The 54671-nt window shown below is 68.9% G+C and carries 58 protein-coding genes (2 of these 58 running past the window's edge); 32 read left to right on the top strand and 26 right to left on the bottom strand.

Going from position 1 to position 54671, the window contains the following annotated elements:
* Both ASD13_RS10820 and ASD13_RS10815 read right to left on the bottom strand, forming a co-directional pair.
* A protein-coding gene (locus ASD13_RS10820) for an AAA family ATPase (RefSeq protein ID WP_082531467.1) crosses the window boundary here: on the bottom strand, nt 1–357 show its 5' portion. Its footprint begins 885 nt before the window's first position; 357 of the gene's 1242 nt are visible here — the first part of the coding sequence; it begins with the start codon at nt 355–357; its stop codon lies beyond the left edge, outside the window.
* Nucleotides 354–974, bottom strand: a complete 621-nt coding sequence (locus ASD13_RS10815) for an SAF domain-containing protein (protein WP_055869079.1) — start codon at nt 972–974, stop codon at nt 354–356. Before ASD13_RS10815 ends, ASD13_RS10820 begins: the two co-directional genes overlap by 4 nt.
* A gap of 97 nt (nt 975–1071) precedes the next feature.
* Between ASD13_RS10815 and ASD13_RS10810 the strand changes: the two genes are divergently transcribed.
* Nucleotides 1072–1350: a helix-turn-helix domain-containing protein gene (locus ASD13_RS10810; RefSeq protein WP_017831092.1), complete on the top strand. Its 279-nt coding sequence runs from the start codon at nt 1072–1074 to the stop codon at nt 1348–1350.
* On the opposite strand, the gene ASD13_RS10805 is transcribed toward ASD13_RS10810, so the two are convergent.
* Nucleotides 1338–1949, bottom strand: coding sequence for a hypothetical protein (locus tag ASD13_RS10805; RefSeq protein WP_055869078.1), 612 nt, complete (start codon nt 1947–1949; stop codon nt 1338–1340). The genes ASD13_RS10810 and ASD13_RS10805 overlap by 13 nt on opposite strands.
* Before the next feature lie 129 nt (nt 1950–2078).
* Here ASD13_RS10805 and ASD13_RS10800 point away from each other — a divergent pair, with 129 nt between their 5' ends.
* Both ASD13_RS10800 and ASD13_RS10795 read left to right on the top strand, forming a co-directional pair.
* Complete coding sequence (locus ASD13_RS10800) at nt 2079–2465, top strand: Rv3235 family protein (protein ID WP_055869077.1); 387 nt, start codon at nt 2079–2081, stop codon at nt 2463–2465.
* A gap of 24 nt (nt 2466–2489) precedes the next feature.
* Entirely contained in the window at nt 2490–3974 is a 1485-nt protein-coding gene (locus ASD13_RS10795; protein WP_055869076.1) for a sensor histidine kinase, read from the top strand.
* Between the two features lie 63 nt (nt 3975–4037).
* Here ASD13_RS10795 and ASD13_RS10790 read toward each other — a convergent pair whose 3' ends face one another.
* Nucleotides 4038–4286, bottom strand: coding sequence for a WhiB family transcriptional regulator (locus tag ASD13_RS10790; RefSeq protein WP_017203224.1), 249 nt, complete (start codon nt 4284–4286; stop codon nt 4038–4040).
* 230 nt (nt 4287–4516) lie between these two features.
* Here ASD13_RS10790 and ASD13_RS10785 point away from each other — a divergent pair, with 230 nt between their 5' ends.
* Nucleotides 4517–4903 (top strand): hypothetical protein, encoded by a 387-nt coding sequence (locus ASD13_RS10785; protein WP_055869189.1) that lies wholly within the window; start codon nt 4517–4519, stop codon nt 4901–4903.
* 54 nt (nt 4904–4957) lie between these two features.
* On the opposite strand, the gene bcp is transcribed toward ASD13_RS10785, so the two are convergent.
* Genes bcp through aroA form a run of 3 tightly spaced genes read right to left on the bottom strand, consistent with a single transcriptional unit; the run spans nt 4958 to nt 7830 of the window.
* A complete protein-coding gene (bcp, locus tag ASD13_RS10780; RefSeq protein WP_055869075.1) occupies nt 4958–5431 on the bottom strand; it encodes a thioredoxin-dependent thiol peroxidase in 474 nt (157 codons plus the stop codon).
* Nucleotides 5432–5440: 9 nt separating this feature from the next.
* Entirely contained in the window at nt 5441–6511 is a 1071-nt protein-coding gene (rsgA, locus tag ASD13_RS10775; RefSeq protein WP_055869074.1) for a ribosome small subunit-dependent GTPase A, read from the bottom strand.
* Between the two features lie 2 nt (nt 6512–6513).
* Nucleotides 6514–7830: a 3-phosphoshikimate 1-carboxyvinyltransferase gene (aroA, locus tag ASD13_RS10770; RefSeq protein ID WP_055869073.1), complete on the bottom strand. Its 1317-nt coding sequence runs from the start codon at nt 7828–7830 to the stop codon at nt 6514–6516.
* A 70-nt stretch (nt 7831–7900) separates the two neighbouring features.
* Between aroA and ASD13_RS10765 the strand changes: the two genes are divergently transcribed.
* Genes ASD13_RS10765 through ASD13_RS10755 form a run of 3 tightly spaced genes read left to right on the top strand, consistent with a single transcriptional unit; the run spans nt 7901 to nt 10143 of the window.
* Entirely contained in the window at nt 7901–8563 is a 663-nt protein-coding gene (locus ASD13_RS10765; protein ID WP_055869072.1) for a sigma-70 family RNA polymerase sigma factor, read from the top strand.
* Entirely contained in the window at nt 8560–8805 is a 246-nt protein-coding gene (locus tag ASD13_RS10760) for a zf-HC2 domain-containing protein (protein WP_017831083.1), read from the top strand. The genes ASD13_RS10765 and ASD13_RS10760 overlap by 4 nt, the downstream gene beginning before the upstream one ends.
* Before the next feature lie 33 nt (nt 8806–8838).
* Nucleotides 8839–10143 (top strand): GNAT family N-acetyltransferase, encoded by a 1305-nt coding sequence (locus ASD13_RS10755; RefSeq protein ID WP_055869071.1) that lies wholly within the window; start codon nt 8839–8841, stop codon nt 10141–10143.
* A 65-nt stretch (nt 10144–10208) separates the two neighbouring features.
* Here ASD13_RS10755 and ASD13_RS10750 read toward each other — a convergent pair whose 3' ends face one another.
* Nucleotides 10209–13895, bottom strand: a complete 3687-nt coding sequence (locus ASD13_RS10750; RefSeq protein ID WP_055869070.1) for a multifunctional oxoglutarate decarboxylase/oxoglutarate dehydrogenase thiamine pyrophosphate-binding subunit/dihydrolipoyllysine-residue succinyltransferase subunit — start codon at nt 13893–13895, stop codon at nt 10209–10211.
* A 160-nt stretch (nt 13896–14055) separates the two neighbouring features.
* Here ASD13_RS10750 and ASD13_RS10745 point away from each other — a divergent pair, with 160 nt between their 5' ends.
* From ASD13_RS10745 to ASD13_RS10735, 3 genes are all read left to right on the top strand, one after another.
* Complete coding sequence (locus ASD13_RS10745) at nt 14056–15510, top strand: GuaB1 family IMP dehydrogenase-related protein (protein ID WP_055869069.1); 1455 nt, start codon at nt 14056–14058, stop codon at nt 15508–15510.
* 113 nt (nt 15511–15623) lie between these two features.
* Nucleotides 15624–16943 carry a hemolysin family protein gene (locus ASD13_RS10740; protein WP_055869068.1) on the top strand — a complete coding sequence of 440 codons (1320 nt, stop codon included), beginning with the start codon at nt 15624–15626 and terminating at the stop codon, nt 16941–16943.
* Entirely contained in the window at nt 16940–18001 is a 1062-nt protein-coding gene (locus tag ASD13_RS10735; RefSeq protein ID WP_017831078.1) for a hemolysin family protein, read from the top strand. The genes ASD13_RS10740 and ASD13_RS10735 overlap by 4 nt, the downstream gene beginning before the upstream one ends.
* Before the next feature lie 70 nt (nt 18002–18071).
* Here ASD13_RS10735 and ASD13_RS10730 read toward each other — a convergent pair whose 3' ends face one another.
* Nucleotides 18072–19139, bottom strand: a complete 1068-nt coding sequence (locus tag ASD13_RS10730; protein ID WP_055869067.1) for an NADH:flavin oxidoreductase/NADH oxidase — start codon at nt 19137–19139, stop codon at nt 18072–18074.
* Between the two features lie 56 nt (nt 19140–19195).
* On the opposite strand from ASD13_RS10730, the gene ASD13_RS10725 reads away from it, so the two are divergent.
* From ASD13_RS10725 to ASD13_RS10700, 6 genes are read left to right on the top strand one after another with little or no spacing between them, the layout of a single operon-like run.
* Nucleotides 19196–20029, top strand: a complete 834-nt coding sequence (locus ASD13_RS10725) for an NAD(P)H-hydrate dehydratase (protein ID WP_055869066.1) — start codon at nt 19196–19198, stop codon at nt 20027–20029.
* Entirely contained in the window at nt 20026–21261 is a 1236-nt protein-coding gene (locus ASD13_RS10720) for a hypothetical protein (RefSeq protein ID WP_235562528.1), read from the top strand. Before ASD13_RS10725 ends, ASD13_RS10720 begins: the two co-directional genes overlap by 4 nt.
* A 4-nt stretch (nt 21262–21265) precedes the next feature.
* A complete protein-coding gene (locus ASD13_RS10715; protein ID WP_055869064.1) occupies nt 21266–21610 on the top strand; it encodes a thiamine-binding protein in 345 nt (114 codons plus the stop codon).
* Nucleotides 21603–22085, top strand: a complete 483-nt coding sequence (locus ASD13_RS10710; RefSeq protein ID WP_055869063.1) for a GNAT family N-acetyltransferase — start codon at nt 21603–21605, stop codon at nt 22083–22085. Before ASD13_RS10715 ends, ASD13_RS10710 begins: the two co-directional genes overlap by 8 nt.
* Nucleotides 22086–22089: 4 nt before the next feature.
* Entirely contained in the window at nt 22090–23319 is a 1230-nt protein-coding gene (locus tag ASD13_RS10705; RefSeq protein ID WP_055869062.1) for an MFS transporter, read from the top strand.
* A gap of 9 nt (nt 23320–23328) precedes the next feature.
* Complete coding sequence (locus ASD13_RS10700; protein WP_055869061.1) at nt 23329–23940, top strand: NUDIX hydrolase; 612 nt, start codon at nt 23329–23331, stop codon at nt 23938–23940.
* Between the two features lie 10 nt (nt 23941–23950).
* On the opposite strand, the gene metX is transcribed toward ASD13_RS10700, so the two are convergent.
* From metX to ASD13_RS10685, 3 genes are all read right to left on the bottom strand, one after another.
* Complete coding sequence (metX, locus tag ASD13_RS10695; protein ID WP_055869060.1) at nt 23951–25156, bottom strand: homoserine O-acetyltransferase MetX; 1206 nt, start codon at nt 25154–25156, stop codon at nt 23951–23953.
* A 123-nt stretch (nt 25157–25279) separates the two neighbouring features.
* Complete coding sequence (locus ASD13_RS10690) at nt 25280–26224, bottom strand: endonuclease/exonuclease/phosphatase family protein (RefSeq protein WP_055869059.1); 945 nt, start codon at nt 26222–26224, stop codon at nt 25280–25282.
* Nucleotides 26225–26351: 127 nt separating this feature from the next.
* On the bottom strand, nt 26352–27674 hold the full coding sequence (locus ASD13_RS10685; RefSeq protein WP_017831068.1) for a bifunctional o-acetylhomoserine/o-acetylserine sulfhydrylase: 1323 nt from the start codon (nt 27672–27674) through the stop codon (nt 26352–26354).
* A 195-nt stretch (nt 27675–27869) separates the two neighbouring features.
* Here ASD13_RS10685 and ASD13_RS10680 point away from each other — a divergent pair, with 195 nt between their 5' ends.
* Genes ASD13_RS10680 through ASD13_RS10670 form a run of 3 tightly spaced genes read left to right on the top strand, consistent with a single transcriptional unit; the run spans nt 27870 to nt 29990 of the window.
* Nucleotides 27870–28652 (top strand): SDR family oxidoreductase, encoded by a 783-nt coding sequence (locus ASD13_RS10680; protein WP_200935138.1) that lies wholly within the window; start codon nt 27870–27872, stop codon nt 28650–28652.
* A 2-nt stretch (nt 28653–28654) separates the two neighbouring features.
* Entirely contained in the window at nt 28655–29368 is a 714-nt protein-coding gene (locus ASD13_RS10675) for a uracil-DNA glycosylase (RefSeq protein ID WP_055869058.1), read from the top strand.
* Between the two features lie 4 nt (nt 29369–29372).
* Entirely contained in the window at nt 29373–29990 is a 618-nt protein-coding gene (locus ASD13_RS10670) for a GNAT family N-acetyltransferase (protein ID WP_055869057.1), read from the top strand.
* 30 nt (nt 29991–30020) lie between these two features.
* Here ASD13_RS10670 and ASD13_RS10665 read toward each other — a convergent pair whose 3' ends face one another.
* From ASD13_RS10665 to ASD13_RS10640, 6 genes are all read right to left on the bottom strand, one after another.
* Nucleotides 30021–30818 (bottom strand): ABC transporter ATP-binding protein, encoded by a 798-nt coding sequence (locus ASD13_RS10665; protein ID WP_055869187.1) that lies wholly within the window; start codon nt 30816–30818, stop codon nt 30021–30023.
* Entirely contained in the window at nt 30818–31606 is a 789-nt protein-coding gene (locus ASD13_RS10660; protein WP_055869056.1) for an ATP-binding cassette domain-containing protein, read from the bottom strand. Before ASD13_RS10660 ends, ASD13_RS10665 begins: the two co-directional genes overlap by 1 nt.
* Nucleotides 31603–32472, bottom strand: coding sequence for an ABC transporter permease (locus ASD13_RS10655; RefSeq protein WP_055869055.1), 870 nt, complete (start codon nt 32470–32472; stop codon nt 31603–31605). Before ASD13_RS10655 ends, ASD13_RS10660 begins: the two co-directional genes overlap by 4 nt.
* On the bottom strand, nt 32469–33419 hold the full coding sequence (locus ASD13_RS10650) for an ABC transporter permease (protein WP_055869054.1): 951 nt from the start codon (nt 33417–33419) through the stop codon (nt 32469–32471). The genes ASD13_RS10655 and ASD13_RS10650 overlap by 4 nt, the downstream gene beginning before the upstream one ends.
* Nucleotides 33420–33436: 17 nt before the next feature.
* Complete coding sequence (locus ASD13_RS10645) at nt 33437–34957, bottom strand: ABC transporter substrate-binding protein (RefSeq protein ID WP_055869053.1); 1521 nt, start codon at nt 34955–34957, stop codon at nt 33437–33439.
* A 92-nt stretch (nt 34958–35049) separates the two neighbouring features.
* Entirely contained in the window at nt 35050–35976 is a 927-nt protein-coding gene (locus tag ASD13_RS10640; RefSeq protein ID WP_055869052.1) for an alpha/beta fold hydrolase, read from the bottom strand.
* Nucleotides 35977–36149: 173 nt separating this feature from the next.
* Here ASD13_RS10640 and ASD13_RS10635 point away from each other — a divergent pair, with 173 nt between their 5' ends.
* The 3 genes from ASD13_RS10635 to ASD13_RS10625 are packed head-to-tail and all read left to right on the top strand — an operon-like array spanning nt 36150 to nt 37878.
* Entirely contained in the window at nt 36150–36626 is a 477-nt protein-coding gene (locus ASD13_RS10635) for a carboxymuconolactone decarboxylase family protein (RefSeq protein ID WP_055869051.1), read from the top strand.
* Nucleotides 36623–37363, top strand: coding sequence for a tyrosine-protein phosphatase (locus ASD13_RS10630; RefSeq protein WP_055869050.1), 741 nt, complete (start codon nt 36623–36625; stop codon nt 37361–37363). Before ASD13_RS10635 ends, ASD13_RS10630 begins: the two co-directional genes overlap by 4 nt.
* A 44-nt stretch (nt 37364–37407) precedes the next feature.
* Entirely contained in the window at nt 37408–37878 is a 471-nt protein-coding gene (locus ASD13_RS10625) for an SIP domain-containing protein (protein ID WP_055869049.1), read from the top strand.
* 91 nt (nt 37879–37969) lie between these two features.
* Here ASD13_RS10625 and ASD13_RS10620 read toward each other — a convergent pair whose 3' ends face one another.
* The 4 genes from ASD13_RS10620 to ASD13_RS17740 all read right to left on the bottom strand — a co-directional run bounded on the left by ASD13_RS10620 (nt 37970) and on the right by ASD13_RS17740 (nt 42126).
* Nucleotides 37970–38416 carry a hypothetical protein gene (locus ASD13_RS10620; RefSeq protein WP_055869048.1) on the bottom strand — a complete coding sequence of 149 codons (447 nt, stop codon included), beginning with the start codon at nt 38414–38416 and terminating at the stop codon, nt 37970–37972.
* Nucleotides 38413–39216 (bottom strand): arginase family protein, encoded by an 804-nt coding sequence (locus tag ASD13_RS10615; RefSeq protein ID WP_055869047.1) that lies wholly within the window; start codon nt 39214–39216, stop codon nt 38413–38415. The genes ASD13_RS10620 and ASD13_RS10615 overlap by 4 nt, the downstream gene beginning before the upstream one ends.
* 65 nt (nt 39217–39281) lie before the next feature.
* Nucleotides 39282–40025 carry a PspA/IM30 family protein gene (locus ASD13_RS10610; protein ID WP_055869046.1) on the bottom strand — a complete coding sequence of 248 codons (744 nt, stop codon included), beginning with the start codon at nt 40023–40025 and terminating at the stop codon, nt 39282–39284.
* Between the two features lie 58 nt (nt 40026–40083).
* Nucleotides 40084–42126, bottom strand: a complete 2043-nt coding sequence (locus tag ASD13_RS17740; protein ID WP_055869045.1) for a TPM domain-containing protein — start codon at nt 42124–42126, stop codon at nt 40084–40086.
* Nucleotides 42127–42248: 122 nt separating this feature from the next.
* Between ASD13_RS17740 and ASD13_RS10600 the strand changes: the two genes are divergently transcribed.
* The 5 genes from ASD13_RS10600 to ASD13_RS10580 all read left to right on the top strand — a co-directional run bounded on the left by ASD13_RS10600 (nt 42249) and on the right by ASD13_RS10580 (nt 45713).
* The gene (locus ASD13_RS10600) at nt 42249–43088 is read left to right on the top strand and encodes a DUF3097 domain-containing protein (RefSeq protein ID WP_055869044.1); all 840 of its coding nucleotides are present in this window, start codon (nt 42249–42251) and stop codon (nt 43086–43088) included.
* A gap of 56 nt (nt 43089–43144) precedes the next feature.
* Nucleotides 43145–43870 (top strand): tRNA (guanosine(46)-N7)-methyltransferase TrmB, encoded by a 726-nt coding sequence (gene trmB / locus ASD13_RS10595; protein ID WP_055869043.1) that lies wholly within the window; start codon nt 43145–43147, stop codon nt 43868–43870.
* Nucleotides 43867–44757: a CPBP family intramembrane glutamic endopeptidase gene (locus ASD13_RS10590; protein ID WP_055869042.1), complete on the top strand. Its 891-nt coding sequence runs from the start codon at nt 43867–43869 to the stop codon at nt 44755–44757. Before trmB ends, ASD13_RS10590 begins: the two co-directional genes overlap by 4 nt.
* A 73-nt stretch (nt 44758–44830) precedes the next feature.
* Nucleotides 44831–45223: a DUF1304 domain-containing protein gene (locus ASD13_RS10585; protein ID WP_055869041.1), complete on the top strand. Its 393-nt coding sequence runs from the start codon at nt 44831–44833 to the stop codon at nt 45221–45223.
* Nucleotides 45224–45332: 109 nt separating this feature from the next.
* Complete coding sequence (locus tag ASD13_RS10580; RefSeq protein ID WP_157535615.1) at nt 45333–45713, top strand: hypothetical protein; 381 nt, start codon at nt 45333–45335, stop codon at nt 45711–45713.
* Between the two features lie 73 nt (nt 45714–45786).
* Here ASD13_RS10580 and ASD13_RS10575 read toward each other — a convergent pair whose 3' ends face one another.
* Genes ASD13_RS10575 through ASD13_RS10565 form a run of 3 tightly spaced genes read right to left on the bottom strand, consistent with a single transcriptional unit; the run spans nt 45787 to nt 47710 of the window.
* On the bottom strand, nt 45787–46764 hold the full coding sequence (locus ASD13_RS10575; protein ID WP_055869039.1) for a zinc-binding dehydrogenase: 978 nt from the start codon (nt 46762–46764) through the stop codon (nt 45787–45789).
* A 26-nt stretch (nt 46765–46790) separates the two neighbouring features.
* Nucleotides 46791–47213: an organic hydroperoxide resistance protein gene (locus ASD13_RS10570; RefSeq protein WP_017831045.1), complete on the bottom strand. Its 423-nt coding sequence runs from the start codon at nt 47211–47213 to the stop codon at nt 46791–46793.
* A 26-nt stretch (nt 47214–47239) separates the two neighbouring features.
* Nucleotides 47240–47710 (bottom strand): MarR family winged helix-turn-helix transcriptional regulator, encoded by a 471-nt coding sequence (locus ASD13_RS10565; RefSeq protein ID WP_164743678.1) that lies wholly within the window; start codon nt 47708–47710, stop codon nt 47240–47242.
* Nucleotides 47711–47897: 187 nt separating this feature from the next.
* Between ASD13_RS10565 and ASD13_RS10560 the strand changes: the two genes are divergently transcribed.
* On the top strand, nt 47898–50354 hold the full coding sequence (locus ASD13_RS10560; protein WP_055869038.1) for a LuxR C-terminal-related transcriptional regulator: 2457 nt from the start codon (nt 47898–47900) through the stop codon (nt 50352–50354).
* A 49-nt stretch (nt 50355–50403) separates the two neighbouring features.
* Here the strand turns inward: ASD13_RS10560 and ASD13_RS10555 are convergent, their stop codons facing one another.
* Nucleotides 50404–50790: a PLDc N-terminal domain-containing protein gene (locus tag ASD13_RS10555; protein ID WP_055869037.1), complete on the bottom strand. Its 387-nt coding sequence runs from the start codon at nt 50788–50790 to the stop codon at nt 50404–50406.
* 215 nt (nt 50791–51005) lie between these two features.
* Here ASD13_RS10555 and ASD13_RS10550 point away from each other — a divergent pair, with 215 nt between their 5' ends.
* From ASD13_RS10550 to ASD13_RS10535, 4 genes are all read left to right on the top strand, one after another.
* Nucleotides 51006–51440: a DUF6325 family protein gene (locus ASD13_RS10550; protein WP_055869036.1), complete on the top strand. Its 435-nt coding sequence runs from the start codon at nt 51006–51008 to the stop codon at nt 51438–51440.
* A gap of 1 nt (nt 51441) precedes the next feature.
* Nucleotides 51442–51783, top strand: coding sequence for an SHOCT domain-containing protein (locus tag ASD13_RS10545; protein WP_055869035.1), 342 nt, complete (start codon nt 51442–51444; stop codon nt 51781–51783).
* Between the two features lie 49 nt (nt 51784–51832).
* Entirely contained in the window at nt 51833–53230 is a 1398-nt protein-coding gene (locus ASD13_RS10540; RefSeq protein WP_055869034.1) for a hypothetical protein, read from the top strand.
* A gap of 165 nt (nt 53231–53395) precedes the next feature.
* Nucleotides 53396–54671, top strand: the 5' portion of a protein-coding gene (locus ASD13_RS10535; RefSeq protein WP_055869033.1) for a heavy metal translocating P-type ATPase. The gene runs 842 nt beyond the window's last position; the window shows 1276 of its 2118 coding nt (coding positions 1–1276); its start codon is at nt 53396–53398; its stop codon lies off the right edge, out of view.

The following is a 54671-nucleotide window of genomic DNA, read 5'->3' as shown; positions in this document are numbered from 1 at the left end:
ATGCGGAAGGACGGACTGCGGGCGTGGCACGGTGTCTGTCTCGGATGCCAGCGCGGCAGCGATCTCCCATCCTGCCGCTTCCGGGCGGAGGGCCTCCGACAGCCCGAGACGCCCCAGCAGGCGGCTGTCTGCGCCGCCGAGCGCCAGGATGCGCACCCCGGCACGGTCGCATGCGGAGATCAGGTCGGCGCTCAGCACCGCTCTGGTGGCGGGGACGATGATCGCCTCCGCGCCCGGCGGCACCTCGATGACGGCGGTGGGGGAGAGGATCGCGAGGACATCGATGCCTTCGAGCGCCAGCTCCGCCGCCAGTTCACCCGCCCGTGGCTGAGGGATCGCCACCACGACGCCGGTCACGACCCGGCCCCGACCGGCACCACGGAAAGGGCGGCCCCACCCGTGATGGCGGCGAGCACGTCGGCCACATCGGCCCGATCGATCACGATCTCGAGCTGGGTTCCGGTGTCGGCGAGCACGCCTTCCGCATCGAGCACGTCGTGCACGATCACGTCGGCGACCAGGATGCGGGGGACATCGTAGGAGCGTCCTTCGTCGAGGGGCGGCGCCTGCCAGACCTCCACGACCGTGCCCGCCTCCACTCCTTCCGGGGTACCGGTGCTGCTCTGGATGACGATCGTGGTGGAGCGGCTGCGGTCGGCATCGGTCACAGCCGAGGACGGAACGAGTTCTCCGCTCTCGAGAGTGCGGGACGCGATGCTGCCGGTGGGGACGTCGTCCGGGCCGAGGTAGTCGTCGGCCAGCGACCCCAGACCGACGCCGACGACCTGGAAGTCGTCGGACGTCAGCACCTCACCCTGCGTGATGGTCCGGGTGGCCTGGAGCGTCGGAACGGCATCGTCGAACGCCGACACGATGAGCCAGACACCGGCGATCGAGAGAGCCACCAGCGCGATGCCCACGAGGAAGCGGACGTCGCCCCAGAACGCGCGCCGAGGAACAGAGAAGGAAGCCATGGCGATATCGTCACAGAAACGGCGTCGGGGCTCCGGGAGTTATCCACAAGGGACGAGCGGACCCGAATCCGGCGAACCTGTGGGCGAGAATGAGGGGATGCCTGCATTCCCCGTTCGCGCACCGCGTTACCTCGCCCCCTCGCAGGTGGCGGAGCTGCTGAGCATCGGGGTCGACGAGGTCGTCGCCCTGGTGCAGGAGGGAAGACTGCGGGGAGCGCAGCTGGGATCACCGCCTCGTTGGCGAGTGGAGGAGTCCAGCCTCGACGGGTACCTGGCCGAAGAATCGGAGAACTCTCGGCGGATGGCGCTGTGGCGCCAGTCCCAGACCGCGAGCTTCCCCGAGGTCTGGGGCACCTCTTCGGCTCACGGCACCTGATCGACCGGAGTACGCACGGCCACGAGTGATGCGAACGGGATGATGCGGAACCCGTGCACCGCTCGGGCGAGGCGCGCTTCGCCCGGATCATGCACGGCGAGATCGAGGTGATCGGACGCCGCTCGATCGATCGTGCCGTGGACGTCGTCGCCCACATGGGTGCTGATGTGCACGGGCACACGACGGCGTGCGAGGTCACGCAGCACGAATCCGAGGGTCATCCGCTCTCGGAGCGGGGAGTCTGCGGTGGGTGTTTCGTCGAGGCTCGCCAGGATCATGCCGTGATCCGTCGTGATGCCGGTGACGGCCGCGAGGGGGAGGAAGAAGCCGGCGGGTGCGCTGCGTTCCTCGCCGGTGCCGCGCGCGGAGACGGCGACCCAGTCCGCTCCGAGCGTCTGCAACGAGACCGGAATCCGACGCCCGTTCACGAGACCGATCGTGACGTCCGCTCCTGCGCTGCACAGCGTCCGCAGCCGCGCGCGCAGGTCCAACCGTGCGATGCGCAGCCGTTCGGACTCGGCGTCCAGCACCGCTCGTTCCGCCTCCCACTCCGCGGTCAGCTGGCCTTCGAGGTCTTCGAACAGTCGGTCCCAGTGCATCCGACAGAGCGTAGGCGACCCCGCTCGGGCGCGTACGAGTTATCCACATTCTTCGCCTCACCCCACTCCGGCGCTGGCGGCACGGTGCTGTACTGCTCACTCGCAGACCTCCCCGACCGAGAGTTCGACATGACGCCGCACGAGTACTTCGCACCCCAGCCGACATCGACCAGCGAGCTTCCCGACCCCGTGCCGCTTCTGCGCAGCCTCACGCACGGCGTCCTCGAGGTGCTGGCCGGTGTCAGGGAGGTCGATCAGCTCGCCAGGTGGTTCAGCGAGGACGCATTCCGAAGTCTGGTCACGCGCGCGAACCTCTCCTCCAGGGCACGCAGCGCGCGCGGGGTCGCTCCCGCCCGACCCACGTTCGAGATCAGGGCGCTGAGGGTCACGGACCCGCTCGACGGCGTGATCGAAGCCGTCGTCGTGGTGGCCGGTCCTGGGCGCACCCGCGCCGTCGCCGTGCGCCTGGAAGGGATCGATCGTCGCTGGCGGGCGACGTCGCTGGCCATTCTCTGAGGCATCTGACCGTAGGCTGGTCAGGTGTCAACCCTCAGTGATCTCGCCCATGCCCAGGGGCGCCTGAACGACAGCGATGTCGAATGGCTCCACCGTCTCGCCGGGGACGGACAGCTCCTCGCGGACCTCGCCTCCGCCGACATCGTGATCTGGATCCAGACCGACGACGGTTCGTTCATCGCGGTCGCGCACGCGCGACCCAGCGGCGCGGCGACGCTCTTCTATCGCGACATCGTCGGAGAGCGGGTGCGGCCCCAGTGGCGCACCCAGGTCCAGGGAGCCTTCGAATCGGCCGAGATCGTCGACTCCTCCTCGCCCGACTGGTTCGAGGAGACGCCGACGCGCGTGCGGGCCGTGCCGATCCTGAGCGTCGGTCGCGGTGCCGACGCCCACTCGACCGTGATCGGAGTGGTGACCCGGCACACGAACCTCGGCGAGGTGCGCACGCCGTCTCGCCAGCAGATCACCTTCGACGAGTGCGCGAACGACCTGTTCCGCATGATCGCCGACGGGAGCTTCCCCGACCTCACAGCTCCGACGTCACCGCGTCGGGGAGCGCCTCGTGCCTCCGATGGTCTCATTCGCATCGATGTCGACGGGATCACCACCTTCGCCAGCCCGAACGCGCTCTCCGCCTTCAACCGGATGGGATTCGACGACGAGCTCGAGGGGGAGTCTCTCGCCGAGGTGACCACTCGTCTCGTCCCGCCGTCCCGGCAGGTCGACGAGTCGCTGCCCGTGGTGGTCACCGGGCGCGCTCCCTGGCGCACCGACATCGAGGCCCGCGGTGTGACGGTGTCCTTGCGTGCCATCCCGCTGAAGGACCACGGCACCCGCATCGGGGCGATCGTGCTGTGCCGTGACGTCTCAGAACTGCGCCACCAGGAGCAGGAGCTCATCACCAAGGACGCGACGATCCGCGAGATCCACCACCGGGTGAAGAACAACCTGCAGACGGTCGCCTCGCTTCTGCGCATCCAGGCGCGACGCACCCACTCAGACGAGGCGCGCGACGCCCTCACACAGGCCATGCGCCGCGTGGATGCGATCGCCGTGGTGCACGACACGCTCGCCCAGGGGCTGACGCAGAAGGTCGACTTCGACGAGGTCTTCCACCGCGTGCTCAAGCTCGTGGCCGAGGTCGCCTCGGCTCCGAACACGCGCGCGCGGACGCAGTCCACCGGACGGTTCGGAGTTCTTCCGAGCGAGTACGCGACACCTCTCGCGCTCGCTCTGACGGAGGTCGTGACGAATGCGGTCGAGCACGGTCTCGCAGGTCAAGAGGGCTTCGTCACGATCGACGCCAAGCGCACCGAGGACAATCTGCGCGTGACGGTGCGGGACACCGGTCTCGGTCTGCCGGAAGGGCGCATCGGCCAGGGGCTCGGCACTCAGATCATCCGCACGCTCATCCAGGGTGAGCTCGGTGGAACGATCGAGTGGCACGGGAGCGATGGCGAGGGCACCGAAGTGGTCATCGACATCCCCCTGCGCTGGCTCGAGAGGTGAGAGCTGCCGCATCCGAACAGACGAAAGCGGCCTGAGAGTCGATCTCAGGCCGCTTTCGGATGTTCAGGAGGCGCGGCGTGCGCGAGCGGCGCGACGCTTGAGAGCGCGGCGCTCGTCTTCGGAGAGCCCGCCCCAGACGCCCGAGTCCTGGCTGGTCTCCAGGGCGTACTGCAGGCAGATCTCGGTGACGGTGCAGGTGGCGCACACCGTCTTCGCCTTCTCGATCTGATCGACGGCAGGGCCAGTGTTCCCCACGGGGAAGAAAAGCTCGGGGTCGACAGTCAGGCAGGCGGCCTTATCGCGCCAGTCCATGGGGGCTCCTCGGTGTGGATTTCAAGAGATGTCGCGATGCGACCTCTCGGATTCGGGTAGAAGTTCGGGTTCCGCTACCCTGTTGAGATGCGGACGGAATGCCCGCGAATTGTGATGCGAGCGTGAATGCTCGCCCCACGCCGCTGTGGGAGCACATGACTTTCTCTATTCTGTTACATGAAAACCATGAAATCAAGGGTTTTCTCTTCTTTCGATCCTTGGGAGACACCGTGCGCGCACCCGGAATCGCCTTGGCGGCAGCGGCGATCCTCGCCCTCGAAGCAGTGGCGCTCCTGGTCTTCGCCGTGGTCGAACTCACCGGTCTCGGGGCGGGCGATGCGGCATCGCTGCCGACGGCCCTGGCGCTCATCGTGCTCACGCTGATCGGCGCCGCAGCCCTCGTGGCTTTCGCGGTGGGCACGCGGGTCGGGAAGTCGTGGGCTCGATCAGGCGGAGTGGTCTTTCAGGTACTCGCCGTAGCCCTCGCGCTCGCCTCTCTCACGCTGCAGCCGATCTCTTGGCCGTTCACCCTCGGGGTCGGGCTTCCCGGACTGCTCGGGTTCGCGCTGTTGATCTCGAGCGCACGTCGAGAAGGTCCGCAGCGCGCGACGGAGTGACCTCCGAGAGCTGCAGACGTCGGGGAGGTCTGCGACCTCGGGGACAGCTGCGGGTCAGGCGTCGATGCCGAGCTGCTTGCGCAGCCGTGCCACGTGACCCGTGGCCTTCACGTTGTATTGCGCGAGAGCGATCTTGCCGTCTTCGTCGAGCACGAACGTCGAGCGGATGACCCCCTCGACGAGCTTGCCGTAGTTCATCTTCTCGCCCCACGCACCGTAGGCGGAGTGGACGGCGTGGTCAGGGTCGCTGAGGAGCGGGAAGGTCAGCCCATCGCGCTCGCGGAACTTCGCCAGCGTGGCGGGCTCGTCGCGTGAGACCCCGATGACGCGGTAGCCGGCGCCCTGGAGGGACGAGATGCTGTCGCGGAAGTCGCACGCCTGGGTGGTGCAGCCGGGAGTCATCGCCGCCGGGTAGAAGTACAGCACGGTCTTCTGGCCGCGCAGATCCTCGAGACGGACGATGTTCCCGTCCTGGTCGAGGAGGGAGAAGTCGGGGGCTGCGGTTCCTGGTTCGAGGCGCTGGGTCACGTCTCCAGCCTAACGGCCGGGGGCCTGATCCGCCTTGTCCGCGAACGTCTGCAGCAGACGCTGCAGGGAATCGAGTCGGGCACGCCCGGTCTCGCCCAGCTCTCCGCGCTCGGCGGCCTCGATCAGAGCGCAGTCGGGTGCATCGGCGAGATGGGTGCAGCCCCGGGGACAGTCTTGGGCGATCGCGGCGAGTTCGGTGAACGCGGCCAGGATGTTCGCCGGATCGACGTGTCCGAGTCCGAAGGAGCGCACGCCGGGGGTGTCGATCACCCAGCCGGTGCCGTCCGCACCCTCGTAGCGCAGCGACACGGTCGATGACGAGGTGTGCCGACCGCGTCCGGTGACCTGGTTCACGTGCCCGGTGGCGCGCAAGGCCGACGGCACGAGGGCGTTGACGAGCGTTGACTTGCCCACCCCGGAGTGTCCGACGAAGACCGTGGAGTGTCCGACCAGCGCGTCGCCGATCTCCTCGAGGGGCATCTCGTCCTGCGCACTGGTGAACACACGCAGGTCGAGGCCGTCGAAGTGCGTCAGGAACTCGGTTGGATCGGCGATGTCGGTCTTGGTGACGACGAGCAGCGGGCGGATGCCGGCATCCAGTGCCGCGACGAGGTAACGGTCGACGAGGCGCGCGCGGGGCTCCGGGTCGGCGGCCGCGACGACGACGAGCATCTGATCGGCGTTCGCCACGATCACCCGTTCGACCTGATCGGTGTCGTCGGCGCTGCGGCGCAGCAGAGAGGTGCGATCGACGATGCCGATGATGCGCGCGAGCGTGCCCTCGTCTCCCGAGGTGTCGCCCACCACTCGTGCCTGATCGCCCGTGACGATGGGCATGCGTCGCAGCTCGCGCGCGCGCGTCGTGGTGATCATGCGCTCCTCGGCGGTGCCCTCACCGAGGAGGACCGAGTATCGTCCGCGGTCGACGCCGAGCACTCGTCCCACCTGCGCGTCCTCGTGCGCGGGTCGCCGTTTGGTGCGGGGGCGATTCGCCTTCGGGTTGGGACGGGTGCGGATGCTGCTCTCGTCGAAGTCCTCGAAGTCGTCTTCGAGGTCGTCGGCGTCGTCCAGCCAGCTCACCCTCAGCCCCGCAGCATCCTCTCCCAGAGCATCGTGAACTCCGGGAGGGTCTTCGCGGTGGTGCCGATGTCGTCGATCTCGACGCCGGGGACGCGCAGGCCGATGAGCGCTCCGGTGGTGGCCATCCGGTGATCGTGGTGTGCGGCCCAGCTTCCGCCGTGCAGAGGCCGGGGGATGATGCGCAGTCCGTCGGAGAGCTCCTCGGCCTCGCCGCCGAGCGCGCGGAGGTTGCCGATCAGCGCCGCGATCCGGTCGGTCTCATGCATGCGGATGTGTCCGATGCCGCGGATCGTGGTCGGAGACTCCGCGAAGGCGGCGAGGCCGACCAGCGTCGGGGTGAGCTCGCTCGCCGCGGACAGGTCGAGGTCGAGGCCCCGGATGCCGGAACCGGCGCGCACGGTGAGCGTGCCGCCGTGACGGCCGACGTGCGCCCCCGTGGCCTGCAGGATCTCGGGCAGCAGGGCGCCGGGCTGAGTGGAATGTGCGGGCCAGCCGGTGATCGACACCGATCCGCCGGTGACCAGCGCGGCGGCGAGGAACGGCGCGGCGTTGGAGAGATCGGGTTCGATCGCGATCTCCTTGGCCCGCGGAACGCCCGCCTCGACCAGCCATTCGCCGACGGCGGGACGTTCGATGCGGATGCCGCGGCGGCTCAGAGCCTCGATCGTCATGTCGATGTGCGGAAGGCTCGGCAGGTGCTCGCCGGTGTGGACGAGGTGCAGGCCGACGTCGAAGCGGGGGGCGGCGAGCAGGAGACCGGAGACGAACTGGCTCGACGCGGAGGCGTCGATCTCGACGCGTCCGCCGCGGATTCGCCCGTGGCCGCGGATCGTGAAGGGGAGAGCCCACGTGCCTTCGTCGTCGATGTCGACGCCGAGGTCGCGCAGCGCGCTGATCAGCGCGCCCATCGGACGATGCAGCGCCGTCTCGTGCGCCGTGAGGTGCACGTCGTGCGCCGCGAGGCCCGCCAGCGGGGCGATGAAGCGCATGACGGTGCCGGCCTGACCGCAGTCGATCGTGGTGCCGCCGCTGAGCTTCGCGGGGGTGACGACGAGGTCGGGCCCGAACTCGTTCCCGGCGTCGACCTCTTCGATGCCGACGCCGAGGGCGCGCAGCGCATCGACCATGCGTGCGGAGTCGTCGGAGTGCAAGGGGGCGATCAACCGGCCCGGTCCATCGGCGATCGCGGCGATCATCAGCTCGCGGTTGGTCAGCGATTTGGAACCGGGGATCGTGAGTTCGGCGTGCACGGGCACGTCGGTCGTGGGCGCGGGATAGGCGCCCTGCACACGGGAGGGGGAATACCTGTTGGCGCTCATCGGTTCTCACCTTAGTAAACGCAGGGAGCTTCGTCGCGAAAGACAGGCCTCCCGACCCGAAGGAGAGAGTATGCCGGCGACGTTGGAGCGCGAGGTGATCGACATCAGCGGCCTAGACTGGCCGGTGATGGATGACACCGTAACCGCAGACACCGTCGGCGACCCTCGGCGCGAGTTCGAGGAGCAGGCGATCCCCTTCATGGATCAGCTCTACGCCGCCGCGATGCGCATGACGCGCAACCCGGCGGATGCCGCCGATCTCGTGCAGGAGACCTTCGTGAAGGCCTACGGGTCCTGGGCGACGTTCTCGCAGGGCACGAACCTCAAGGCGTGGCTCTATCGGATCCTCACCAACACGTACATCAACATCTACCGCAAGCGCCAGCGCGAGCCTTTCCAGGGCACGATCGACGAGCTCGAGGACTGGCAGCTGGGCGGAGCCGAGTCCACCACGGCGTCGCACAGCCGTTCGGCCGAGGCGGAGGCCATCGACCGGATGCCGGCCTCGGTGGTCAAGGATGCGCTGCAGGCCGTGCCGGAGGACTTCCGCCTCGCGGTCTATCTCGCAGATGTCGAAGGTTTCGCGTATCAGGAGATCGCCGACATCATGAAGACCCCCATCGGCACCGTGATGAGCCGCCTGCACCGTGGCAGGCGGATGCTGCGGGAGCTGTTGGCAGATTACGCCGCTGAGCGGGGCATCGCCGCGGCTGAGACGAGGAGCAAGAAATGAGCGACTGCGGCTGCGACAAAGCCCGTCAGGATCTGGAGGAGTACCTCCGCAACGAGGTGTGCAAGACCGAGCACACCGAGATCCGCGAGCACCTCGAGAACTGCCCGTCATGTCGGGATGAGGCTCTCGTCGCCACGACCCTCACCGAGGTGATCGCCCGCGCCTGCAAGGAGACCGCTCCCGAGCAGCTGCGCGACCAGGTCTTCGAGCGTCTGCGCGCCGTTCAGGCCTCGCAGCACTGACCGCACGCCGGAGGCCGTCGGTAGTGTGGACGGATGACCTCCATCGATGCGCGCGACGTACCCGCTGACACCACCTCGACGGAAAGACTGGCCGGAGCCGGCCTCGACTACCGCGTCGTCGATCTGAGCGATGACGCGAGCGCCTCGGGTTTCGAGCGTGCCGTCGACCGCGGATTCCTCGGCCCCGAGCCGACGAGCGACATGCTCGCCCAGGTGCGAAAGACCTTCGCGGAGCGGCGGAACGTCGGGGTGTACGAGAAGAACGCCCCGGCCGCTGCGCTGCCCGTGGCGACCATAGACGGCTGGATCACACCCCTCACCGTCCCCGGCGGCGCCGAGATCGGGATGTGGGCGATCAGCGTTGTCACGGTCGCGGCGACCCACCGGCGCCGTGGGATCGCCAGGGCGCTTCTCGAAGGGGAGCTGCGGGCTGCGGCATCCGCCGGAGTGGCCATCGCCGGGCTCACGGTCTCCGAGGCGACGATCTACGGCCGCTACGGCTTCGGAGCAGCGATTCCGGTCGCGCGCCACACGGTCGACACACGACGTGCGGGCTGGAGCGGACCGACTCCGACCGGCACTCTCGAGTACATCGATCGCGAGACGCTCGCCGCCGACCTCGGTGCGGTGCACGAGCGCGCCCGAGGCAGAGCATCGGGACAGATCCCCGGCTGGGAAGGCCGATGGGAGGGGTACGCAGGAGTCGCGCCCACCCCGGATCGCGACCAGGCCCGCGGTGTGCGCTACCGCGACGAGGACGGTGCGCTGCGCGGGGTGATGGCCTACACCGTGGGTGAGGCGACCGGCACCTTCCGCTTCCGGATGGACGTGCGTCTGCTCGTCGCGGAGACGGCTGACGCGCGCGCCGCGCTCTGGCGCTTCGCCCTGCAGCACGACCTCGTCGATGAGGTGGTCGCCGACCTCCGCCCGATCGATGACCCCCTGCCGTGGTTGGTGCACGACACCCGCGGGGTGAAGCAAGAGGTGCACGACCACGGGTGGCTGCGCATCCTCGACCTCCCGACGGCGCTGACGGCACGTCGGTACTCGGCCCCGATCGACACGGTCCTCCGGGTCGAGGACTCGCTGGGCTTCACGAACGGTGACTGGCGCCTGCGCGTGGACGACGACGGCATCGCGACAGTCGACGCCGCAGACGAGGGCGCCGAGGCCGACATCACGCTCGACGTCTCGATGCTCTCGGCGCTCTATGCCGGTGGAGTCCGCGCCACGACACTGCACGGTGCCGGACGCATCACGGCCAGCCCTGCGGCCGTCGAGGCGTTCGACCGGGCGCTCATCTCTTTCCCCGCTCCGTCTCTCGACATCTGGTACTGATCCGCACCGCACAGACGAGAGAGGGCGCTGCGACCGGAGTCGCAGCGCCCTCTCTCGTCTGAAGATCAGCCGAGGGTGACGGCCGCGCGGATCAGTGCTGCCTGCTCGGCGGCGTGGACCTTCGAGGATCCCGTCGCCGGCGATGCCGAAGCCGTGCGCGAGACCGGGCGGAACGATCGGTCGCCGGGAACGTCGGCGAAGGCGAGCGCGAGGAACGGCCAGGCGCCCTGGTTCTCCGGCTCTTCCTGCACCCAGACCAGCTCGGCGTTCGGGTAGGAGTCGGTGATCGCCTTGAGCTCATCGATCGGCGTCGGGTACAGCTGCTCGAGCCGGACGAGGGCGACCTCGGGATTCGGGTTCTTCTCGAGCTCGGCCCGCAGATCCCAGTGCACCTTGCCCGAGTGCACGAGCACGCGCTTGACGGCCGTGCGATCGAGACCGCGGTCGTCGTCGATGACCGGCTCGAACCGACCCTGGGTGAACGCTTCGACCGGGCTCGTCGCGCCGCGCAGACGCAGCATCGCCTTCGGGGTGAAGACGATCAGCGGTTTGCGCGGACGGGCGTACGCCTGGCGGCGCAGCAGGTGGAAATACGACGCGGGCGTCGACGGGCGCGACACGATCATGTTGTCCTGCGCGCACAGCTGCAGGAAGCGCTCGATGCGCGCCGACGAGTGGTCCGGTCCCTGGCCCTCGTAGCCGTGGGGGAGCAGCAGGGTGACGCTGGACTGCTGTCCCCACTTCTGCTCGGCCGCGGAGATGTACTCGTCGATGACCGACTGGGCGCCGTTGACGAAGTCGCCGAACTGCGCTTCCCAGAGCACGAGGGCCTCAGGAGCCTCGACCGAGTAGCCGTACTCGAAGCCGAGAGCGGCGTATTCGCTGAGCAGCGAGTCGTAGACGAAGAAGCGGCCCTGTGCGTCGGACAGGTTCGACAGCGGGAGCCACTCCTGGCCGTTCGCGCGGTCGTGCAGAGTCGCGTGGCGCTGCACGAACGTCCCGCGACGAGCATCCTGACCGGCGAGACGCACCGGGGTGCCTTCCACGAGGAGAGAGCCGAACGCGAGCAGCTCGCCGAAGCCCCAGTCGATGCCGCCGTTGCGGCTCATGTCGAGGCGCTTCTCCAGCAGCTGCTGGATCTTGGGGTGCACCGTGAAGCCCTCGGGCTTGTTCACGAAGGCGTCGCCGATCATCTGGATGACCTCGTTCGGCACACCGGTGATCTCCGGAGCGCCGACCTGGTCGTCGACAGGCGGCAGCTCCGGGGAGATCGGCAGAGCGCCGGTCTCGGCGGCGTGCGTCTCAGCGAAGGCGATCTCCAGGCGGTTCTGGAAGTCGGCCTTGGCCTCGTCGTACTCCTGCTCGGTGATGTCACCACGACCGACGAGCGACTCGGTGTACAGGCGGCGGACGGACCGCTTCGCCTGGATGAGATCGGTCATCAGCGGCTGCGTCATCGAGGGGTCGTCTCCCTCGTTGTGGCCGCGTCGGCGGTAGCAGACCAGGTCGATCACGACATCGCGGTGGAAGCGCTCGCGGTACTCGAAAGCGAGCTGAGCGACGTGGATGACCGCTTCGGGGTCGTCGCCGTTCACGTGGAACACCGGCGCCTGGATCGTCTTGGCGACGTCGGTCGAGTAGATCGAGGTGCGACCGTCGTTCGGCGTCGTGGTGAAACCGACCTGGTTGTTCACGACCACGTGGATCGTGCCGCCGGTGCGGTAGCCGCGCAGCTGCGACATCTGCAGCGTCTCGACCACGACGCCCTGGCCTGCGAAGGCCGCGTCGCCGTGCACGAGGATCGGCAGCCAGGCGAACGTGCCGATCGGCTTGCGGTCCTGCTTGGCGCGGACGATACCCTCCAGCACGCCGTCGACCGTCTCGAGGTGCGAGGGGTTGGCGGCGAGGTAGACGGGAAGCTCGGACTTGTCGTCGGCGACGAAGGTGCCCTCGGTGCCGAGGTGGTACTTCACGTCTCCGGAGCCGCGCTGGTTGCCCGGTGTCTGCGTGCCCTCGAACTCGCGGAACACCTGGCCGTACGTCTTGCCTGCGATGTTGGTGAGCACGTTCAGGCGGCCGCGGTGGGCCATGCCGATCGCGGCGCCCTCGAGCCCGGCGGTGGCCGCGCCCTGCAGGATCTCGTCGAGCAGCGGGATCAGCGACTCGCCGCCCTCGAGCGAGAAGCGCTTCTGGCCGACGAACTTGGTCTGCAGGAAGGTCTCGAAGGCCTCGGCCTCGTTGAGCTTGCGGAGGACCCGCAGCTGCTCGTCGTGGCCGGGCTTCTGGTACTTGACCTCGACCTTCTCCTGGAACCAGCGGCGCTGCTCCGGGTCCTGGATGTGCATGTACTCGATGCCGAGCGTGCGGCAGTAGGAGTCGCGGAGCACGCCGAGGATGTCGCGGAGCTTCGCGATGCGTCGTCCTCCGAAGCCGCCCGTGACGAATTCGCGGTCGAGGTCCCAGAAGGTCAGACCGTGGCTCTCGATCTCGAGGTCGGGGTGCGAGCGCTGCACGTACTCGAGCGGGTCGATGTCGGCCATCAGATGACCACGCACGCGGAAGGAGTTGATCAGCTCCTGCACCCGCGACTGCTTGTCGACGCGCTCGGCGAGGTCGACGGCGATGTCGGGGTTCCAGCGGATGGGGGCGTACGGGATGCGCAGAGCGGCGAAGATGTCGTCGTAGAAGCCGCGCTGACCGATGAGCAGCTCGTGCACCTTCTTGAGGAACTCGCCGGAGCCCGCTCCCTGGATGACGCGGTGGTCGTAGGTGCTGGTGAGCGTGATGGTCTTGCCGATCGCCAGCTCGTTGAGCGTCTTCTCGCTCGCACCCTGGAACTCGGCCGGGTACTCGAGGGCGCCGGCGCCGATGATGCAGCCCTGGCCCTTCATCAGACGCGGCACCGAATGCACGGTGCCGATGCCGCCCGGGTTGGTGAGCGACACCGTGGTGCCCTGGAAGTCGCCCGCGGTCAGCTTGTTGCCGCGTGCGCGCGTGACCAGGTCCTCGTAAGCGGAGAGGTACTCGGTGAACGTCAACGTGTCGGCGCGCTTGATGCTGGGCACCATGAGGGCGCGCGTGCCGTCGGGCTTGGGCAGGTCGATCGCGATGCCGAGGTTGACATGCGCCGGCGCCACCACGGAGGGCTTGCCGTCGACCTCTGCGTAGAACACGTTCTGGCTGCGGAACTCGTCCAGCGTGCGGATGAGCGCCCAGCCGATGAGGTGGGTGAAGCTGATCTTGCCGCCGCGGGTGCGCGCCATGTGGTTGTTGATGACGATGCGGTTGTCGATCATCAGCTTCGCCGGCACCGTGCGCACACTGGTGGCGGTCGGGACGGTGAGCGACTCGTCCATGTTCGCCGCGAGTGTCTTGGGCAGACCGCGAAGGGGCGTGACCTTGTCTTCTTCGACGGGAGCCGGAGCCTCCGCCGACTCGGACTTCGCTGCGGGCTTCGGAGCCTGCGCCGGGATCGGTGCTGCGGCGGCGGGCTTGGCCGTCGTGCGGGCGACGGGCTGCGAGCCGATCACGGGGATCGGCGCCGTGACGGGATGAGCCGTCGGGGCCGGTGTGTCGGACGCTGCTGCGGGAGCCGCGGTCGCCGTCTCGGAGTGGTATTTCTCCAGGATGGGCCACCACTCCTTGTCGACGGAGTCGCGGTTCACCTTGAACTGCTCGTAGAGCTCTTCAACGAGCCAGGAATTGGCTCCGAACCCCCCGTCGCCGTTGACGCCGGTCACCTGGTTCGACACGCTCGATCGCCCTCTTTCATCGCTGAAGCTCTCTGGTGCGGACGTCGACGCAGGATGCGTTCGGGCCCGCACACTCTCGACCAACAAGCCTAACGTGTTTCGCTCGGGGAATCGTCGAAGCTGTGCGCCCACCGCGTCGCGATCTGAGTACCGTGGAGGCATGAAGTTCTCTGGAGAGCAGCCGACCGTCGATCTGACCTACTCCGACGTCTTCCTGGTGCCGCGCAGATCCGCTGTCACCAGCCGTCTGCAGGTCGATCTCGCCCCGCAGGACGGCACACCGGCGACGTTGCCGCTCGTCGCCGCGAACATGAACTCCGTGACCGGCCCCCGCATCGCTGCCGTGCTCGCGCGGCGTGGCGGCCTCGGCGTCCTGCCGCAGGACATGCCGTTGCAGGATCTGGACGCCGCGATCCGCGAGGTCAAGTCGCAGCCGGTTCTCTGGGACACGCCTCTCGTGCTGCCGCCGGAGGCATCGGCCGCCGACGCGCTTCGTCTGCTCCCGGCGGCCAGCGGCCACGGGATCGTGGTCGCCCGTGGCGCGGCGCCGATCGGCGTCGAGCACATCCTCGGCATCCTCCCCGCGACCAGACTGGCCACGGCGCTTCCCGATGCGCAGCTCGGCGACCTGGTGCACCACGGCACGCCGTCGATCGACGCGGACGACATCGGTTCGGAGCGGCACGCGTTCGATGTGATCACCGACGCGGGCGTCGAGATGGTGACGGTCGTGCACCACGGCCATCTCGTCGGCACGCTGAGCGCCCGCAGCGCGCTGCGCTCGACGCTCTACCGTCCGGCGGTCGATGCCGACGGACGTCTCGCGGTCGCTGCCGCCGTCGGCATCAACGGCGATGTCGCCGCCAAGGCCAAGGCACTCGCCGCCGCCGGTGTCGACGTGCTGGTGGTCGACACCGCGCACGGCCACCAGGAGGGCATGCTGCGGGCTCTGCGCGCCGTCGCCGAACTCGATCTCGGCCTGCCCGTCGTGGCGGGCAACGTCGTCACAGCCGACGGCGTGGCCGACCTGGTGGATGCCGGAGCGTCGATCCTCAAGGTCGGCGTCGGTCCTGGCGCGATGTGCACCACCCGCATGATGACGGCGGTCGGACGCCCGCAGTTCTCCGCCGTGCTCGAGACCGCCCAGGCGGCACGTGAGCTCGGCGCGCATGTCTGGGCGGACGGCGGGGTGCGCTATCCGCGTGATGTGGCGCTCGCCCTCGCCGCCGGTGCGGCGTCCGTCATGGTCGGATCGTGGTTCGCCGGCACGATCGAGGCGCCGGGGGAGCTGCAGCGCGATGCCGATGGGCGCCTGTTCAAGGAATCCTGGGGCATGGCGTCGACCAAGGCGGTCCAGGCGCGCTTCGGTCGGCTCGACGCCTACGAGCGTGCCCGCAAGGAGCTCTTCGCCGAGGGCATCTCCTCGTCGAAGATCTACCTCGACCCGCTGCGTCCGGGCATCGAGGACCTTCTGGACATGATCACCTCCGGCGTGCGCTCATCCTTCACCTACGCGGGGGCGGCGACCGTGCCCGAGTTCCACGACCGCGCCGTGGTGGGGCTGCAGTCGGCGGCCGGCTACGAGGAGGGCAAGGCGCTGCCGGTCAGCTGGTGATCGTCGAGCGCACACCCCGCTGTCTTCGGTACAATCGTCGGCATAATGGACGACCCTCCCAGTTGTAGAACATCGCCCCACTGTCCGCCTCTCTCACCGGAGAGGAACCTCTGATGGACTACATCATGTTGGGCGTGGGGCTCCTGCTCACGGTCGGCACAGGCCTCTTCGTCGCGAGCGAGTTCGCACTGGTGAACCTCGATCGCGCCGAGCTCGAGGCCAGGCAGGCGCGCGGTGAATCCCGGCTCTCGCTCACGATCAGCGCTCTCAAGCACACGTCGACGCATCTCTCGGCGGCGCAGCTCGGCATCACGCTGACGACGCTGCTCACCGGTTACACGATGGAGCCGGCGCTGTCGAACCTCCTGCGCCCGACCTTCATCGCCTGGAGCATCCCTGAGGCCGCCGTCGCGCCGATCGCGACCATCGTGGCCATGCTCGTGGCGACGGTGCTCTCGATGATCCTCGGCGAGCTCGTCCCCAAGAACTTCGCCCTCGCCCTGCCCCTGGCCACCGCGAAGCTCGTGATCCCGTTCCAGATCGCGTTCACGACGGTGTTCAAGCCCGCCGTGGTGGTGCTCAACGGCAGTGCGAACGGCGTGCTGCGCGGGATGGGCATCGAGCCGAAGGAAGAGCTCTCCGGCGCCCGCAGCGCGGAGGAGCTGTCCTCGCTCGTGCGACGGTCCGCCAACGCGGGCCTGCTGGAGGCCGACACCGCGTCGTTGCTCGATCGCACCCTCATGTTCTCGCGGCTGACGGCCGACGACGTGATGACCGCTCGGCCGAGCATGCACGCGATCGCCGCGGGCGATTCCGTGGATGACGTCATCCAGCTCGCGCGACGCACGGGCCACAGCCGCTTCCCGGTCTACGGCGACGACCTCGACGACATCATGGGCGTCGTGCACCTCAAGGCGGCGATCTCCGTGCCGCGCGATCGTCGTACCGAGGTCCCCGTCGGCGCTCTCGCGACGGAACCGCTCCGCGTGCCGGAGACGGTACACGTCGACGCCCTGATCGCGGAGCTGCGCGCCCGCGGCTACCAGCTGGCGATCGTCGTGGACGAGTACGGCGGCACAGCGGGTCTCGTGACCCTGGAAGACCTCGTCGAGGAACTCGTCGGTGAGGTCGCCGACGAGCACGATCGCACCAGGGCCGGAGTCATCCGCAACCGGGAGGGCATCACGTTCCCCGGTGAGCTGCGACCCGATGAGCTGCGTCGTCGTGCCGGTGTGGAAGTGCCGGAGGGCGACGTGTACGACACGGTGGGCGGTTATGTCATGAGCGTGCTGGAGCGCGTCCCTTCGGTCGGCGACGAGGTGCCGCTCGACAGCGGTGTGCTGCAGGTGGTGCGCATGGACGGGCGACGGGTGGATCGGGTGCGCTACGTTCCGAGACCGCTCGACGACGTCAACGAGGAGGTGGCCCGATGAGCGATTGGGGAGGACTCGCCTGGCTCGTCGTGCTCCTGGTCGCGAACGCCTTCTTCGTCGGCGGAGAGTTCGCGGTGATCTCGGCCAGGCGGTCGCAGATCGAGCCTCTCGCCGATCAGGGCTCGCGCGCGGCCAAGACGGCCCTGTACGCGATGGAGCACGCGACGCTGATGCTCGCCACATCGCAGCTGGGCATCACGATCTGTTCGCTGCTCATCCTGAACGTCTCGGAGCCGGCGATCCACCACCTGCTCTCCGTGCCGCTGCACGCGCTCGGCTGGCCCGATGGCGCGGTCGACGCGGTCTCGTTCACGATCGCGCTGCTGATCGTCTCGTTCCTGCACGTGGTGTTCGGCGAGATGGTGCCGAAGAACCTGGCGTTCTCGGTGCCGGATCGGGCCGTGCTGTTCCTGGCCCCGCCGCTGGTGTGGGTGTCGAAGGTGTTCATGCCGGTGATCTGGGTGCTCAACGCGGCCGCGAACGGCGTGCTGCGCCTGTTCCGCGTCGAGCCGAAGAACGAGGCGGCATCCACGTTCACGCTCGACGAGGTGGCGACCATCGTCAGCCAGTCGCGTCGCGAGGGGGTGCTCATGGACACGGCGGGAACCGTCGCCGCTGCGGTGGAGTTCACCGACAAGAAGGCACGCGACGTCGCCGTTCCCCTGAGCGATCTGGTGACGCTGCCGCAGTCGACCACGCCCGAGGACATCGAGAAGGCGGTCGCCCGCTACGGCTTCTCGCGCTATGTGATCGTCGACGACGAGTCCGTGCCGATCGGCTACGTGCACCTGAAGGACATCCTTCGGGCATCCGAGGGCCCGGACGCGGAGGCCAAGATGATCGAGCCGGTTCCGGCCAAGCGCATCCACCACATGGTGCCGGTGCAGGAGGACACGGATCTGGAAGACGCTCTCGCAGTCATGCGTCGTGCGGGTCGGCACCTGGCGAAGGTGCGCGACGCACAGGGGAACACCACCGCTGTGCTGTTCCTGGAGGACATCCTGGAGGAACTGGTCGGAGAGGTGCAGGACGCGACACGTCGCTTCCGCGGACGCTGATCGTCGATCGCGACGATGAAGGCCGCCGGACCCCTCAGGGGACCGGCGGCCTTCATCGTGCCGAGGAGACTCAGCGCAGGCGCGCGCGTTCGTACTGCGGCGGCCAGGCGATGTCGGCGTCGAGCTCGTGGGCGGCGCGAAGAGCGAAGTGCGGGTCGCGCAGCCACTCCCGGCCGGCGAAGATCGCATCGGCCGCGCCATCGGCGAGCACCCGCTCGGCCTGGGCGGCCGCTGTGATGAGACCGACGGCCGACACGGGGATCCGACCGCCTTGACGCACGGTCTCGGCGAGAGGCACCTGGTACCCGGGGAAGACGCTGATCCGCTGGTGCGCGACGAGGCCGCCGCTGGAGACGTCGATGAGGTCGGCGCTGTGCTGCACCGCCCAGTCGCCGACGATCGCCGCCTCCTCGGGCGTGAAGCCTCCATCGGCGTGGTCCGTGGCGGAGATGCGGACGAACAGCGGGAGGTCGTCACCCGCAGCCTCACGGACGGCGTCGATCACGCGCAGCAGCAGCCGGGCGCGGTTCTCGAGCGATCCGCCGTACTCGTCGTCGCGCAGATTCGACAGCGGGGACAAGAACTGGTGCAGGAGGTAGCCGTGCGCGCCATGGATCTCCAGCACGTCGAACCCGGCATCGACCGCACGTCGCGCTGCGGCGGCGAACGCCTCGACCACGCGGTCGATGCCTGCGAGGTCGAGGGCGACCGGCGCATCGAAGCCGTCGAAGGCGATGGCCGACGGCGCGGCTGTCGTCCACCCTCCCTCAGCCGCCGGCACCGACCCGCGCTCGGGAGCCCAGGGCCACCACGTCGACGCCTTGCGGCCGGCGTGGGCGAGCTGGATCCCCGCACGCGCTCCGCGATCGTGGATCGCCCGGACGATCGGGGCCAGGGCGTCGCGCTGCGCGTCGTTCCACAGGCCCACATCACGCGGCGAGATCCGGCCTTCGGGAACGACGGCCGTCGCCTCGGCGACGATGAGCCCGGCACCACCGGATGCGAACTGGGCGAGGTGGGTGTGATGCCACTCCTGCACCACGCCGTCCTCAGCGCTGTACATGCACATCGGCGATACCCAGAGACGGTTGCGGAAGGTGACGGAACGGATGCGCAGCGGGGAGAAGAGAACACTCACGCTACGACGCTACCGCTCGGCGGGTGCAGGACGGGCCGTCGCACTAACGTGGAGTCATGGTCGAAGTGCGCGAGTGGACACGCGGCGACACGGCGCGGTTGTTCCGTGTGCCCACCGCGGACGACGACAAGTACGCCCGCGGTGTGGTGGCTCTTCGCACCGGATCGCCCGCCTATCCCGGAGCCGCGGTCCTCGGCGTCGAGGCCGCATGGCGCGCAGGGGCCGGTTTCGTCCGCTACATCGGGGCGGAGCGGGTTGCCGATGCCGTGCTCGCCCGGCGTCCGGAGACCGTCACCGGCGCGGATACGGGTCGCGCTCGGGTCGACGCCTGGGTGATCGGCTCGGGGACCGACCCGACGCACCGCAGCGACGCGGAGACCACCGCGCTGCGCGACATCCTCACCGGGCCCGCGGCCGTCGTCATCGACGCCGGTGCGCTCGATCTCGCCGAGGGGACGACGGCACCGTTTCTCGTGACGCCTCACGCGCGCGAGTTCGCACGGCTGCAGGAGGGCCTCGGCGTTTCCTCGGCCGAGGAGGATCGTGCGCAGGCCGCGCAGCACATGGCGGACAGGCTCGGGGGCACCGTGCTGCTCAAAGGGTCCCGCACGCTGATCGCGTCGCCCCACGGAGACGTCATCGCCGTGGATGCGGGGACCGGATGGCTGGCGACCGCGGGTACGGGCGACGTGCTCGCCGGGGTGTTGGGTGCGGTGCTCGCGGCGAACCCCGGACGACCGATCGCCGAAGTCGCCGCTGCGGGAGCGTGGGTGCACGGCCATGCCGGGCGGATCGCCGCCGGGACGCGCGACGGTGCGGCGGGGCATCCGATCGTCGCGATGGATGTCGCGGCAGCACTGCCGCACGCGATCGCGGACGTCCTCGCGTGAATCGCACGTCGACGAGCAGGGTGGTCGCGCTGTGGTGCGTCTTCCTCCTCGTTCACCTGCTCACGGCCTGGCTCGGCTGGGTGTATCCCAGCCAGCCGATGGGCGATGTCGTGCTCGTGTACGAGCCCTGGGCGACCTCGGCGCTCAGCGGGGGAGGCATCGTCGGCATCGACGAGACCTGGGTCTACCCCCAGCTCGCCCTCGTGCCGATGCTCATCGCCGCCGCTCTCTCCGCGCCGCTGGTGCCTCTGCTCGGCGTGTCCAGCGCGTACCTGGTGGGGTGGGCGGCCCTGGTCGTCATCCTCGACGCGATCGCCTTCGGTGTGCTCATCGGGCGCTCTCCCGCGCGCGCTCGACGCATCGCCGCCTGGTTCTGGTGTGCGGCCGTGCTTCTGCTCGGGCCGATCGCGCTCTATCGGATCGATGCGATCACCGTCCCGATCGCCGTGATCGGTGGACTCTGGTTGGTGTCGCGGCCGGCGGTCGGCGCCGCGCTTCTCACGATCGGCGCCTGGATCAAGATCTGGCCCGGTGCGCTCGTCCTCGCCGCCGTCGTCGCGCTCCGGGCACGGATGCGGGTGCTGTTCGCCGCAGCGGTGGTCACCGCCGGCGTCGTCGCGACGCTGCTGCTGCTCGGAGCGGACACCGAGATCCTCGGGTTCCTGACGGAGCAGACCGGACGAGGGCTGCAGATCGAAGCCGTGGCCGCCACGCCCTTCCTGTGGCTCGCGGTCGCCGGGGCCGCCCGTATCGAGTACAGCTTCGAGATCCTGACCTTCCAGATCACCGCGCCCGGTGTCGATGCCGTCGCCGCCGCGCTCACACCGCTCATGGCTGTCTCCGTGCTGGCGGTCACCGCGGTGGGCGCGCTCAAGGCGGTGCGCGGTGCGACGTTCCCGCGGCTGTTCCCTCCGCTCGCTCTCACGCTGGTGACGCTACTGATCGTCACCAACAAGGTCGGCTCACCGCAGTTCCAGACCTGGCTGATCGCCCCGGTCATCCTGTGGCTCGTGCTCGATCGGGTGAGGGCACGCACACCGGCCGTCGTCGTCCTCGCCCTCTGTCTGCTCACCTGCCTCGTCTATCCGCTCGGCTACGACGCGCTGCTGCGGGCGGATGCCCTCTCCGTCGCCGTGCTCACCGTGCGCAACGTGCTTCTCGTCGTCCTGCTCGTCCTGGGCATCCGCGCTCTCGTGCGGGTGCCCGTCCGTCATCCCCGCACCCAGGAGTGAACCCATGCTGATCGCCTTCTCCGTCGCCCCCAGCGGCACCCCCGCCGATGGTGCAGAGCGCACCGACGCCTCCGTGCACGACGCGGTGGCCGCTGCCGTGCGCGTCGTGCGCGAATCGGGGCTGCCGCACCGCACCACGAGCATGTTCACCGAGATCGAGGGCCCGGACTGGGACACGGTCATGGACGTCGTGAAGCGCGCGACCGAAGCGGTCATGCCGTTCGGGTCGCGGGTCTCGCTCGTGCTCAAGGCCGACATCCGCCCGGGGTACTCCGGAGAGCTCGACGCGAAGATCGAACGTCTGGAGAGCGCGATCGAGGAGGCAGCCGTCGAGGAGTCCGGTGACTGATCCCGTTTCGCTCTCGTCGGTCGTTCTCCGACCGGCGCTCGCCGAGGATGCGGAGTGGATCGCCGAGCTGCGGGCCGATGTGCTCCGCGCCGACCTGGAGCGGCTGGGGCGCTACGACCAGACGCGCGTCCGGCAGCGGTTCCGCGACGCGTTCGAGCCGGCGTACACGCGGATCATCGTCGTGGACGCCGCGGACGTCGGTTCTGTCGCCCTCCGCCCCGACGGAGACGCCTTCTGGCTGGAGCACCTCTACATCGACGCCTCGCACCAGGGGAGGGGCGTCGGCAGCCGGGTCCTGGCGATGATCCTCGATGACGACGGGCTGTACCGGCTCAACGTGCTCCAGGGCAGTCCGGCGCGCAGCCTCTACGAGCGTCACGGGTTCGTCGTCGACTCGCAGGACGACGTGGACGTGTTCATGACGCGAGAGCGGACCGGGCGGGCGGTCGCGCACCCGCGACGGCCGCTAAGCTGATGCGGTGAATCCCTCGACGCAATCGAGGGGTGCGGCGAAGTGGGCGCTCCTCTCTCTCGCCATCGGCAGCTTCGGCATCGGCATGACCGAATTCGTGGTCATGGGTCTGCTGCCCAACATCGCCGCCGACCTGCTGCCTTCGCTCTGGGCGACCAGTCGGGAAGACGCCCTGAGCCAGGCCGGCTGGCTGATCTCGCTGTACGCGCTCGGCGTGGTGGTCGGTGCGCCGACCATCGCCGGCTTCGTCGCCCGCTATCCGCGGCATCGTGTGATGATCGTGCTGGCCCTCGCCCTGACGGTGTTCAACGCGCTCACGGTGGTGCTGCCCACGTTCGAGCTCGTCGCCGCGTCCCGCTTCCTCGCGGGGCTTCCGCACGGCGCCTACTTCGGCATCGGAGCGCTCGTCGCCGCCGACGTGATGGGACCGGGCAACCGTGCCAAGGGCGTGGCCTTCATCCTCACCGGGCTCACGGTCGCCAACGTCATCGGCGTGCCGCTGGGAACGTTCCTCGGACAGCAGTGGGGCTGGCGCTCCGCCTTCGCGGTCGTGGCGCTCGTGTTCGCTCTCGCGACGCTGTGCATAGCCGTCTTCGTCCCGGAGCATCCCGGAGACCCCGGCCGTACGATGCGCCAGGAGCTGCGGGTGTTCCGCATCCCGCAGGTGTGGTTCACGCTCGGTGTCGGCGCCATCGGCTTCGGCGGATTCTTCGCCGTCTACAGCTACATCGCCCCGCTGGTGACGGAGGTCTCCGGTTCACCGGAATGGGTGGTGCCGATCGTCCTCGTGTTGATGGGACTCGGGATGACGGCGGGGAACCTGGTCGGCGGTCACCTCGCCGACATCGACCTGCGCCGCACGCTGCTGTTCGGCCTCGCCGCGATGGCCGTCGTCTTCGCGCTGCTGGCTTTCCTCTCGTTCTGGATCGTCAGCCTGGCCGCGGTGGTGCTCGTGGTCGGTTTCGTGTCGTCGGTGCTGAGCCCGACGATCCAGACGCGGCTCATGGACGTGGCGGGCGACAACCAGTCGATCGCGGCGGCCATGAACCACTCGGCGCTCAACATCGGCAACAGCCTGGGCGCGTTCCTCGGCGGCGTCGTGATCGCCGCGGGCTGGGGCTTCACCGCACCGGCGTGGACGGGGGCAGTGCTCGCCGGGGCCGGCCTGCTGATCGCGCTGCTGTCGTATCGCGTCGAAGGGCGTCGCGCTGCGGCGACGGAGCTGGTCGCGTCGTAGAGTGACGGGGTGAGCGCCCCTGAGTCGTCCCTGCCCGTCGCCGGCACCGTCGTGGTGCTGCGCGCAGCGGACCCGGGGTTCGAACTGCTGCTGATGCGGCGCCCCGATCGCGGATCCTTCGCGGGAGCCTGGGTCTTCCCCGGGGGCAAGGTCGAGCCCGGCGACGTGCGCGACGGCGACGACGAGGCCGAAGACGCTCGCCGGGCCGCGATCAGGGAGACCCGCGAGGAGGTGGGGCTCGCGGTGGATGATCTCGTGCCGCTGTCGCAGTGGCAGCCGCCGCTCGAGGCCCCCACCCGCATCCGGACGTGGTTCTTCCTGGCGGAGGCGTCGGATGAGGAGCCCTCGCCCTCTGCGGAGGAGGTCGCGGAGATCGCCTGGGTGCGGCCGGCGGAGGCGCTCGCCAGACACGCGGCAGGGGAGTGGACGCTGTATCCCCCGACGTGGATCACCCTCCACCAGCTCTCGGTGTTCGGCGATGTCGCCGCTGCCGTGGCGGCGAGTGGCGTCGCGCAGCTGTTCCGGACCAGGGTGCTCGATTCCGACGCCGGCCGCGCCTTCGCATGGGATCAGGGACGCCTCGAAGCCGGTGCCCTGCCGTGGCGGTTCATCGAGACCTGAGCGGGCGGGATCAGCTGTCCAGCAGACGGCGCAGGTTCGTGCCGACGGCCTCGGTCTCGATGAGGAACCCGTCGTGCCCGAAGTCGCTGGTGATGACCACCGCCTCGTCGTCGATGACGTTCGGGATGCTGCGCGCGATGCGCTGCTGCCCGTCGACGGGGAAGAGGCGGTCGCTGTCGATGCCGAGCACCAGCGTGGTCGCGGTGACGGCACGCAGCGCCTCCTCGACGCCACCGCGCCCGCGGCCGACGTCGTGCGAGTTCATGGCCTCGACGAGCGTGATGTAGCTGTTCGCGTCGAAACGGCGGGTGAACTTGTTGCCGTGGAAGTCGAGGTACGACTCCACCGCGAAGCGACCGCCGTGGCCGAGGGGCGAGACATCCGATTGCCAGGATCGCTGGAAGCGCTGGTTGAGCTCGATCGGGCTGCGGTAGTTCAGCAGGGCCATGCGCCGTGCCAAGGCGAGGCCGCGGTGCGGACCGTCGCCGTCACCGAGATCGTAGTATTCACCGCCCTGGAATCGCGGATCCATCCGGATGGTCTCCAGCTGCACCGTGTTGAGCGCGATCTGGTCGGCGGTCGTCACCGGTGGCGACGAGAGCACAGCGAGTCGCCGCACGCGCTCGGGATGCGTGGCCGCCCATTCCAGCGCGTGCATGCCTCCCATGGAGCCGCCGATCACGGCTGCCCAGCTCTCGATGCCCAGAGCGTCGGCGAGGCGCACCTGAGCGGCGACCTGGTCGCGGATGGTCAGGTACGGGAACCGTGACGCCCACTCGTAGCCGTCGGGAGCGACGCTTGCCGGCCCCGTCGAACCCTGGCAGCCTCCCAGCATGTTCGGGGCGATCACGAACCAGCGGTCGGTGTCGAGCGGAGCACCGGGACCGGTGATGTCCTCCCACCAGCCGCCGGTGGGGTGACCGGCGCCCGCGGGGCCGCGCACATGGCTGTCTCCGGTGAGCGCATGCAGCACCAGGACGGCGTTGTCACGGGCGCTGTTCAACTCGCCCCAGGACTCGTAGGCGATGCGGATGGCGGGCAGCTGCGCACCGCTTTCGGTGGAGAAGGGACCGGAGGCGGCGAAGCGTCGCCCTCCCACAGGGTCTCCGTCTCGCCATGCGCCGGTCGCCGGCGGGCGGGCACGGAGCAGCCGGACGTCGGCCTCCGTCACGGGTGCCGAAGGCACCGTGTCCTCGGAGGTCGTCTGCCAGTCCATGTCCCCATTCTCGCCTGGTGCGGAGCCTGTCGGTGGCAGGTTACGATCCGACCTGCGTGCGGCGCCGCTGAGACTGCCGATCGAGACGTCGGGCCCAGCGCACTCGGCGTCAGCGCACTCGGGTCAGCGCACTCGGGTCAGGGTGGCGAGATGATCGCTGTTCCCCGCCCGCATCGTGGTCGAGGTGACGACGTCGAGACCGCGCACGAACACCTGGTCGATGCGCACGAGGGGGAAGGCGACGGGCCACGTGAACCCGAGCGTCCCGTCGGTCGGACGCACTCCGTCGGCCTCCGCGCGCAGAGCGGACAGGCTCGGATCCGTCGACGGCGCATTGAAGTCGCCGACGACGAGGAGCGATTCTGCAGGATCGACGGCGACCTGTTCCGCGATTCCGCTCAGCATCGTGTCGCGGTCCTGCTGGTGTCCCGGCCGCACCGATGCGGCGTGCAGCACATACACGGCGACCGGAGCCGACGGGGCCTGTACCTCGACGCGGAGCGCCCGCTTCCAGCTGAGCCCCAGCGTGAGCGGCTCGGCGTTCGCGAGCGGATACCGACTCCAGACGCCGACGGTTCCGACCGTGTACGAGTGCGGGTAGTCGGCGGCGAGGGCGTTCTGAGCGGCCGAGAGGCTGTCTCCGTCGAGCTCGACGAGCGCGATCACGTCGGCACCGCTCTGCGCGAGCTCGGTCGCGGACGCGGCGGCTCCACCGGATCGTGCGCGCACGTTCTGGCTCACGACCGTCAACGCGGATGCGGATGCCGGCTCCGCGCTCGTCTGACCGGGGAGCCCGGGAAACGCCGGTGCCATCGCCAGCACCCACAGCAGGGCGGGAACCAGGACGAGCACGATCACCCTGCGCGCGCGGAGAAGCGCAGCGACCACCAGTGCGAGCAGCACGAGTCCGAGCCAGGGGAGCACGGCCGCGACCGCTGTGCCCACGACACCCGGGATCCAGCCGCAGGCCACGATCAGCAGCAGCGCGGCGCTGGCGACGGCGATCCACCGTGCGGCGGCGGTGGCGGATCGCCGGATGCGCGGCGGTCGGTTTTCGACGTCGATCATGCTCTCCTCACAGCGGTATCCCATTCTCGACGGAACCGCCTGTGGGTCAGCCGGACGAGCGAGCCGTGCACGTGAAGATGCCCCGGAGCGGTGAGCTCCGGGGCATCATCTTCGCAGTGCAGGCGGGTCAGGCGCGCGCAGCCTCCGACACGCGGCGTGCCGCGGCGAGAGCCTGGTCGAGGTCGGCCTTGAGGTCGTCGACGTTCTCGATGCCGACGGAGAGGCGGACGAGGCCCGGCGTCACACCGGCGGTCAGCTGCTGCTCGGGCGTCAGCTGCGCGTGGGTGGTGGATGCGGGGTGGATGACGAGCGAGCGCACGTCGCCGATGTTGGCGAGGTGGCTGAACAAGGACAGGCTGTTCACGAACTCGCGGCCCGCCTCGACTCCGCCCTTGAGCTCGAACGACAGCACAGCACCGACGCCCTTGGGGGCGTACTCGTTCGCCTTGGCGTACCAGGGCGACGAGGGCAGACCCGAGTAGTTGACGGTCGCGACGTCATCACGGCTGTCGAGCCACTCGGCGATCTCCTGGGCGTTCTGCACGTGACGCTCGATGCGCAGCGACAGGGTCTCGACTCCCTGGATGAGGTTCCAGGCGCTCTGCGGGGCGATCGCCGAGCCGAGGTCGCGGAGCAGCTGCACGCGAGCCTTGATGATGTAGGCGAGGGCGTCGCCGACCGCGGCCGTGTAGCTGGCGCCGTGGTACGAGGGGTCCGGCACGGTGAGGCCGGGGAACTTGTCGACGTTCTTCGACCACTCGAACTTTCCGCCGTCGATGATGACGCCGCCGATGGTCGTGCCGTGGCCGCCGAGGAACTTCGTCACCGAGTGCACGACGATGTCGGCGCCGAACTCGAACGGACGGATCAGGTACGGGGTGGCGATCGTGTTGTCGACGATCAGCGGGACGCCGCTCTCGTGCGCGACGTCGGCGACGGTGCGGATGTCGAGGATGTTGATCTGCGGGTTGCCGATCGTCTCCGCGAAGAACAGCTTCGTGTTCGGGCGGACCGCGCGACGCCACTCCTCGGGGTCGTCCTGGTTCTCGACGAACGTGACCTCGATACCGAGCTTCGCGAGCGTGTACTTGAAGAGGTTGTACGTGCCGCCGTAGATCGAGCTGGAGGCGACGAAGTGGTCGCCGGCCTCGGCGATGTTCAGGACCGCGAAGGTCGATGCGGCCTGGCCGCTGGCGAGGACGAGGGCTCCGGTGCCGCCTTCGAGAGCGGCGAGACGCTGCTCCAACACGTCCTGCGTCGGGTTCTGGATGCGGGTGTAGATGTTGCCGAACTCCGCGAGGGCGAACAGGTTGGCGGCGTGGTCCGCGCTGTCGAACACGTAGGAGGTGGTCTGGTAGATCGGCGTGGCACGTGCCTTGGTGACCGGGTCGGGGGCAGCGCCCGAGTGGATCTGCTTGGTCTCGAAACGCCAGGACTCGGGTGCGGACATGTGGTTCCCCCAGAAGTGGTCGGAAGGTCGGGTGGCGGATGCCGTTGCTGCGAGAGTACGGAATATCGGTGCGTGTCAACAACAGGCGGGAAATGTGACGTAACAGAGCGGAGGCCCGGAATCACGGGGCTGAGGGATCCGCGACAGCCCCGTGGGGGAGTCTGCAATCCGTGGAGAACGCCGTACGGTGGAGGCATGGTGAACAGACGTGCAGTGGTGACAGGTGCGAGTTCGGGCATCGGCGCAGCGACGGTGCGTGCGCTGCGCGCCCGGGGATGGGACGTCGTCGGCGTCGCGCGGCGCGAGGATCGACTCGCAGCGCTCGCCGCGGAGACCGGAGCCTCGGCCATCGCCTGCGACCTCACGGACGCCGCGGCCGTCGAGGCACTCGTGGGCGAGCTCGAGAGTTCGGGTCCGGTGCACGCGCTGGTGCAGGTGGCCGGAGGCGCCCGCGGCACCGACCGCATCGAGGACGCCTCGGTCGAGGATTGGCAGTGGATGTTCGACGCCAACGTCCTGGCCAGTCAGCGCCTCGTCGCCGGTCTGCTTCCGCTGCTGCGCCGCGCGGCGGCCGCCGACGGCCATGCCGACACGATCTTCGTCACCTCCACTGCCGCGCAGAACGCGTATGCCGGGGGCGCGGGCTACAACGCCGCGAAGGCCGCCGAGGGGATGCTGGTGAAGGTCCTGCGTCAGGAACTCAACGGCGAGCCGATCCGTGTGGTCGAGGTGGCACCGGGAATGGTGCACACCGAGGAGTTCACGCTCAACCGACTGGGTGGCGACTCCGTCGCGGCCGAAGCCGTGTATGCGGGCGTGGACGCCCCGCTCCTCGCCGACGACGTCGCCGATGTGATCGCCTATGCGCTGGAGTCCCCGGGCCACGTGAACCTCGATCTGATCACGATGCGCCCGGTCGCGCAGTCCGCACAGCATCTGCTCGCCCGGGGTCCGCTGCGCGTGCGGTCCATCGACTGACGATGGCGCAGACCCTGGCAGAGCTCGCCACGGACGGTCGGATCGACGCCGGCTGGGCGGATGCACTGGCCCCGGTCCAGGACACGATCACCACTCTGGGGGAACGCCTTCGCTCCGAGCAGGAGGCGGGCCACGGCTACCTGCCCTCCGGCGAGAACGTGCTCAGGGCCTTCCGTCGTCCTCTCTCGGACGTGCGCGTGCTGATCACCGGGCAGGATCCGTATCCCACTCCCGGGCATCCCATCGGGCTATCGTTCGCCGTCGACCGTGACGTGCGTCCGCTTCCGCGCAGCCTCTCGAACATCTACAAGGAGCGAGAGAGCGACCTGGGCATCCCGCCGGCACCGCACGGAGACCTCACCGCCTGGAGCGAACAGGGCGTCCTCCTGCTGAACCGCGTGCTCACGGTGCGCCCGGGCGTCGCCGCCTCGCACCGCGGCTGGGGGTGGGAGAAGGTCACCGAGCTCGCGATCCGCGCGCTCGTGGCCCGTGATCAGCCCCTCGTCGCGATCCTGTGGGGGAAGGATGCGGCCGGCCTGCAGCCCCTCCTGGGCGAGACGCCGGTGATCGCATCGGCGCATCCTTCTCCGCTCTCGGCCCGTCGCGGCTTCTTCGGTTCCCGCCCGTTCTCGCGCGCGAACGCGCTGCTCGAGGAGCAGGGAGCCGATCCGGTCGACTGGAGAGTGGAAGGCGAAGCCGGTCCGTCTCTAAGCTGAGCGCATGCAGTTCGAGCCGGGGGACCGTCGCCGCGTTCTGCCGCGCCATCTTCGGCCCGCACCTGCCCCAGAGGTCTTCTCCTACACGATCCGTGCTGCCCGGCCCGCAGATCTCCCTCACGTGCGGGAGATCTACAACCACTTCGTGAGCAACTCGGCCGTGACGCTCGACGAGCGGCGCAGCAGCATCCCCTACTGGCGGGACAAGTACGCGCTGCTGACCAGGCTGCAGCTGCCGTTCCTTGTCGCGGTGTCGCCGGGCGGTGAGGTGATGGGCTACGCGCTCGCGCAGCCCTGGGCGGGCAAGAACGCCTACAAGTACACGGTCGAGGATTCGATCTACCTCGGTCCCGGCGCCGGGGGCAAGGGCCTGGGGGCAGCATTGCTGCAGGCGCTCATCGACGCCTGCGAGCAGATCGGGCTGCGCGAGATGGTCGCGGTCATCAGCGACCACGGCGCCGAGGCGTCGATCCGGCTGCACGAGAAGCTCGGCTTCATCGAGGCCGGACGGATGGGGCGCGTCGGATACAAGTTCGGCCGCGACCTCGGCACCGTCTACATGCGCCGCGTGCTCAAGCCCACAGGACGGCGACGGGGGAGTCTGTTCGGCGCGCGGCGCTGACCGTCGGCGTCCACTCGAACCGGCGTCGGATCACCGCCCGGGAGAGCCGGGGATCACGGGGATCGCCGCGAGGAGCTTCTTCGTGTAGTCCTGTTCCGGGTGCAGGAGCACGTCCGTCGTGGAGCCGCGTTCGACGATCCGCCCGTCTTTCATCACGACGACCGTGTCGCACAGGTTCTGCACGACGCCGATGTCGTGCGAGACGAGCACGAGGGTCAGATCGCTCGTTTGTCGCAGCTCGATCAGCAGGTCGAGGATCTGCGCACGCACCGTCACGTCGAGCGCCGACAGCGGTTCGTCGCCCACCAGGATGCGCGGGCGATGCACGATCGCCCGCGCGAGGGCGATTCGCTGCCGCTGCCCGCCCGAGAATTCGTGCGGGTAGCGGTCGCCCATATCCGGTTCCAGACCCACCTGCGCGAGCACCTCGCGGACCCGCGCACGGTGGTCACCCTCGACGCCCAGTGCCCAGAGCGGTTCTCGCACGATCTGACCGGCCGTCATGCGGGGATCGAGTGACGCGTAGGGGTCTTGGAACACCAGCCCGGTCTCCCGGCGCAGCCAGTGCAGAGACTTCGCCGAGGCTGTGGCGTCCACCGCGCGACCGTCGATGCGGACGGTTCCGGAGGTCGCTCGGTCGAGCCCCAGGAGCAGTCTCACCAGGGTGGACTTTCCCGATCCGGACTCGCCGATGATGCCGACGGATGATCCTTCGACGACATCGAGGTCGGTGGGGGCCAGGGCGGTCTGGGTCCTGGTGCGCTCGAAGGCGGAGCGCTTCGGGACGAAGAAGTCCCGTCCGAGTCCGCGAGCTTCGATCAGGTTCATCAGGCGTCCCCGTCCGGTCGCCACAGCGTCGCCGTCGCATCTCGCAGCAGTCCCTGGGTGACCGGGGACGCAGGGGTCGACAGGAGGGTCGAGACCGGAGCGGCCTCGACGACCCGCCCGTGTTCGAGCACGACGCCGTCGGTCGCGACCTGGGCGAGCACGGCGAGGTCGTGGGTGATGAAGACGAGGGACATCCCCTCGTCGGCGACGAGGGACAGCAGCAGGGAGAGGATCTCGGCCTGGATCGTGACGTCGAGCGCGGTCGTCGGCTCGTCGGCGATGAGCAGGCGTGGGCGACAGGCCAGCGCCATCGCGATGGCGACGCGTTGCCTCTGGCCGCCGGAGAGCTGATGGGGGTAGCGGTCGACGATCGACTCGGGATCGGGCAGCCGGACGCGGGCGGCCTCGACGATCGCCCGCTCCCTGGCCTCGCGGCGGCCCAGTCCCTGATGGATGCGGATCGACTCCGCGATCTGCCGACCGACCGTCCTGATGGGGTTCAGAGCGGTGCGCGGTTCTTGGAACACGATGCCGATGTCGTCGCCGCGCAGACGGGCGAGCTCGCGATCGGGCATCCCGATCAACTCGGTGCCGTCCCAGCGGATGCTGCCGCTCGCGGTCGCGCCGTCGGGGAGCAGGCCCAGCACCGCGAGGGCGGTGAGCGACTTGCCGGAGCCGGATTCGCCGATCAGACCGAGTCGAGCGCCGTCCGGCACGTCGAAGGAGACGCCGTCGACCACCGTTCGTCCGTCGATCTCGATCACGAGGTCGTGCACCGACAGGCTCATGCGACCACCCCCGGGGTGTGGATCTCGGCGGCGCGATGCCGCAGGGTGGGATCGGTCGCCTCGCGCAGGCCGTCGCCCAGCAGGTTGAGGGCGAGCACGGTGATCGTGATCGTGAGTCCTGGCCAGATGACCGAGAGCGGATGCACCCCGATGTACCGCTGGAGATCGGCGAGCAGCAGGCCCCAGCTCGGCTCGACCACGGAAGCGCCGAAGCCCAGGTAGGACAGCCCGGCCTCGGCGAGGACGGCGACGGCCATCGACCACGACAGCTGCACGATGAAGACCGGCGCCACATTCGGAAGCAAGTGGCGCACGAGGCTCTGGGAGGGAGTGAGTCCTGCGGCTCGCGCGGCCAGGACGAAGTCGCTCTGCTGCACGCGGCGCAGCTCCGGCCGGGTGACCCTCGCGATGTTCACGCCGAATCCGATGCCCACCGCCCAGATCACGACCCAGAGCGAACCACCCCAGACGGAGGAGATCATCATGGCGATCAGCAGCACGGGAAAGGCGATCAGGATGTCGACGAGCACGGCGACGGTCTCTCGCAGCCAGCGCGTCGTCAGCGCTCCGAGCGCGGCGAGGGCGATGCCCACCACGGTGGCCACGATGCCGGCGCCCACGCTGACGAACACCGTCGTGCGTGCCCCCGCCATCAGCAGGCTCAGGATGTCGCGTCCGGTGTCGTCCGTGCCGAGAAGGTGCGGCCAGCTCGGTGGCAGCCAGCGATCGCCGATGTCCGAGGCCTGCGGGTCGAACGGCGTCCACAACAGCGACACGAGAGCGGTGACGGCGATCACCGCGACGACGATGATCCCGAAGCGCCCTGTCGAGGCGGCCCAGAGTCGGTCGAGCCAGCGCGGAATCATGCGGCCTCCCGTTGCCGAGGGTCGATCGCGCGGTGCAGGAGATCGACCAGGAAGCCCACGACCAGCACGAAGCCGGTGAGCACCAGCAGTTCGCTCTGCACCTTGATGAGGTCGCGGGTGCCGACATCGGCCACGAGCATGCGTCCGATCCCCGGAAGGGTGAACAGCTGCTCGATCACCACCGAGCCGACGATGATGCCGGCCACCTGCAGGCCGAGCACCGTGATGATGGAGAGGCCGACGGCGGGGATGCCGTGCTGGATGAGAGCGCGGGTGCGGGTGAGGCCCTTCGCCGCGGCAGTGCGGACGAAGTCCTGCCCGGCGGCCTGCAGGGTCGCGCTGCGGACGAATCGCATGAGCATCGCCCCCTCGACGATGCCGATCGTCAAGGCGGGGAGCAACAGGGACTCGATCGCCTTCCCCGGGGTCGACCAGCCGGTGCGGGGGAAGCCCTGCGGAGGAAGCCACCCCAGCCAGACCGAGAACACGACGATGAGCATCATGCCGGCCCACACCACGGGTACGGCGGCCAGCGTCTGGGCGCCGACGCTGAGTGCGGTGCCGCCGCGACGGTTGCGCAGGAGCGCGGCCAGGATTCCGAAGGGCACGGCGATGAGCACGGCGATCAGCAGCGACATGACCCCCAGTGGAACGGTGACCTGGGCCTTGAGGAACAGCTCTTCCCCGACGGATGCCCCCGACAGCAACGAGGTGCCCAGGTCGCCGCGGAAGATCCCCCCGATCCAGTCCGTGTACTGGGCGAGCAGAGGACGGTTCAGACCGAGGGACTCGCGAAGGGCTTCGACCTCGACGGGGGAGGCCTGCGTGCCCGCGATGAGCTGCGCGACGTCGCCGGGGAAGACGCGCAGCGTCAGGAAGATGAGCACGCTCGAGACGAGGAGCCCTGCGATGAGCAGGGCTCCTCGGACGAGCGCGTAGCGGAGCACGAAGGGGTGACCGCTCGCTACTTCTCGGCGGAGACGGTGACGCCGGCGAGGTTGATGCGCGAGTTGATGGAGTCTTCGGGGAATCCGGTCACGATGGGACTCACCGCCGTGATGGTCTCGCCGTTGTACAGCCAGTCGGCGGCGTGGTCCTCCGACACGAGGCGTGCAGCCTGTGCGAGCAGTTCAGCGGACTTGTCGGGGTCGACCTCGGCCAGCGCCTTCGCGTACAGGCTCTGCACCTCAGCGTTGTCGTACCCGAAGTAGTAGTCCGGGTTGGCGAAGTTGCCGAAATCTCGGGGCTCGACGTGCAGCACGAAGCTCAGGTCGTAGTCCTGGTTGGTGTAGACGTCTTCCAGCCAGGTCGGGAACTCGACCGCGTTCACCTCGAGGGTCACACCGACCTTCTTGAAGTCGGAGATCAGCACCTTGGGAACGGTCGTCCCGTAGAACGAGGGGATCGTGAGCGTCAGCTCCAGATCCTTCTGGCCGGCCTCGGCGAGCAGCGCCTTGGCCTTCTCCGGGTCATAGGAGACGACATCCGACAGATCTTCATAACCGGGGTCGAGCTCGGGGATCGGACCGTACAGGGGCGTTCCCGCGCCGACCGCCTCGATGAGGGCGTCGTGGTCGATGGCGAGGCGCAGCGCTTCGCGCACGCGGACGTCGTCGAGCGGTGCCTTCTTGTTGTTGAAGGCGAGTGTCGCCTTGTCGGTCGTGCGTCCCGTCGTGAGGGCGAAGTCGCCGGAGTCCTCGAGCTGAGGCGCGAGGTTCGGGTCGACGGCGGTGAGCACATCGACGTCGCCGGCCAGCGCTGCGTTGACGCCGGCGGTGAAGTCGGGGATGTACTGGAACTCGACCTGGGCGACCCCGGCAGGATCCCCCCAGTAGGCGTCGTTGCGCGCGAACGTGATGGTGCTGCCCTTGTTCCAGCGCGTCAGCGTGAAGGGTCCGGTGCCGTTCTCCGCGGTCTTCAGCTCGGTCGTGTCCGCGGACTTGAAGACGAGACCTGCGGGCCCGGTGAGGGCGAACAGGAAGTTCTGGTTCGGCTCGGACAGCGTGATCTCGACCGTCGTCGGGTCGGGCGCGGTGATCGCCGTGACGGCGGCGAAGTCCGCGTTGCCCTGCACGGTGGCATCGGTGCGGACGGTCTCGTAGGAGGAGACGACGTCGGCCGAGGTGAGAGGCGTTCCGTCATGGAACAGGACACCCTCGTTCAGCGTGAACGTGTAGGTGAGGCCGTCGGAGGAGACCTCGTAGTCCGAGGCGAGCCGACCTTCGATCTCGTTGTCCTGCGTGCGGGTCACGAGGCCTTCGTAGATGTTGTCGATCAGGATCTGCTCGAGGGCGGCGCCGCTGGTGTGACGGATGTCGAGGTTGGTCGGCTCGAGGACGAGACCGACGTGCAGCGTCGCGTTCGGGTCGGGTGTTCCGGGCGCGCTGCTGGGCTCGGGGTCGGGAGTGCCGGAGCATGCGCTCAGGATCACGGCGGTGGCCGCGAGCGCGGATATCAGCGCGAGACGTCGGGTACGTCGGAACATGGGCGTTTCCTCTCGGTGCGGCAGCTGCTGTGTGCCGTGGGATCGAGCCTAGAGATGTGTGGCGGGGTGAGGGTCGGGTATGGAACGGAACGTCATATTCTGCGGGCGGGGGTCGCTGATTCGATGAGCCCGGCCAGAGCGACCGGAGCCGTCTCCTGCACATTGTGGGTCGCATCGAGGACGACCAGATGCGCCGTGGGGACGCGTCGCTGGAGCTCCGCGGCATCTTCTTCGCTGACGAAGCCGCGTGCCGCGCGCACCAGTGTGATCGGCGCGGTGACCGCTGCCAGGTCGTCCCAGCCCGTCTCGTGGAGCACCGACGGCGCCGTCGCCGATCCGGGATCGTGAGCCGCCAGTGCCTGGGCGGCGAGATGGGCGAAGTGGTGCTTCCACTCCACACGTCCGTCCGCGCGCACGCGCGTGTTCAAGAAGACGCCGCGTTCCGTCTCAGGGCGCGTCCCGCCGAAGCCGAGCGAGATCGCCTTGTCGACGAGTTCGTCCCGTGAGGCGAAGTCGGTCGGGCCGGCGTAGAACTCGCGCAACGCCGCAGGACCGGCTGTCACGTCGATGCCTGGCGTGATGTCGATGATGATGACCTCGGACACCAGATCAGGTCGCGAGGCGGCGAGAGCGGCGCCCGTGAGGCCTCCGAGCGACTGCCCGACCACCAGCTGGGGCTGTGTGGTCCAGGCCTCGATCGCGGCAGCGACGTCGCGGGCGAGGGTGCGCGGCGTGTAGTCGACGTCGTCTCGCCAGGAGGAGTCGCCGTGCCCGGCGAGATCGATCGCGAGGAGGGGCTGCTGCAGCGCGAGCGTTGTGGTGTCCCAGGTGTGCGCGTTCAGGCCCGCGCCGTGCAGCAGCGTCACGCGCGGGGCTTCGCTTCCGAAGCGGAGGGCACTCAGGGTGCGTCCGTCGGCGAGCGGAAGGGTGAGACGTTCCACCGGGGGTAGGGGGACGCCGAGCGCTTCGGCCTGTGCGGGAAGATAGCTGAACTCGCTGTTGTCGATCGCCACCTCCACATTCTGCTCCCTCCGCCCGACATGCCGGAAATGCCGGGTCAATATGGCAAGTGGATGCTGTCTCACGGCTCGCAATATGTCCACTTTTGACAAGATGTTCTTGTCGTAGTGCATTTCAGTGGTGGATGGCTCCGGTCGGGGCCCCGCTGTGAGACGCCTAATATCATGGAGTCATGAGCGAGACGCGTGTGCACCTGTCCAAGACCGAACCGGCCGCGTACCAGGCGCTTGACGCATTCTCGAAGACCGTGGGGCAGATCTGCGCGGCCAACGGCATCGACGAGCGCCTCAAGGAGCTCGTCATGATCCACTGCTCGCAGCTCAACGGCTGCGCCTACTGTGCGCGGATCCATGTCGACAGGGCGGTGGCGGCCGGAGTCGACATCGACACCCTCACGCAGATTCCCACCTGGCGAGAGAGCGGCGTGTTCAGCGATCGCGAGCGCGCTGCGCTCGAGCTCGCCGAAGCCTTCACGTTCATCGCCGAGGACGGGATCTCCGATGAGGTGTACGACCAGGTCGGAAGCGTGTTCACCGAGAAGGAGTACGCGGCGCTCAGCTGGGCGTGCGTATCCATCAATGCGTTCAACCGCATCGTGATCGCCGGACGATACCCGGTTCCCGTTCGCGCCCCGCAGGCCCAGGCATGACCATCCTCGAGATCGAAGGGGTCTTCAACGTCAGGGATGTCGGGGGCATGCCGGCGAACGGCGGGCGCATCCGCTCCGGCGCTCTGCTGAGAGCAGGGCAACTCTCCGGGGCGACCACCTCGGGCGCCGCCGCGTTGCGGGCCCGCGTCCAGCACATCGTGGATCTGCGTGACGGCGAAGAGGTCGCAGCGGAGCCCTCGGAGATCGAGGGGCCTGACACCACGCACCTGCCGCTGTTCCTGGGGTCGGTGCGATCCTTCTTCGAAGCCGACACCAGCCTCGACGACCTGTATCTGCATCTCCTCGAAGAGAGCGGGGAACGGCTCGCGGACGCCATCCGCATCATCGCCGCGGGGGAGCGCACGCTGGTGCATTGCACGGTCGGCAAGGACCGCACGGGGGTCACCGTCGCCCTCGCCCTCTCCGCCGTCGGCGCCGATCGGGAGGCCGTGATCGCCGACTATGCGCTCACGGAGTCTCAGCTCCCGGCTCAGCGTTCGCAGCGGATCGCCGACTACCTTCGCACCCAGCACCCGGAAGCCGTGCACGCGGTGGCGCTCGCCACCCAGTCTCCGGCGCCCGTGATGCGGCGCCTGCTGGAGCAGGTGGACGAACGGTGGGGGTCTGCTGCCGGATACCTGCGCGCGCAGGGGATGACCGACGCAGAGCTGGCCGCGCTGTCGGCGGCACTCGTGGAGGATGCGTCGGAGCCGTCGACCTCGTCGCTGCCCAGCTGATGCAAGGTTAGGCAAGCCTTCACTTGGTGTACGATGAAGACACCATGAACACCTCGCTCGAGACTCGCGGCACGCGCGCCGAACGTCGCGCAGCCCGTCGGCGTTCCCACCACCTGGTGACGGCGGACGAGCGCTCGCTGACCGAGCTCGAGGTGTTCCTGACGACGTTGCCGCTGTGCGCGTCCGGCCGCATCTTCATCGAGGTGCCCGAGGTCGCCGATATCGGCTTCATCGAGGCCCCTGGCCGCATGACAGTGACATGGCTGGCGCGAGAGCAGCGATCGGGTGCCCCCGGAAGCGGTCGTGCATGCGCACCGGGCCAGGCGCTGGCGCGCGCGACCTGTGCGTGGGCCGACGAGATGATGTGCGACGACGAGATCGAGACCCACGTCACCTTGCTGGGCGGCTACCTGGGCACGGCGGACATCGTCGAGCACCTGACGACGTCTTTGGAGATCTCGCCGGCGCTCATCCATGCTCCCGAGCGCTTCGGCCTGCTGCCCGTCGAACACTGACACGGCCTCTGCCGATCCGCGTTCGCGCGCAGCGATGGTCCTCCTGAGCGCGGTGCTGTGAGCTGCGGTGCGTCTCGCGGACGGCCGCGATCTATCGGCGCGTGCGTCGCACGTAGTTTCCGTCCTCCAGCCCCGCTTCGATCTCGAAGCGGTTGCGCAGCGGGTCTCGGCCGGCGAACAGGTAGAGAACGGGCATCAGGAAGCCGTAGCGGAGCCACTGCGCCTTGTGCACAGCCTCGTGACGGAGCACCGCCTCGCTGGGACGGCTGTCACCGGTCAGGAAGCAGCCGCCGACGCACACTCCTCCGCGGTTGAAGGTCCAGCTCGGCATGCCCTGGAAGATCCACAGTCCGGCACGCCGCTCGACGGGGCCGGTGCTCCACAGGGATCCCCACACCCAGCCGACGGCCGTGCCCCAGAGGTAGCCGAGCCTGCTCACCGGAGAGCGCAGCAGGAAGGACGGGATGCGGCGGTCGAATCGTCGTCCACGAGCGAGGATCTCATCGGCTCGCGTTCGCCAGTCGGCCCCGGCGGTCACGCCACCGCTCCGACCAGCCGCAGCAGTGCACCGAGGTCGTCGACGGCATCGGCCGGAGAGCGGGGTGCGAACCCGGCGATGGTCGCGCCTGCGAGCGGCACCTCGGTGCGCAGGGCTCGGATGGCGGTGCTGAGCGCTGCGGGGGAGAGCCCGAAGGGCACCGAGGACGAGACGCCGGCGAAGTCGGAGGGGTCCAGCACATCGACATCGATGTGCACCCACACGCGTGAAGCCCCGGTCGCGCGGACCGCGTCGAGCAGCGCCTCCGGGCGGGCGAGGTCGTCGACCGAGAGGTTGGTGAGAGGGGCGATCTGGTCGACCTCCTCGTCATCGAGATTGCGGATCCCGACCGTGATCACGCGGCTCGCAGGGATCGCGGGCGTGAGCACGAGCTGATCCTCTCCCTCGCCGAGCAGAGCGCGCAGCGCCATGCCCGAGAACGCACCGGACGGCGAGGTCTCGGGGGTGTGCATGTCGGCGTGCGCATCGCACCACACCACGGCAAGGCCCTCGGTGCCCCCGGGCAGTGCATCGAGGGCGGCGACGGTGACGCTGCAATCACCACCGATCACGACGGTGTCGGAGTCGATGTGCCCGTGGACGAGTTCGCGGGTGCGGAGAAGCGCACTCAGGCGGCGGACTCCGGTGCCCAGGGATTCGCCGGCCTCGACCGGCACGTCGAGCACGGTGGTGGCAGCCCGGGGGAGATCACCGGAGATCGCCGAGGCGCCGTCTGTGAGCAGCATCGCGCGCGGTGCGGGCGAGCCCTGCCACTGCGGGATGACGAGGAATCGCACCATGGGTGCCTCCGAAGAAGAGAGGGCGGATGCCCCGGGCACGCAGCTCGGGGCATCCGCCGGTCGTGTCAGTTGCCTTCGATGGCCTGGCGGGGAGCGGTGCTGCCGGCCTTGAGCTCGGCGAGGCGCGCCTCGACCTCGGTCAGCTCGCCGAGGTCTTCCAGGCTCTCGAACTGGGCGTCGAGGCTCGACGCTGCGAGCTCGATCTTGCCCTGTGCGATGGCCTCCTGGCGGCGGACCTTGTCCTCGAAACGGCCCAGCTCACTGGTGGGGTCGAGCACGTTGATCGAGCCGACCGCGTCCTGCACCTTGGTCTGCGCCTCGGCGACCTTGGCGCGGGCGAGGAGTTCGCTGCGCTTGTTCTTGAGCTCGACCAGCTTGTCCTTCATGCCGTTCAGGCCGCTCTTGAGCTTGTCGACGATCTCGGTCTGGGCCGCGATCTGCGGCTCGGCGCCCGTGGCCTCGCGCTCGGCGCTGATCTGACGCTGGAGAGCGATCTTGGCCAGGTTGTCGAACTTGTCGGCGTCGGCGGTGTTGCCGCTCGCACGCATCTCATCGGCCTTGCGGCTGGCGGCGAGAGCCTTGTTGCCCCACTCGGTCGAAGCCTGGACGTCTTCCTCGTGGTCGCGCTCGAGCAGGCGCAGGTTGCCGATGGTCTCCGCGATCGCGGACTCGGCGTCGGCGATGCTGTTCGTGTAGTCGCGAACGAGCTGGTCGATCATCTTCTGCGGGTCTTCCGCAGAGTCCAGCAGGGAGTTGATGTTCGCGCGGACGAGGGTCGAGATACGTCCGAAGATGGACTGCTTGGTCATGCGTGGTTCCTTTCAGAGGGCGTCTTCGAGAGCTTGTCGTAAGTGTCTGTGTAGGGGATCAGAAGCGTCTACCTCCCGATCGGCCGCTGCGGCCGCTGCTGCGCGAGCCTCCGCCTCCGAAACCGGAGCTGCGGAAGCCTCCCCCTCCCGAGGAGCGCCAGCCGCTGCTGTTTCCTCGACGAGAGGAGCCTCCGCCTCCACCAGCGAGCAGGCCGCCGATGATGCCGCCGAGGATGTCGCCGCCGATCCCCGAACCGCCCGACGACGATCCGGAACCGCCGAAGGGGCCGCCGAAGCCGCCCTGGTCGAAGCCGGGAGGGTTGTAGGACTGCACGTCGGACTGCGCCGCGGACGTTGCCTGTCCCGCCAGAGCGAGCGCACGATTCGCTTCCGCCAGCGCGGCGTCCGGGTCGGTGGCTCGCAGATTCAGCGCCTGCGACAGACTCGCTTCCGCGTTGGCGAGACGCGTGCGTGCGGTGGAGCCCACGGTCCCACGACGGGTCTCGATGAACTCGCGAGCGGCACGGATCTCGGAGTTCGCCTGCGCGAGGGTCTGCTCCAGCATCTGCTGCACACGGCGGGCGCGTTCGACGCTCTCCCGACCCTGCGCGATCGCCGCGTCGATCTGTGCGTTGGCCGCGCTGAGCGCCTCGAGCACACGCTGCGGATTGCGCGCGGAACCGGCGAGCTCGGTCTGCGCCACCTGAAGCTGCTGCGCGGTCGCGGAGGCCGCTGCGGCGATCGTGCCCGAGGGGTCGGGAAGCTGCTGCGCTGCGGCGAGGTCTGCCTGCAGCTCGGCGACGAGCGCCTGGGACTGCGCCTCGATCGCGGAGAGCTCGGCCCCCAGCGTCGAGACAGCCTGTGCGAGCTGCGCGGCCTGCGCGACGGATTGCTCGGCCGTGCGGATGGCGAAGGCCGCCTCGCCCGAGCGCCCGGCTGCGATCGCCTGCGCCGCCGCCTCGATCGACCGATCCGCGAGATCGGCGCGTTCGCGGGCCTGGGCGGGGTTGTCTGCGACCATCGCGAGTGCCGCCGGGGCGTAGGTCGTCGACAGCGCGGCGAGAGCCGGAGCTGCCGAAGCGAGGACGGGGTCGAGGGCTGCGCGCTCACCGCGGACCCGCTCGAGTTCCTGCGGGGCGTTCTGCTCCAGCTTGCGGAGGGCGTCGAAGGCCGCCGTGTTGTCGTCGAGGATGTCGTCGATCTCGTCTGCGATCCGGATGATGCGGATGTGCCAGGCCCTGCGGTCGTGGATCGTGTCCTCGATCTCGTCGTCGAGCTTCTGCTTGAGGTCGAAGGCCTCGGAGATCTTCGCCTTCGCGGCGTCGACGACGCGCGTGAACTCCTCGGTCGCTCCTTCACCGAACTGCGCGACGGCGAAGCCGAGTTCCTCTCTGCTGGAGGTGATGGCGTCGTCGGCCTGCACGAGCGCGAGTCCGGCCTGCGTCTCGACCTGCTGGTCGGTGAGGGTGGAGAAAGGAACGGCGGGGTCGGGCGTCTCCGGCATGGCTCCGCGCTCGCGGATCTCGGCCCTGCGGCGTGCGCGGCGCACCAGGGCGATGACGAGCCAGAGAAGAAGCGCCACCGCGATCACGGCGACCACGATCAGTCCGATGCGCAGTGCGCCGGCGCCCCCGTCTCCCTGGATCTCGTCGGCGGCGAGGGTGATCGCTCCGACCCAGTCGCCGTCTGCGGCGAAGGGGACCATCTTGTCTTCGATGCTGTCGAGCTGGCCGAAGCTCACCGGACCGTCGGGCGCAGCGGAGATGTAGTAGCTGCGCCCGTCGACGGCGATCGCGAGGAGATACTGCTCGGTGCCGAGGTTGTTGTTCTGCGCGACCGTGTCGGCCCACTGCACGTTGTCGGTGGGATTGGTGAAGTCGTCGACGAGGACGACGAACAGATCGGCGTTCGAGTTGTCGGTCAGCTCCTGGAGCCTGGCCTCGACGGTGGCTTCTTCGTCGGCGCTCAGCACTCCGGCCTGGTCGGTGACGTAGCCGGCGTCGAGCGTGACCGGATCGGTGGCGGATGCCGCGGAGGCGGTGAACGCCCCGGCGACCGCAGCGAGGGTGAGTGCGGCCAGCGCGAGCCACCGTTTCGTCATCGTGTTCCCTCCGACCGGCAGCCGAGCCCCATGCCTTGAGTCTATGCACTCCGTCCGACACGCGACAGCACTCACGGCGGGTTCGCCGTTCGCCCTCAGCGCAGACACATACGCTGGGAGGCATGGACGACATGTACGGTTCGGATGTGCTGGCGACGGGCTGGCGCGACCGCGGCGCGAAGAAGGTGCCACAGGTCGCGGCGGAGGCGGATCTCGTGGTCGAGGTCGCCGACGACGGCTTCTGCGGTGCGGTCACCCGAGTGCAGGGCGGCAACGTCGAGCTGGAGGACCGCCTCGGGCGCCGGCGCCTGTTCCCCCTCGGCGGGGGGTTCCTCATCGACGGCGCGCCTGTCCGGCTGGTCGTCCCCGCAGCGAAGGAGCAGGGACCTCGCCGGACGGCATCCGGTTCCTTCGTCGTCGCCGACCAGCGCGCCCGCGTGGCCCTGCCCAGTCGGATCCTCGTCGAGGGCAAGCACGATGCCGAACTCGTCGAGAAGGTGTGGGGCGCCGACCTGCGGGTCGAGGGAGTGGTCGTCGAGTTCCTCCAGGGCGTGGATCTGCTCGATGATCTGCTGGCCGCCGAGCCGCCCAGTGCGACGCGACGCTACGGCGTCCTCGTCGATCACCTCGTCGCGGGCTCGAAGGAGTCGAGGATCGCCGACGCCGTCGCGCGCGGCCCGCACGGACGCCATCTCCGCATCGTCGGGCATCCTTTCGTCGACGTCTGGCAGTGCGTGACGCCGCGAGCTCTCGGCATCGCGAAGTGGCCGGAGATCCCGCGCGGCATCGAGTGGAAGGTCGGAATCTGCCGCGCGTTCGGCTGGCCTCACGAGACACAGGCCGACATCGCCCGCGCCTGGCAGCACATCCTCTCCAAGGTCACGACGTATCGAGACCTGGAACCGGCGCTGCTGGGCCGTGTGGAGGAGCTCATCGACTTCGTCACGGCGCCGGCGGTCTGAGCCGCCGCGGTCGCCGCGGCACCGGAGGCCACGACGCCGACGGCTACCCTGGAAACATGCCCGAACCCCGTACCTTCCGAGACGAGCCGGTCTCGTTCGTGCGCCGCAGCGGCCGGATGTCCGACGCGCAGGAGCGCGCCTTCACCGAGCTCGGCCCGCACTATCTGCTCGACGTGCCGCGCGATGTCGCCTGGACCTCAGTGCACCCCGAGGCGCGCTTGGACCCCGCGACCGAGTACGGACGCTCGGCGGATCTCTATGTCGAGATCGGCTCGGGGCAGGGGCATGCGATCGTGGCGGCCGCCTCGTCGCGCCCGGATGACGACTTCCTCGCCGTCGAGGTGTTCCGCGCCGGACTCGCACGGACCATGCTCGATGCCGATCGCGAGGGCGCTCGGAACCTGCGCGTGGTCGAGGCCAACGCACCCGAGGTGCTCTCCTCGTTCCTGCCCGAGGCGGCCGCGCGTGAGGTGTGGATCTTCTTCCCCGACCCGTGGCACAAGAAGAAACACACCAAGCGCCGTCTGGTGCGGCCCGGATTCGGCGACACCGCCGCGAGGGCGCTGCGTGACGGCGGACTGCTGCGGCTCGCGACGGACTGGGAGGACTATGCGCTGCAGATGCGCGACGTGCTCGATGCCGAGCCGTCGTTCGAGCGCGCGTTCGACGGAGAATGGGCAGATCGCTTCGACGGACGGGTGATGACCGCGTTCGAGCGCAAGGGCATCGCCAAGGGGCGGGACATCCGCGACCTCGTCTATCGGCGCAGGACGCGCACATGACCGACGTGCGGCGCGACACGAGGCAGCGGTGGAGCTTCGTGCCGGCGCTGCTCGTGTGCGCCGCGGCTCCGGCGTTCTTCGTGCTGGAGATCCCCTGGCTCGGCTGGACGCTGCTCGCGGCTGGCATCGCCGTGGCCGCTCTGATCGAGCGGGGTCGGCATCCCGAGGACCAGGTCGTGAGCGTGGGTTCGCGCCGGGAGAGCGCGAGGGCGATCGGCCTGCACCGGCCCCCGTCTCTCACGAGGGATCTCTCCCTGATCGCGATCGGCCTTCTGATCGTGAGCATCATCCCGTTGGCCGCAGAGCTCGACAATCTCGCGATGCTGCGATTCACCCTCGCACTGGGTGGGGCGGTCGCAGTGCCGTACCTGATCTCTCGGTTCGTCTATCGAGACCGCGCGATCAGCTTCCCCTGGCGGACCCATAAGCGCTGGGGCCGGCTGCAGTGGGGCTGGCTCGTGGCGGTGCTGGTGCTCGGGTGGCTGATCCTGCCCTTCTACTTCATCACCAGCGGCGTGTACCAGAACTGGCCGGTGGTCGACACGCCCGATCTCATCGCGAGACTCTTCGTGGGTGTGGGCGCTGTCGGCATCTGGGATGAGCTGTTCTTCATCTGCACGGTGTTCGCTCTGCTGCGGCGCCATTTCCCGGATCTCGTCGCGAACCTGCTGCAGACGATCGTCTTCGTCTCGTTCCTGTGGGAACTGGGCTACCGCGAGTGGGGACCGCTGCTGACCATTCCGTTCGCCCTGCTGCAGGGCTACATCTTCCTCCGCACGCACTCGCTCGCCTACGTCGTGACCGTGCACCTGCTCTTCGACGCCGTGGTCTTCGCCGTTCTGGTGCACGCGCACAACCCGGGACTGCTGTCGATCTTCCTGGTCTAGAGCGGCACATCGAGACGCGCCGAGTGCCCGGGGGCGTTTGGTGTGCGGCACCCCGGCGCGGGACAATCGCCGTATGCTCATCGTCGGTCTGGTCCTCGCCGCGGCTGCCGCCGCGTTCCACGTGTTCATCTTCGCGCTCGAGTCGCTGAAGTGGACCGAGCCCGAGACGAGGAAGATCTTCGGCGTCGCCAGCGAGGCGGATGCTGTGACGATGAAGGCGCTCGCGTTCAACCAGGGCTTCTACAACCTGTTCCTCGCGCTGACCGCGCTGCTCGGAATCGGTCTGACGATCGTCGACTTCGCGACCGTGGGTCTGACCCTCGTGTTCGCCGGCACCGGCATGATGGTCGCCGCTGCTCTGGTGCTCGTTCTGTCGGACTCCACCAAGGTCCGCGCCGCCGCGATGCAGGGAACCCTTCCGCTGCTCGCGATCATCGCCACGGCCATCGCCGTCGCCATCGGTTGAGCTCTGCTGGGGTCGCAATCAGTCGCGGGAGACGTCACAACCCGATCGCGCGATTGGGGCGTGGCGGCGGGAACTCGACTCCTGGGAGTGCCCTCACTAGGGTGACGGGATGAGCACACTGTCGCAGGAAACCGCACCGGTTCTCGCCCGGCCCGTGCCGTGGTGGTCCCGCCGACGGGTGATCCTCGTGTTGAGCGTGGTCGTCATACCTGTGCTGCTCGCGGTACTGCTCAACAGTTATGGCCCGTTGACCGTCGAATCGGCGATCCGCATGGCGTGTGCCACTATCGCCGGGCAGACAGTGGCGATCGGCGGCGCGGCGACGGCGCTCGTGATCACCATCACCCGTCGCCGCAACATCGCCGGGATCATCGTGTTCGCGGTGATCCTGATAGGTGTCGTGGTCTACGCGGCGTCAGCGATGGAGGGCGCGGGATACCTGTTGGTCGATCGTCTCGACAGGATCGCCGAGGCGGACGAACTCAACTGAGCGCGGCCGCCGCAGGGCGGGTATGCGAAAGGGCCGCCCGCATCCGGACGACCCTTTCGAAGCGGCAGATCGATCAGAACTGCAGCAGCACCTTGCCCACGCGGCCAGGCGTCATGCTGAGACGCACGGCATCGGCGATATCGGCGGCGTCGAACACGCCGGCGACCGGGAGGGTCAGCGTCCCATCGGTGACGCGCTGGATGAGCTCGCCGAACAGGGCCCCGCGCGTGGCGGCGTCGAGCTGCTGGATGACCTTGCTGCCCCAGAAGCCCTTGACGATGGCCTGCTTGAAGATCACATCGGAGGAGGCGATCTCCATGACCGGGGAGTTCATCGCCCCGAACGCGACGAGCGTGCCGCCTTCGCCGAGGAGCGAGAGCACGTCGCCGGAGGCCGAGCCGCCCACGGAATCGACACCGGCGACGATCGGCGCGCCGCCGGTCAGGCGCGCAGCCTGCTCGCGCCAGTCGTCCTGATCGGTCGAGATGACGTTGTCGATGCCCTGGGCACGCAGTTCCTCGACACCCTCCGCGCGGCGCACGAGCCCGAGCACGTGCACGCCGCGCGCGGCGCCGAGCTGCGCGAGCATGCGTCCGACAGCGCCGTTCGCCGCGTTCTGCACGATCCAGTCGCCTTCGTTGACGTCGAGGAACTGCAGCAGGCTGATCGTGCTGAACGGCATCGAGACGAGCTGGGCCGCGCTCTCGTCGGAGAGGGAATCGGGCGCGGGGATGAGTCCGGCGGCGTTCGCCACGATGTACTCGGCCCAGGCGCCGAAGGTGCCGCCGGTCGCGACGCGCTGTCCGACCGCGAGGTGCTCGACGCCCTCACCGAGGGCGTCGACGATGCCCAGGGCCTCGGTGCCGGAGGCCGCAGGCAGCTCGGGCTTGAACCCATAGGTGCCGCGCACGGTCCACAGGTCGTGGTTGTGGATGGGGGAGAGGACGATGCGCAGGCGGACCTGCCCTGCTGCGGGCTCCGGAACGGGACGCTCCTCGACCGCGAGGACGTCTTCGGCTTCGCCGAATCGGGAATGGATGAGTGCACGCATGATGTGGTTTCCTTTCCTTCCGTTGATCAGTCGTCCGACACGGTGATCGTGACGTCGATGTTGCCGCGCGTCGCGTTCGAGTACGGGCAGACCTGGTGTGCGGCGTCGGCGAGTGCCTGGGCCTGATCGTGCGCGAGCTCGGGGATGACCACCTCGAGTTCGACCGCGAGGCCGAAGCCGCCGGCGCCGTTCGACCCGATCTGCACGCGCGCGCCGACCGAGCTGTGGTCGATCTTGATCTTCTGCGCCCGCGCGACGGACTGCAGAGCGGAGTGGAAGCATGCGGCATATCCGGCCGCGAAGAGCTGCTCGGGGTTGGCCCCGTCGCCGCTGCCGCCCATCTCCTTGGGGATGGCGAGATCGAACTCGACGCGACCGTCGTTCGTGGCGACGTGTCCGTTGCGGCCGGCGCCGGTGGCGAGGGCTTCTGCGGTGTAGAGGGCTTCCATTGAGGGGTTTCCTTCCGGGAGGGTGGTCATTCGCCGGCGCGCAGCGCGGTGGCGCCGGTGGCCGGTGTCGAGACACCGCTCTGCAGCAGAGCGGTGAGTTCGTGGAGTTCTGCGATGAGCCGGCGGCGGTGCGCGTCGTCGCGGATGCCGGAGAGCTGCGCGATCTGGGCAGGGATCTTCGCGAGGTCCCCGCGGAGCGCCTGGCCTGCGGAGGTGAGCTGCACCGTGACGACGCGCTCGTCCTGGGGGCTGCGCGTCTTCGCAACCAGGCCCGCCTGCTCGAGGCGGCGTACCAGGGGCGAGAGGGTCCCGGAGTCGAGTTGCATGGCGTCTCCGAGCGAACCGATCGTCTGATCGCCCTCGTGCCACAGGATGGCGAGGACCAGATACTGCGGATACGTCAGCCCCCAGGGGGCGAGCAGAGCCCGGTACGCCTGCGTGGTGGCGCGCGCAGCGGAGTAGAGGGAGAAGCACACCATCTCATCGGTCACGGGCATGAGTAAAGCATTGCATGCGATTCAATTGTGCACAACTCGATTGAACGCGCGAGGATGCCCTTGAAGGTGCATCCGGCACAGCACTAGCTTTGGTGCCATGTCGCACCCCGTACGCTCGACGAGGCCGGGACCCACGGTGCGATTCCGGCCGCCGGCACCCCAACCAGGTGCCCTTCGACGCGATCGGGTGAGCGCGGTGATCTCGGAGGCCGTCGCCAGAGACCCGCTGACCGTGGTCAGTGCCCCCAGCGGATTCGGGAAGACGACCTCGGTGGCCGAGTGGGCGTCAGGGCTCGAACACGTGGCGTGGCTCGGGCTCAACGCCTTCGACTCCGACCCGTCGCGGCTGACCCAGGGCGTGGTGAACGCGCTGATCCGGGGCGCGGAGCGCTCGGGGCGTCGCCTGGACCTTGACCGGGATCTGGACGACCCGCACCGGGCATACCAGGAGATCTGCAGAGTTCTGGAGGATGCGGACGAGCGCGTGCACCTGATCGTCGACGATGCTCAGCGCGCAGGGGAGGACTGGCGTGCGGGACTTCTGGGGATGCTGGCCGAGCAGGCGCCGGACAGCCTGCGGATCGTGCTGGTGGGGACGACATTGCTCGAGGTGACCCTCTCCCGGCACCGCGTGACGCATCCGGATTCCTTCGTCGGCGCGGACACGCTCAGCTTCACGGAAGAGGAAGTGCGGCTGCTGCTCGACGGGGAGACGGACGGCCTCTCGGCGCAGACCATCTTCGAGGAGACCCAGGGGTGGCCGATCGCGGTCAGACTGATGATGATCGGCGGAGCGAGGCCCGACCAGCGCGCCCAGAGCGCCGCCGGCTTCCTGGGCAACTACGTGCGGGAGCACGTGCTCGCCACGCTCCCCCCTGAGGTCGCCGACTTCGTTCTCGAGGCGAGCGTCTGCAGCGAGCTGACCCCTGCGCTCGCAGCCGCGGTGACCGGACGCCCCGACGCGGCGGCCCTGCTCGAGACCTGCGTGCGCCTCGGATTGTTCCTCGACCGCTTCGAGGGCCCTCACGGGGTCGTGTACCGCTGGCATGCCTCCTTCGCCAGGCGATGCGCCGAGATCCTGGACATCGATGCCGAACGCGCCGCTGGATGCCACCGCCGCGCCGCTGCCGCGCTGCAGGCGACGGATCCGACGGCATCGATCACGCACTCCCTTCATGCGTCCGAGTTCCTCACCGCACGGGAGACCCTCCTTCACCATTGGCTCGGTCTGGTGGTGGGGGCGAGAGCCGACGAGGTCGAAGGCACAGCGATGCTGATGCTGCGACGCACGCCCGATGACTCGCAGGTGCTGCTGGTGCGCGCGTGTGCGAGCGACGTGCTCGGCGATCATCGGGTGGCGCGTGAGCTGTTCCGGCGCGCGGAGGCGATGATCGGTCGATCGGGCGATGACGATGAACCCGCGGTGCTGCAGATCGCCCGGCTCTTCATCGCCGACGAGCCTGCAGAGGTCGCGGATGCGAGCGCGAAGGTGCAGCAGATGCTCCTCGACGCGGACTCGACGGACCTCGGCGACCGCGCGGCGCTGAACTATCTCCTCGGGTGGACCGAGATCCGGCACCGCGGCAATCCGATGGTCCCGCTCGAGTACTTCTCCGCCGCGGCCAGGGAGGCGCAGAGCTCGGGCGATCGAGAGCTGGCGAAGCGCGCGCTGGGGCATCTCGCCTTCGGGCAGACCTGGGCCGGTCATCTCATCGAGGCCCGACGGTCGCTCATCGCCGTTCGTGGGGCGGAGGATGTCGGTCTTCCCTGGAGCACCTACGCCGGGGGCAGTGCTGCCGCGGCCGCGGGATACGTCTCGTACTGGTCGGGTGAGCTCGACGAAGCGATCCGCGAGTTCGGAACCGTGATCGCCAACGGGGGCTCCGATCGTTCGTTCACGAATGTGGCGCGCATGATGATCGCCTACGCGGCGGCGGAATCGGGTGATGTCACCGCCTGCCGTCGTGCGGCGATCGGCATCCAGGAGATCCCCCTGGAGGTCGTGCACGGCGTCTCGTGGCCGGCGTTCCGCGAATCGTCGGTCGCCCTGCTCGAAGAAGCCGTCGGACGAACGGATCGAGCGATGCGGATCGCGCGCAAGTACATCCAGTGCCCGGACCTTCCCGTCGTCAACGTCGCCCTCGCCGGCGTTCTGCGCCGCGCCGGCGACTACACCACCGCCCTGGAGATGCTGCGGGCTCCGCGCGTCTTCGCGGAGGTGTCCTACGTGAAATCGGCGACTCTGCTCACGGCAGCCCTGCTCCGACGTCAGGCCGGACACCACGACCAGGCGCATGAGCTGTGCGAGGCGGGTGTCGCTGTCGCCTCGGGGGAGAACATCCGCCTTCTCTTCGGGCCGCGCGAGACGGCCGTGCGCAAACTGCTCGGCGAGCATGTGCACTTCGGCACGCAGTTCGAGGACTTCATCGGCAGGTGTCTGGCGAAGGGCTCGGCCGGGTCGTTGGTGGATGCCCTCTCCGGGCGTGAACGCGATGTCTTCCAGCAGCTGCAGACCGCTCGCACGTTGCAGGAGATCGCACGTGAACTGGCGGTGTCGATCAACACGGTGAAGACTCACCAGCGCGCGATCTACCGCAAACTCGGGGTGTCGTCCCGCCGCGAGGCGGTGCGCACCACCGTCTGATCGGGACGAGCTCGCCGATGCGGCTCTCGCCGCCCGGCGCGGATGCGGGTCAGCTCAGCGCGCGCGCCTTGATGGCGGCGAACTCGTCGGCGGTGATGGTCCCTGCGGCGAGCAGTTTGGATGCCTTGTCGATCTCGTCGCTGGGACTGGAGCCGGCGACGCTGCGGATGTAGGAGTCGGCGGCATGCTGCTGCTCGCGGTACGCCGACGCGCTGCGCTCGCCCATGCCTCTGCCGCGGGCGATCAGGTACACGAGCGCCGTGAGGAACGGGACGAAGATGAGGAAGATGATCCACACGGCCTTCCACCCGCCGTTGAGCGTGTGATCGCGGAACAGGTCGGCGACGATGTTGAAGAGCACCATGAGGTAGGAGACGAACACGAAGACCCAGAAGAACCACCAGATGATGTCCCAGAAGCTTTCCCAAATGGACACTTCGCACCTCTTTCGTCGAGTTACTGCGTAGGGCGATCGTGGCAGCGTGAGCAGATGAGTGGGGGCGTCCCTCACCCCGAGCGGGCGACCCCGTGACGGGCTGCCGGCGACGGAGCACTCATCCTCTCGGGGTGAGGCCGGACTCCTCGCCCGTGACCGCGATGCGAGCATGGATCCCAGTCACGGGCGACGTGCGCCAGGAGAAGGGACGACCCATGAATGACTTCCGTTTCGGCCCGGCCGAGGTCTACCTCGTCGGGTTCGAGGGTCAGCGCCCGGATCCGGCGACGTTCCGCGCGCTGACGGAGCTCGTGGACAGCGGCGTCGTGCGACTGCTCGACTTCGTCGTGCTCGCGAAGTCGGCGACCGGAGAGGTCGAGATCGTCGAGCTCGACGATGAGGACGGAAAGCTCGATCTCGACGGCTTCGAGCCGATCGCGGCGGGTCTCGCCGGTGAGGAGGACGTCGAAGCGCTCGCCGCCGCGATCGCCCCAGGGCAGTCCGCCGCTCTGGTCGTGCTCGAGCTCGCCTTCGCGCGCACCCTCGCGCAGAAACTCGCCGCTGCGGGCGGACAGGTGCTGCGCAGCGAGCGCGTGCCGGCGCCCGTCGTGAATGCGGTGATGGACATCCTCGACCAGGAAGATGAATGACATGCCCATGAGAAGATTCGGCCGCCCAGGACTGATCGGCCTCGCTGCCAGGACCGCAGTGGTCGCAGGGACGGCTTCGGCCGTCGGCGGCGCGATGTCGCGGCATCAGCAGGAGCGTGCGCAGGGCGAGCACGAGCAGCAGCAGTACGCGGCCGCGCAGCAGCAGGCGCAGGTCGATGCCGCCGCCAAGAATGCAGCGGCCCAGTACTCGTCTCCGCCTCCGGCGGCACCCGCCGCCGCTGACGATCTGATCGCGAAGCTGCAGCAGCTCGCATCCCTCAAGGATTCCGGCGTGCTCTCCGATGCGGAGTTCGCCGCGGCGAAGCAGAAGCTCCTGAGCTGACGAGACCGGCAGCCCGCCGTCGGAACGACAGCCGAGACGAGGACAGCGAATGAGTGAACTGGAAGACCTGCGTGCCCGCGTCGTCCTCCTCGAGCACGAGAACGAGACGCTCAAGCGGCCCCGCCGCCGGCCGGTGGGGAGGAGCATCGTCGCGGGGATCGTGCTCGCCCTCGCGGTCCTGATGGCTCCGATAGCAGCGATGGGCACCTGGGCCCGGCTGCAGCTCGTCGATGCCGATCGGTTCGTCGCGACCTTCGCGCCGCTCGCCGAGGATCCCGACGTGCAGGACTTCGTCGCGGATCAGGTCAGCGCCGCCATCCAGGAGCAGGTGGACTTCAGTGCGATCGTCGCAGAGGTGTTCGACGGAATCCGTGAACTCGACCTTCCGCCCCGCGCGTCATCCGCACTCTCCCTGCTGGAGGCCCCGGCGGCCAGCGGGCTCACCTCCCTCGTCGACGGCGTGATCCACGACGTCGTGGCATCCGATCAGTTCGCCGACATCTGGGCGCAATCGCTGCGGTTCACGCACGAACGCGCGGTCGCGATCCTGCAGAACAGCCCGGACACCGCCGTGCAGCTCGCTGACGATGGAGTGCTCTCGATCGACCTCGGTCAGGTCGTCGACCGGGTCAAGGTGGTGCTGACCGAGCGTGGCGTCGGATTCGCCGCACTCATCCCCGAGATCGACAGGTCGGTCTCGATCGCCCAGGCCGACGCGCTGGTCCTGGTGCGCACCGTCTACCAGATCGCGGTCGCGGCGGGGTTCTGGCTGCCATGGGTGCTGCTCGGGCTCGTCGTAGCCGGCATCCTGATCGCGCGAGATCGCGCGCGTGCCCTCCTGTGGACCAGTCTCGGCTTCGCCGTCGCTTTCCTGCTCCTGTCCGCGGGGATGGGAATCGGGAGGACGTTCTTCATCGGCGCGGTGAGTCCGTCGGTCATGACGGCGGGGGCGGCCCAGTCGCTGTTCGACGAGGTCACCTCGCTGCTGAGCTCGACGATCGTGGCGCTCGCCCTGGTCGGAGTGCTCGTCGCCGTGTGGGCCTGGCTCGCCGGGTCGAGCCGCAGCGCTGTGGCCATCCGCGGCCTCCTGGAGAGTGGGTTCACCGCGATCCGGAGCACGTGGGAGCGACGAGGGCTGTCGACCGGCCGCCTGAGCGTCGCGGTCGATCGCTTCCACGGACCGATCCTCATCGCCGCCTTCGCGCTCGCGGTTCTCATCCTCATCACGTCGCGGCCGGTCGCGTTCGGCACGGTGATCGGGGTGACCGTGGGGCTCGTGGTCTTCGCGGTCGTGATCGAGCTGCTCCGGCGCCCGCGCGCGGCGGACGCGTCCACGGCGGACGCGTCCACGACGGAGGAGCTCCCGACAGAGGAGCCCGGCGAATCCGCGACGGTCGATCACGACACCGCAGAGCCGGACTCCCACGCCACGGCGCCGGCTCCCTGAGCGGCGGATGGCACCTGAGGGTGCGAACATCGGGGCGAGGTGCGGGTGGGAATACCCCAGGAGGGTACTCGGTTGACCCGAAGGAGTGAGCGGGACGACCCGCTCCATCTGTGCGGGGCTTCCATCCGCTGCCTGCACGGCATCGTCTTTCCGAGGAGGAGAGCAATGAGCGCTTCGCACCACGAGGGCACCGCACACGCCGCGCCGCATCACGAGTCGGACGGCTCCGCACCCATGCACGCGGCGCACGAGGGCCACGACGATCACCCGGGTCACGGCGGCCACGCAGGTCACGGGGGCCACGGCGACCACGTCGCACAGTTCCGGCGGCTGTTCTGGATCATGCTCGTCCTCGCCGTCCCGACCGTCGCGCTTTCCGGCATGTTCGCGATGATCCTCGGATACACGCTCCCCGACGTGCCGGGCCTGGCATGGGTCTCACCCGTGCTCGGAACCGTGATGTATGTGTGGGGCGGCAAGCCCTTCCTCGTCGGGGCCGTCAGTGAGATCAGAGCCCGTACGCCCGGCATGATGCTGCTCATCGGTCTGGCGATCACGGTGGCCTTCCTCGCGTCGTGGGGAGCGAGTCTCGGCATCCTCCACCATGAGCTCGACTTCTGGTGGGAGCTGGCGCTCCTCATCGTGATCATGCTGCTCGGGCACTGGATCGAGATGCGCTCGCTCGCGCAGACCACCTCTGCTCTCGACTCGCTCGCCGCGCTCCTGCCGGACGAGGCCGAGCGCGTGGAAGCCGGGCAGGTCGTCATCGTCTCACCCGCAGACCTCGCGGTCGGCGACGTCGTGGTCGTGCGACCGGGCGGAAGCGTGCCCGCGGACGGGCGCATCGTCGACGGCCGGGCGTCCATGGACGAGTCGATGGTCACGGGGGAGTCGCGCACGGTCGCGCGAGGCATCGGCGACCAGGTCACCGCCGGCACGGTGGCCACCGACTCTGGGCTCCGCGTCGAGATCACCGCCACCGGGGACGACACCACGCTCGCCGGCATCCAGGGCCTGGTGACCGAGGCGCAGAGCTCCTCCTCGCGCGCGCAGCGCCTCGCCGACACCGCGGCGGGGTGGCTGTTCTGGTTCGCGCTCGGGTCCGCGGCGATCACCGCGATCGTGTGGAGCCTGGTCGGGTTGCCCGATGCGGCCGTGATCCGTACCATCACCGTGCTCGTGATCGCCTGCCCGCACGCACTCGGGCTGGCGATTCCGCTGGTCGTGTCGATCGCCACCGAGCGTGCGGCCCGCGGAGGAGTGCTGGTCAAGGACCGCCTGGCGCTGGAGAGCATGCGCACCGTCGACACCGTGCTGTTCGACAAGACCGGGACGCTCACCAAGGGCGAGCCGGTCGTGTCCGAGGTGTCCGTGTCCGGGGAGCACGACGGCGATCGAGTGCTGGCGCTCGCCGCCGCTGCCGAGGCTGACAGCGAGCACC

It is taken from the genome of Microbacterium sp. Root1433D1, from assembly GCF_001426835.1.
GTDB lineage: Bacteria > Actinomycetota > Actinomycetes > Actinomycetales > Microbacteriaceae > Microbacterium > Microbacterium maritypicum.
Note: the sequence above shows the minus strand (reverse complement) of the source record. Positions and strands in the feature narration are given on the sequence as shown.

What these genes read in the sequence shown, in the direction of transcription:
- aroA (WP_055869073.1), bottom strand. Translation starts at nt 7,830, where the DNA reads ATGAGCGCCAACAGGTATTCCCCCTCCCGTGTGCAGGGCGCCTATCCC.
- ASD13_RS10685 (WP_017831068.1), bottom strand. Translation starts at nt 27,674, where the DNA reads ATGTCCGCACCCGAGTCCTGGCGTTTCGAGACCAAGCAGATCCACTCG.
- metX (WP_055869060.1), bottom strand. Translation starts at nt 25,156, where the DNA reads ATGGACTGGCAGACGACCTCCGAGGACACGGTGCCTTCGGCACCCGTG.
- ASD13_RS10805 (WP_055869078.1), bottom strand. Translation starts at nt 1,949, where the DNA reads ATGCACTGGGACCGACTGTTCGAAGACCTCGAAGGCCAGCTGACCGCG.
- ASD13_RS10635 (WP_055869051.1), top strand. Translation starts at nt 36,150, where the DNA reads ATGAGCGAGACGCGTGTGCACCTGTCCAAGACCGAACCGGCCGCGTAC.
- ASD13_RS10625 (WP_055869049.1), top strand. Translation starts at nt 37,408, where the DNA reads ATGAACACCTCGCTCGAGACTCGCGGCACGCGCGCCGAACGTCGCGCA.
- ASD13_RS10630 (WP_055869050.1), top strand. Translation starts at nt 36,623, where the DNA reads ATGACCATCCTCGAGATCGAAGGGGTCTTCAACGTCAGGGATGTCGGG.
- ASD13_RS10690 (WP_055869059.1), bottom strand. Translation starts at nt 26,224, where the DNA reads ATGATCGACGTCGAAAACCGACCGCCGCGCATCCGGCGATCCGCCACC.
- ASD13_RS10545 (WP_055869035.1), top strand. Translation starts at nt 51,442, where the DNA reads ATGCCCATGAGAAGATTCGGCCGCCCAGGACTGATCGGCCTCGCTGCC.
- ASD13_RS10810 (WP_017831092.1), top strand. Translation starts at nt 1,072, where the DNA reads ATGCCTGCATTCCCCGTTCGCGCACCGCGTTACCTCGCCCCCTCGCAG.
- ASD13_RS10540 (WP_055869034.1), top strand. Translation starts at nt 51,833, where the DNA reads ATGAGTGAACTGGAAGACCTGCGTGCCCGCGTCGTCCTCCTCGAGCAC.
- trmB (WP_055869043.1), top strand. Translation starts at nt 43,145, where the DNA reads ATGCCCGAACCCCGTACCTTCCGAGACGAGCCGGTCTCGTTCGTGCGC.
- ASD13_RS10680 (WP_200935138.1), top strand. Translation starts at nt 27,870, where the DNA reads ATGGTGAACAGACGTGCAGTGGTGACAGGTGCGAGTTCGGGCATCGGC.
- ASD13_RS10815 (WP_055869079.1), bottom strand. Translation starts at nt 974, where the DNA reads ATGGCTTCCTTCTCTGTTCCTCGGCGCGCGTTCTGGGGCGACGTCCGC.
- ASD13_RS10665 (WP_055869187.1), bottom strand. Translation starts at nt 30,818, where the DNA reads ATGAACCTGATCGAAGCTCGCGGACTCGGACGGGACTTCTTCGTCCCG.
- ASD13_RS10570 (WP_017831045.1), bottom strand. Translation starts at nt 47,213, where the DNA reads ATGGAAGCCCTCTACACCGCAGAAGCCCTCGCCACCGGCGCCGGCCGC.
- ASD13_RS17740 (WP_055869045.1), bottom strand. Translation starts at nt 42,126, where the DNA reads ATGACGAAACGGTGGCTCGCGCTGGCCGCACTCACCCTCGCTGCGGTC.
- ASD13_RS10765 (WP_055869072.1), top strand. Translation starts at nt 7,901, where the DNA reads ATGCCGGCGACGTTGGAGCGCGAGGTGATCGACATCAGCGGCCTAGAC.
- ASD13_RS10660 (WP_055869056.1), bottom strand. Translation starts at nt 31,606, where the DNA reads ATGAGCCTGTCGGTGCACGACCTCGTGATCGAGATCGACGGACGAACG.
- ASD13_RS10740 (WP_055869068.1), top strand. Translation starts at nt 15,624, where the DNA reads ATGGACTACATCATGTTGGGCGTGGGGCTCCTGCTCACGGTCGGCACA.
- ASD13_RS10615 (WP_055869047.1), bottom strand. Translation starts at nt 39,216, where the DNA reads ATGGTGCGATTCCTCGTCATCCCGCAGTGGCAGGGCTCGCCCGCACCG.
- ASD13_RS10790 (WP_017203224.1), bottom strand. Translation starts at nt 4,286, where the DNA reads ATGGACTGGCGCGATAAGGCCGCCTGCCTGACTGTCGACCCCGAGCTT.
- ASD13_RS10610 (WP_055869046.1), bottom strand. Translation starts at nt 40,025, where the DNA reads ATGACCAAGCAGTCCATCTTCGGACGTATCTCGACCCTCGTCCGCGCG.
- ASD13_RS10675 (WP_055869058.1), top strand. Translation starts at nt 28,655, where the DNA reads ATGGCGCAGACCCTGGCAGAGCTCGCCACGGACGGTCGGATCGACGCC.
- ASD13_RS10575 (WP_055869039.1), bottom strand. Translation starts at nt 46,764, where the DNA reads ATGCGTGCACTCATCCATTCCCGATTCGGCGAAGCCGAAGACGTCCTC.
- ASD13_RS10735 (WP_017831078.1), top strand. Translation starts at nt 16,940, where the DNA reads ATGAGCGATTGGGGAGGACTCGCCTGGCTCGTCGTGCTCCTGGTCGCG.
- ASD13_RS10600 (WP_055869044.1), top strand. Translation starts at nt 42,249, where the DNA reads ATGGACGACATGTACGGTTCGGATGTGCTGGCGACGGGCTGGCGCGAC.
- ASD13_RS10745 (WP_055869069.1), top strand. Translation starts at nt 14,056, where the DNA reads ATGAAGTTCTCTGGAGAGCAGCCGACCGTCGATCTGACCTACTCCGAC.
- ASD13_RS10670 (WP_055869057.1), top strand. Translation starts at nt 29,373, where the DNA reads ATGCAGTTCGAGCCGGGGGACCGTCGCCGCGTTCTGCCGCGCCATCTT.
- ASD13_RS10580 (WP_157535615.1), top strand. Translation starts at nt 45,333, where the DNA reads ATGAGCACACTGTCGCAGGAAACCGCACCGGTTCTCGCCCGGCCCGTG.
- ASD13_RS10725 (WP_055869066.1), top strand. Translation starts at nt 19,196, where the DNA reads ATGGTCGAAGTGCGCGAGTGGACACGCGGCGACACGGCGCGGTTGTTC.
- ASD13_RS10585 (WP_055869041.1), top strand. Translation starts at nt 44,831, where the DNA reads ATGCTCATCGTCGGTCTGGTCCTCGCCGCGGCTGCCGCCGCGTTCCAC.
- ASD13_RS10655 (WP_055869055.1), bottom strand. Translation starts at nt 32,472, where the DNA reads ATGATTCCGCGCTGGCTCGACCGACTCTGGGCCGCCTCGACAGGGCGC.
- ASD13_RS10715 (WP_055869064.1), top strand. Translation starts at nt 21,266, where the DNA reads ATGCTGATCGCCTTCTCCGTCGCCCCCAGCGGCACCCCCGCCGATGGT.
- ASD13_RS10550 (WP_055869036.1), top strand. Translation starts at nt 51,006, where the DNA reads ATGAATGACTTCCGTTTCGGCCCGGCCGAGGTCTACCTCGTCGGGTTC.
- ASD13_RS10590 (WP_055869042.1), top strand. Translation starts at nt 43,867, where the DNA reads ATGACCGACGTGCGGCGCGACACGAGGCAGCGGTGGAGCTTCGTGCCG.
- ASD13_RS10565 (WP_164743678.1), bottom strand. Translation starts at nt 47,710, where the DNA reads ATGCCCGTGACCGATGAGATGGTGTGCTTCTCCCTCTACTCCGCTGCG.
- ASD13_RS10800 (WP_055869077.1), top strand. Translation starts at nt 2,079, where the DNA reads ATGACGCCGCACGAGTACTTCGCACCCCAGCCGACATCGACCAGCGAG.
- ASD13_RS10645 (WP_055869053.1), bottom strand. Translation starts at nt 34,957, where the DNA reads ATGTTCCGACGTACCCGACGTCTCGCGCTGATATCCGCGCTCGCGGCC.
- ASD13_RS10755 (WP_055869071.1), top strand. Translation starts at nt 8,839, where the DNA reads ATGACCTCCATCGATGCGCGCGACGTACCCGCTGACACCACCTCGACG.
- ASD13_RS10760 (WP_017831083.1), top strand. Translation starts at nt 8,560, where the DNA reads ATGAGCGACTGCGGCTGCGACAAAGCCCGTCAGGATCTGGAGGAGTAC.